Raw genomic sequence first — 40,629 nt, 5'->3', positions numbered from 1 at the left:
CAAGTCGGGCAGACCGCTTAAGTCGTTCTGATACAGGAACAGATTCACCAGGCCTGTACAATTCGCTAATTCCGCGGGAACATCGCCCGTAAGATCGCACCTGGCCATAAATATGGTCCTCAGCTTGGTACAATTCCCTAATTCGGGAGGAATAGAACCAGACAACTGGCTGTTGTTGGTCAAGCCCAGATAGGTCAGCTCGGTCAAATTGCCGATCTCGGCAGGAACCGTCCCAACAAGGTTGTTCTCCAATAGGTCGATACCTGTGACCCTATTGTTCTTGGTTGAGATGCCGTGCCAGGAGGATACCGGCCCCGTTTTCCAGTTCGTGTTGTCGGTCCAGTTGTCCCCGCCCGTGGCGTCGTAAAGGGCTACCAGCGCAAGCGAGTCGGATGTTAAATATTGCGCATGAATTGCACCAGTCAATAATAATGATGTAAAAATTAAAATACGAGCCAGGCATTTGGTAAAGTATTGATTACTCATAATTCGCTGTTAAATGTTAGTATTTGAAATAGGGATACTTCGAACTTTTAGAAACAATGTTTCAAATGTATTACATCTTCGTTTTTGAAACAACTACCTTTTGATCACAAAACACATTTTTTGCATCTTGTAAAGATTAATGAATCTGACAGTTAAGTTTTTTTATATCAAAAATACTCTTCTGTGTCTACTTTGATCAAAGAGTGAAAATTATAGGTGAATGCCTACATTTCTTCAAATCACAACGACATATACACCCCTGATTATGTGTAATATAAAAAGAGTCGAGAAAACACCTCCCGACGCTTTAAAATAAATATACTTCATAATCTACATCTTCCTGCACCAACCGGTTATTTATTACAAAAGTAGTTTTAAAGAAACTCAGAAACACAATGGACAATTTACACTAAGCGATAAATGCCTGAATAACAGCGGACCCAACCTTACTTCCGGTTACATAATTGTTTTATATGGTCAAGAGAATAGCACATTGAAAATTCAAATTATATTATTTTCTTCATGTATGGATTATCCTCAAACCAGCTGTTCGGAATTAATACATCGGGCAAGGAAGGCGACTATGCTCATTTTAATTGTATTATCCATATTAGAGCCGGAAGGAAGACATAATCCACACTTAAACAATTTCTCCGACACTCCATTTAAGTAACTTTCATATTGATCAAAAACAGGTTGCAAATGCATAGGTTTCCATAATGGCCTGGTTTCGATATTTACTTTTTCCAATTCTTCCTGGATTTTCTCTCTACTTACACCTAACTTATCCTCATCAATTAAAATCGTTGTTAGCCATCTATTCGAAAAATAATTACCATCCGGTTCTTCCAGGAATTTTATGCCATCATATTTTGATAAGTTTGCCTTATAAAACTCAAAAATATCGCGCCTAGCCTTAACCCTATCATCAATTACTTCCATTTGTCCTCTGCCAACTCCTGCTAAAACATTACTCATCCTATAATTATAACCAATTTCGCTGTGTTGATAATGCGGTGCTTGATCCCTCGCCTGGGTTGCGAGGAATCTTGCTTTTTTTATTACTTCTTTATCATTCGACAGCAGTGCCCCCCCTCCCGATGTAGTAATAATCTTATTTCCGTTAAAAGAAAGAATGCTCATATCACCTATTGACCCCAAGGGTTTACCTTTATACTTGCTTCCAAGTGCCTCTGCCGCATCTTCAATGACCGGTATTTCATATTGATTGGCAACCGCCATTATCTCATCCATTTTTGCGGGCATTCCATAAAGATGAACTACAATAATGGCTTTGGGTAAAACCCATCCTTTTTCTCTTCTTTCCTTTAATGCCTGTTCCAGCAAATTTGGATCCATATTCCAGGTATCCAGTTCACTATCAATAAAAACAGGTTTTGCCCCCTGATATACGATAGGGTTAACTGAAGCGGAGAATGTAAAAGTAGACACCATTACCTCATCGCCAGTCTTGACTCCTAAGAGGATCAAGGCCAAGTGCAATGCCGCAGTACCTGCACTTAAAGCTGCGACATGTTTAACGGCACAATAATCAGCAAGAGTATCTTCAAATGCGTTGACATTGGGTCCTAAAGGAGCAATCCAATTCTGGTCGAATGCTTCCTTTATGTATTTTTGTTCATGCCCGGACATATGCGGGCTGGATAGGTAAATACGCTGATTACTCATATTAACGTGATTAGTAATTTATGATCGAAAGATAGTTTGAAAGATAATTTTAATATCACCCACAAAACTATTACCGTAGTAATAATCGAGGTTGATTTTAACCTTGTCAGGCCAAATTACCTCATCATTATATTTGACAGGATCAGTAACAGAAGAAAGCAGCTCTTCTTCATTTGCATATTTGAGCGATGCAGTGCCTGTGATTCCTGGCCTAAGCTCTAATATTTTACGTTCTTCGCCTTGAAGGTTTTTGTAATATTTCGGCATATCGGGTCTGGGGCCAACCAAACTCATATCTCCTATTAATACATTCCAAAGTTCCGGTAATTCGTCCAGTTTATATTTCCTCAGGACCGCCCCTAGAGGAGTAATTCGGTTCTCTCCCTTAACAGATACTGTATTACCACCATGCCCAACTGACATTGTCCTGAACTTAAATATGGTAAATAACTTGCCATGTCTTCCAACTCTTTTTTGGGTAAAGAGAACCGGACCTGGCATTTTAATTTTAATAACAATAGCTATTGAGATTAAAAGTGGCCAAATTAAACATAATCCAACAAATGATGCTAAAACATCAAATAACCTTTTCATCCTTTATTGTTTATTTCCGTTTATCTATACACAAATCTCTTTTTAACTCTATTTTTTAAAAATCTAATTAACTTTTGAGATTTCTGTCTGAATAATTTTTCTGTCGGCTTGTAAATACCATAATATATAACTTGTTTTCCTCCGAATTGAGCATAGAACCTATTTATCCCTTCTTTCATTGATCCTTCAAAATCGAAAATCATTGAAGTAGTTGCTGCATGTTTAATTCCTTCCCATAATAATAAAGTAGCGGCTCCTGAATTCTTATATTTGTAATCCGATCCTGAAATTAAATTATAAAATACCTTTTGATCATATATAAATAAAGTACCAGAATGCACATTCTTTTCTTTATCTATCGCAAATAAAAGCTTCCCTCCATTATTCTGCTTTGCAGAATAATAAATATCTTTAATTAAATCAACAGACCATGGTCTTTGCATCTTTTTTCTTCTAAAAGTGTTATCCACAAGTGAAATCAGCTTGTCAATATTATCGGATTCAACTATTTTTAATTTTTTAGAAGCACGTTCAATACTATTTTTTACGTTAGACGAAAACCCTGTATATATTGCATCTAAATTTGTTAAATCATTCAGTCGATAACTTACAAAAGGTGTAACCTTAAACCCCCTCCAATAAAAGGGCATAAAAAAAGTGTTATTGGAATTTAAACACAAACTTATACCCTTTTTACTTATTATTTCATCAATTAGCTTATTTAGAATTTTTTTTTGCTGCCTGTCATATTTATCATATTCCAGAATATCCTCTGAAATCCAAATCCCAAGGGTTTGCGTTAGCATAGGCATTATAATAGATTTACCTTTCTCAACAAACGCCCAACGAGCAACTATTTTACCTTCTTCTTTTATTACAACTTCTCTCCATTGATTAGGAGCAACCGTATTCAGCCACCAAGGCTGCTCAAATACACTATTCGCATATTCTGAAATATCCATACATTTCCTCAAACAACACCACTATAAATAATATGTAAATCTAATTTTCTTTTTCAACAAACTCCACTAATAGATAATTATTGCTAAGCTCTTTAAGCACTATCATAGATTGGTTTTTTTTATGCGCAGAAACAACAGCTTTATTATCTTTTGAAATAGTGGACAAACACCTAAAACCCATATTCCATGAAATACGATAAAGAATAGTGTTCATTACATTTCCTATACCTTTACCCCTATAATCCTTATCAATGAGTCGTCCGACAAAACATTTTCTGTTTGCGAAAAAACGAAGAAAAAAATAACCAACTAATTTTTCCTCACTAAAAACGCCCATCATTAAAAATGCCTTTTTACTAAATTGTTTCTTTATGGACTCTAAATCAAAACCATGAGGTTTAAAATACTTCAGGTCGATCTCATCTTGAGAATTAATTAGCTCATAAATTTGATTTGCATATTCAAAGTTTACCTCTTTAAAAATAAAAGTACCATTACTGACATTACCAAGAACTTCCCTGGTATTTACCTTTAATCTTTTCGAATATAATATATAAAACAAATAATCGTTTAAACTTTCGATGAGTTTCCATATAAAATGTAACCTGTGTTTAATATAAATTAGCAGCTTCTCCATTTATACATACTTTAAAAGTTCGCCTTTTAATCCGGTTTTTACAGGTAATTGCCAAAGTAGTTTACACCAGTTATGGTTTCCTTCAATTAATTCAGGCCCCTTATTGCTAATTGCAATATCCCATCCTATGGATTTATTTGAGGTATTGTGAAGCGCAGCATCTTCAACCATTTTTTTTGTTTCATCCCAATACGGAATATGAAATCCAATTATTTCTTTATTTGAAACAGGGTGAGTACGGCAATCAGCTTTGGTTATATCGCTATATACAGCACTGCCATTGATTACTCCAGTATTGTAATCTATAGGTGCTGCCAGATTACCGGCCGCCATATTGTCAACAGGAGAATTAACCGTAATTCTCAATCGGGCACCTAGAATATCAACTATTCCATTGTTTAACTGCGTAAAAATTCTAATTGTATTAAGGCCCGCAGGAGACAATTCCATTAAATCATCATGTTGAACCACAAATTCTTCAACCATATCATACTTGTTATCCTTCATATATTCAAAAAGTGAATTCGCAGTATATGCTGAACAATTTATGACTTCTACTTCAGCACCCACCTGCCCCATAGACCCTTTAAGAACCAGCTTACCGGAAGGATTTTCCAAAAGACTCTCTAACTTATTGTTATTTGTTTTAATTTCATTTATTGTGGTATAATTTCTTCTAATAAACTTATGATAACATTCTAAAAATTCTACTTTATTTTCTAAAACTGTACGACTCCTTTTGGGATTCATTTTCAACTGGTATTCATACATAAAACCAGAACCTGCCCACTTGCTCTTTTGGGCTTCGCTTAACTCAAAAAAACGAAATTGATAGTAATCTTTAATGGAAACGTTATATTTAAAAACATTGATGACAGATTCTTCCAATAACCGTAATCTACTTTTCCCACTATGGTGAGAAGCATAATCTGAAAATAACTTTCCCTTATTTAACTCACCGTTTTTGATATAATAAATTAAGTATACAAAGCGTTTTAATAGTTTCATTTCGACATTTTTAATAAATAGCTTTAAGATAACTGATAGACTACATTAATACCTTTTACCACATTAAAGAATTAAATAAGGTACCCTGAAATCTCTTTGCATGTTAAATGTGAATAGTTCGGTCACTTTCTTGGGATTAAATCTAACCAAATTACTATCGGTCTCCGCAAGAAAATGTCAAATACAGCGTTACACTTGTCATAAAACACTCATTGACACAAGTTATAAATCCGCAATTTGCATTAGAAATCCCCTTATGCAATTAAACCACTTCAAAAAAAGGTGTTTCATTGAGTTGCTTCAACACTCCAGAGCGGGTGATATGCTCCGTTTCAGTAACTCCATATTTTATGGAATTAAATGCTCATTACGTAACTCTAATACGTAATAATGAACGTTTTCCCCGTCATCACAAATCTTGTTCTTGATGCTTTCTTATCAAGCGTAAAAATCAATTAGTTTTTATGCTGGTACTAATTACATACACCTTTTATAAATTTCATATGCATTATTACTCGTATAATCTTGTGCGGCTAATAATGCATTTTCTTTATAAACAGCTCTTAAGTTTTTATCATTCTTCAATGTAAGAATAAATTCCTTCATAGATTCAACTTCATTTTTTTCAAAGGTTCTGCCCACTTTATGTTGGTTTATAAGTTCTGACACAGAGGATTTTTTTGAGGCGATAGCCAAAATTGGCACACTTGCAGTAAGTATATTATATGTTTTGCTAGGTACACTTATATCGGGCACCCTATCATCCAAAGTTACTACGGCAATATCCGGAACACAAAGAGATTCATATAATTCTTCATCTTTTCGAAAAGGTAGGAGCTTGCAGTTTTTAAGATTTTTTTTTACAATAAGTTCTTCAATAACGTTTTTCCTTTCTCCCCTTCCAATTATCAAAAAATCTATATCAGGATACTCTTTTAAACTTTCAGCGACCTCAACAACCGCCTCCACATTATGGGTCACACCAATGTTTCCAGAATACTGTACAATAAATTTACCTGTTAATCCTTCCCGTAAGATAATATTATTCGCTTCTTTTGCTACAGGTACTCTTCCTGTAAACGCCGACCAGTTTGGTATTACTTCTACCCTGGCCTCCGGTGCATATTTCATTACATCTTTCTTAAGTTGTTCGCTCAACGTTATTATTTTACGTGCTTTTGAGAACACCTTGAGGTTTTTCCCTGCCCACCAACTATAAAGAAAACCCTTCTCCGAGTGTCCCCTAATTTTAAGGGCGTCCGGGAATAGGTCATAAATCATAATACAATAAGGGGATTTAAACAAAAGAGATAATAAATAAGCTGTAGGTGGAATGGTATAATAAAACACTTCATAATTCCGGTACTTTGTCAAGAGCAACCAATAGATTTGAATTGTTCCTATCATCCAGCTAATGGCTTTTCGACGATTACTTCCTCTATCATATAAAGATATTTGAGAAACCACTACCTTTTCATGTAATTCAACATCTTGTACCCTAATACTTCCACATATCAAACCCACCTCCTGGTATTCTCTGGCAAATGCATTAATCACATCAATGGTCAAATATCCGGTTGCCTGATTTATAAATACAATTTTTTTACTTTGGTTAATTTTTGTTCCTCCCATTTTCACTCGCTAAATACTTTTCATATTTCTCAACCGCTTTAGCTGAGATACCTGAAGAGCGTATAATCTTTTTTACGCCTTCTGTTTGATCAAAATCCTGTACGGTATTATCATAATAGTCCTGTGTAATCAACCCCTGATCCAGCATTTGTCCGTAATAATATTTCTGTTCGTTATAACCTGAAATTTTATAATGAAAATACTGTCGAAGGGCATTCATATCGCAGTCTGCTCTCCAAAAAGAATTTCCGCTGATTGGAGCCTTTTGCCAGTTTAACTTTTTAAGTGTTTCAACCACTTCTGCTTCGTCATATTTTAAATAGTCGTAGAAAGGCTTTACGTAGTGAATACCATTCTTACTATACAAATCCTTTTGCTTATTAAAATAGTAATATTCCATTACCTGATCTCTTAGTACCTTTGGGTTTTTAACTAATGAAGGATTTCTTAAAACCAATCTCAAATACCCCAGTAAAAAATAGAACTTACCTTCTTTCCCTTTGGGATAATTTACAAGCTTCATTCTAAAATCGGTTGCTTCAAATGGCGTTAAACCGGTAACAACAACATTAATATTCTCTTTCTTCGCTGTTTCAATGACCAATTTTATCAATCCTAATCTACATCCCGTACAAAGTGTAATCAAGCTACCCTCGTCGGGTTTATTGATCCAGTTTTCGAGAAAGTGATTACCTGCTTTATTTAAATACTCATTTTCAATTACAAAATGTTTTTTGCTGTATTTTTCAGCAAACCCCGACACGTTTTCCAGCGTAGCCTTACTCATAAACTTATGCGTAAGTGTAAAGCTTGCCACTTTTAACTTAAGTACTTCCGACAAATAATAAAGTAAATAAGAACTATCCTTTCCTCCACTAAACATCAGTAAACAATCGTATTCGCTATTTTTACTCAACTTCTTAATAGTTGATACAAGTTTTTGTTCCATCTTTAGTTGGTTTTAGGTGAATTTAAAATCTTATTGTTTAATACATTAGTTCCTGAGAAAACCCAGCAAATGTTATTTGCTTAATTATGCTTTTTTAATTCAAAAAAACATCCATCAAATCTTTGACTGATTTTACAATTCTCTTGTTATAATCCTCGTATGGTTTTACCTTGAAATCCCTGTCAGGGTAGTTGCTCAATATCTCCGATAACTCTACTTCATCATAAGGTTTAAAATAAATACCAGCATCTTCAAGTTGCTCTATATTAACTGGTAAACTAGCTGCAATGACCGGAACCTGAAGCGAAATCGCATCCTCTATCACAGTACTCCATCCTTCGAACAAACTGGGTTGGATAATCGCTTGACAATGGTTCATAAGTTGCAGCTGGTCGTTACGCGGAATTAATCCTAAAAAATTAATCTGATCAGAAAGGTTATATTTCTCTATCAGCCCATGAAGTTCAGCTATATATGGCGAGTTGGTAGCCTGAGGAAAACTGCCCGTCATAGCCATATACTTTTTGATCCCCTTCTCATTTAATTTTGCTAAAGCAAGCAATAAAACTTTATGGTTTTTATGCTTATGGAACTGGTTAGATATCATAAAGTAATTTTGGGGCAGATTATATTTTTCTCTTAAATGTGATATCCCATTGTTTTCAAACCCATTATTTATGGATACAAAATGAAACACGTGGATCTTCAAATCTTTCCGGATTTTAAAGAACTTATTAAAATCATCTAACACAGCTTTACTGGATACAACCAGATCATTTGAGTTCCGAAGCATGAAATACAGTCGTACTGCTCTATGGATTAAAGTTTCCCTTGTAAAAAACTCCGGATAATATTTATGTTGCAAATCGGCATACCAAGCTACAATCTTTACTCCCGATTTACTTTTGACCGGGTAATTACGAGCAGGATAAACTGCATCAAGTTTATATTCTTTAACAAGGTCGTCTATAAAAACATTTTTCCTCTTTATCCAAGACCAAATAAAACCTTTAACTAAAGAAGGTGCATTGTGCTCTACGAGTTTTATATATGGATAATTCAGTTCAACGGTATGTTTCTTCAATGCTGAACTGTAAAAAACCACAATTTCCGGTTTATCCTTGTCTTTTAAATAATCAAAAGTCTTTATAATATTTATGATGTAGGTTATTCCTCCCATCCATGTGGGCTGAAAATTAAATAACACACCAATCTTTAGTCTTTTTGAATTAGGCGTAGCCATAATACGAGTTACAATTTACTTACGGTATAGATAATGTAAAAACACAATTTATTCTCTGCGAACCCAGTCGTAATAATCTTTAAGCCCATCTACCATCTTTATGGAAGCAGTATAACCTAACGAAGCCAAGCGTTGTATATCCGCTTTCCAATTCAAAGGATCTCCTTTTCTTGAATCACCGGAAAAGGAGTAATTTATATTATTTGGATAATTATTAAAAAAGATGGCTACCGCATCCTTGATCTTCACTTCTTCGCCATTGGCTACATTTACCACATCCGCCTTAAAAAAATCTGATTGGGCAACTAATTCTGTAGCTTTTGCCAAATCACTAACATGTATAAAATCCCTGGACTCCTCCCCTGTTCCGTATAAAATTATAGGTTCCCCTGTTTTCGTTTTCTTATTTAAATCCCAAAAAAGCTGCTTTTGCAGACCTGCCCCATAAACTGAGAAAATTCTTAACGAACATGTCTGTAACTTAAAAAAACTATAAAACTCCTCACATATTTGCTCAGCCTGCAGTTTATGAAAACCATATGGGGATAAAGGACTTCTCTTTGCCAGTTCTGTTATCGGAAGTTCCTCCGGGTTTCCATAAACAGCTGCACTGCCCAGGTTAATAAACTTACATTCCGGCTGGAATTGGTTGATGGCCGACAAAATTTTAAACACATTTACCGAGTTCAGATAATAATCCCGCATTGGGTTATTCAATGAGTCAGGCACGCTGGCAGCTCCTGAACAATTGATGCACAAGTCATATTTCTGATAATGAAATACGGTGTTAAAGTCTGACGTAGATGCGTCTATTAAAAAATATCGATCCACATCGGCATAATCAACAACGACATCAGCTTTCCAAACGTCATAATTTTTTTCCTGAAAATATTTTACAAGGTTTTGGCCAATAAAACCTTTAGAGCCAATAATAATTACCCGCATATAATTTATCAATTATTTGAATTACTGATAAAACTGTGAAATGAATCACAAATTTTCTCTTTTGTAAAATCCCGAATACTTTTTAACGCGTTAGCCCCCTGTTCAGCCCTAACTTCTTCATTATCCATTAGTAAGGAAAGCTTATTCTCGAAGGTGGATCGATCAAACAAAGGGACCAAAAAACCGTTATATCCATCTTTAATCATCTCCGAAGGTCCTGCAACGCAATCAAAAGCTACCACAGGCAAACCTGCCGACATAGCTTCCCCAATCACATTTGGAAATCCTTCGGAACTTGAAGTAAAGGCAAAAATTGAACTTTTTTGGTATAATTCTTCCACATGATCATGTTTTCCCGTAAAAATAACCCTATCACCCACCTTTAAATCCCTTGCCAATTTTTTTAAACGTTCCATATTTTGTTGTTTCAAGTGATCATATCCCACGATCATCAACTTCCAATCCGGTTTATTTATTTTTGCGAAAATCTCAATCAGGATATCCTGGTGTTTACTTTTTATCAGTCTTCCAACCATAATCACTATTTTCTCTTTTGCGGAAACATAATTAAGATGGGCGAACTCACGAATGGGATTACCTATCACTCCAATATTGCTATGTTTATTATTTCTCAGGTATATTTCCTTTGCTTTTTCAGTTTGCAGAATAATACCTTTTGCTGTAGGGTATAAGCATTTTCTTAAATAATCCTGAACTTTACCCAAGCTTTTATCAGGTTGACTTCTGTCTGAAACATATACCGGATACTTAAGACCGAGCATGGAAAGCAGCACAAAATTATTCCAATACTCGCCGAAACTAAGAACGGAATCCGGATCAATACGCTTTATTGAATTTCTTAGATATATCACTGTACGGATCGTGGAAATAAACCTCTTGTTATTATCGAATTTAAACGACGGTTTATGAAGAATTATATTGTCCGGTACTGAATAAAAAATCTCTCTATTAATACCATACAGTATCAAATGTGTTTCAACACTCTTTTTACCTGCAAAATAGGAAGCCAATTCCGACATTACCCTTTCCATACCTCCTGCTTGCAAGGAATGAATAACTAGACATATTTTTGATGTTTTATGATTAATATCCATCCTTATAAAGTTGAATTGATTTTTAAATGTCCTATAAAAGTCACAATTCAGCGTTAATAACTTTATTTTTTTTGACGGATGCTATAATATCTTCCACCATCCATCCATACATATCAAAACCGCCTTCATACCATGTCAAACTTTCATCCCAATATCCAGGACAAGGGTCATAACCTATAGGAGAGAAACCATAACTTACCTCTACCAGCAAAGGCTCACCATTTTTAAAAACATAATCAAAAGCAACACATTGCGTATTCATCTTTTTGGAGATATCGAACGATAACTGAATGGTACTTTCTTTGAACAATTCCTTATCATACTCAATAAACCCACTACCTGAAGCTCGAAAATCATGATCCCTAACCAGGCGTTTTATGGCCACTGCCTTGTCTCCTATCACAACAACACGTATATCATGATCGTTACCGGGGATAAAATCCTGAAACATGGCATAACCTTTTTCCCGGCCGGTTACCCTGGCATATTTTGTTGGATAAATTAATCGAATAAAACCTTTAACGACATCCCAAACTGAAGCTTTTCCAACCCTGAATTTCCTAATCCTTTCTTTTAAATTGCTCCATCCCTCATATTGCTTAAAACCCTTGCTAAAAGCCTTGGATACTAGTTTTTTAGCTTTCACTCCGGAACGCACCAGCTTCACATTATCCGATCCAGAACCATTACGTAACTTAAACACCGTTGGGAAGTATGCTGATTTTATCCATTCCTTGGCATCCTTGGGGGAATAAAATACGTGTGTTGCCGCATGGGGCAGCTCCAATGATTCAAAAAGGTATTTTTGAGCCAGTTTATCATCGAAATGCCAGGCTGTATGATAGTCTGGAAATACTTTTTTTCCGGAACATTGAACAGCATTTAATAACTGAATGGCAAATTTACTGTCTTTTGAATCTTTGTGATTAAAATGCCACATCAATGCATCACAGTCCTCCAATTGCTTAAGAATATCGCTTTGGTAGCAATTAACCACTTTGTAGTTAATCCTTTGGGCATCGCAGTATGCTATCCACCTGTCGCTGAAAGATCCCGGGGTATGGTGTATTGCAATCTTTGTCATAATATATTGTTTAAGTGCCTTTCCCAACCAATTGGAGGTTTAGCTTTTATTGAGTACGCGCACAAATCTTTTAAGGTTGACCTTTTCCCATTAATGGTCAGTATGCTGTTTCCTTCTTTATCACCCTCATATTCCCTGGCCAAAAGCGGAATCTTATTCGTGTCTAATTCCATCAAAACAGCCATTGCCCTATCATTAAGGAAGGAATTATTTGTAAAAGAAATGGCGCCTAAAGCTAACGGTTGTGGTTCCAGAGGCCCATCTCCTTGCCCTCCCACAATACCATCGCATAAACTGTAAATACGCCTGCATTTATCTTTCGACAGCGTACCGTCTATCCTCCCATACTCACCGACTTTATTAAGATCCATCACCATACGCCAGGTTGTATCGTTTCCATACCACCCCGCAGCCATCTGGTGTTCCTGCTGCGGCAACGAAAGTTTCCATAACAAAGAAGATAACTTTTGCCACATCCAAAACTGCTTTGTTCCTTGACGGCGGTTGGCTTTATCTAAAGCCAGTTCTGACCAATACCTTAACGGTGACTTTCCGGGGTAACAATCCCCCCCCATATTTTTACCGCCAATCCTATGATGCGGCAAAAAATCTTTATCACCGTTGATGCCCACTAGGTTTTTTATCGCCCCGGTTATCCCTGCCTTCTGGTGAGTTTTTACTTTTGGTAATGAAATAACTATGTCCGATTCAAAAAACTCCTTTGCAATGCAATATTTATGAACTCCCGGCGAATGTGCAGTTGACATACGTTCCGGGTCATAATTGGTTACCCTGAAATTATTATTATTGGTAGTAATTTCTTCCAGATAACTATCTTTACCTAAATCAAAAATTACATACTCCGATAATGATCTGATTCCGGATTCAGGATTGTTTCCTGACACTTGATAAGTCCTTCTCCTAAAATCCCTTACACTTACCGGAATTTGGTATTGCTTACTTTGTTCATTCACTTGCCATTTCAATTGCTCATGCACTACCTCATCCCATCGACAGCCCTGTATTGGGGCATCTCCAATAATAACTTTAGTTGGTTTACATTTAAGAATGATTTCCAATGTTGCCAATAAAAAATTATCGTGTGTGCGCAGACATATTTCGTCATCGGGATAATACGAATGCTTCACCCAGTTGGGTTTTAGCAGAACTGTTTTTCCCGCTATTTCGTTTTTAGACAAACCGGAATGAATACTTTCAGATATCAACCCTTGCAAACTGTCTTTATCATTATACAATTCGGACAAGTATTCGATTGTTCGGTTATTCTCTTCGTCAAAAACGGTTGTGATATGTAAGAAACGATCCATTAGTTTGATGCGCTCATTATTTTTCCCAGTTGGGCAGTTGTAATAAACTCGGCATCCGGCCAGTATTTTATGATACCAGAAAGTAGTTCTGACAACTGCTTAAGTCCATTATCACGATTTTCAGTACTCAATCCACCCACAAAATTAACTCTGTGCGTACTTATTATCGCGGGCTTCTTCCATCTAAAAGCCATTTTAATATCAAATAAACAGCTATCTACCCAATCTCTTCCATGTTGACCGGGTTCAAAAAGACAATTTCGGGTCATGTAGGTAATTCCACTTTTATGCTTTTGACCATGATAATGATAAACTTTTCTGTTTTCTCCATTACCTATCGGTTCAATCTGAACTTTAGATGCAGACCTGAATTTTATACCAGAACTAAACAACACGCTATTTAACTCATTATTAAACTGCCCATTAGGAGGCACAAAATAGTCTGCTTTATATCCTAATATGTCTTCAAAAAGTTTTATTCCTTCTTTTATTTGCTGACTATGGTATTCCAGGTCTTCTTTATGGTTTAACAAAAAAGCTGCCTGATAATCCACTTTAGGAAATGAGTCGGGCACAAATCCCCATAAACCTTCGTCAAAAGCAAGTTTCGTTTTTACATTCCCGCTGTTAAGGTCTCTTAACCAATCGGAAACATTCAAATGGTCGCGTCCATGCAATTGCGGCACAAACAGATCTTTTTCTATCCCTTCTTTCCAACTTTCAAGTGACTTTTCACAACCATTGTTGCGCTTTAGTGTTTCAGTAAATGGCTCGTAAAAATACGCTTTGTAATCTGCTTCTTTTATCTTCTCGAAATTTGGGTTGGCCATGATACAAACAGGAGTAAAAACGGCATTTTTGTTGTTCTTATCTTTAACTGAAGTTAGTACATCAAACAATCCTTCAAAGTCGTTTTTCGAAGCTAGGGTATCATTCAAATTAAAACGCTCGGCATCTGCGCTTCTTAAATCAAGACCATTACGCTCCAACTTATTAAACACGTCCAACGAAGGCATTCTTACACTGCCCCAATCATCTGATTCAATTACAATCAGCTTTCGCTTTGTACTCCATCCCGGTATATTAACTATATTACGAAACAGTTGCGATTTCGCTTTACGAATATCCATATATGTATTTATTGGTTACCATGCACCCCCTCAATTAATTTTCGTAAACCCGGTATTATTCAATACGACAATTTAGGTATACCTGAAAATAAAATTAGTAGGTAACACTTACTATATTTTTTTAATAGAAAAGTAATTCAGCCAAAGATATACCCGGGGCGAATACTGCCAGCCCAAGTCCTGGTAAGAAAAGCCACGAATTAATTACTTCCGATCCAATTCTGAATTGAACGGCTACATATAATGCCATCGGAAATAGTCCTGTTATTGTTAAAGGATGTATTTTTCTATCATGCATGCGTAGACTAAATAGAAACACGTACAAAGTTCCGAACAACAGGAAAATCATTTTAAATCTGTTTCCCAAAGAAGGAATACCCCCTCCAAAGTTTACAAAAGATATAAAAAGCAAGATAAAACTAAATAAATTCTTTTCCGCCGGCAAGCTTTTTTTTCTATTATACAAATAAATTATGGTTATTGCTACGACCAGATAATAGAAGATCATTTCATTACCTAGAGTTATAAACCATGGTTCATGCTGAGCATGTTCACTAACCCCTTGTATATATTCCTGGTTAGTATAGTTGTTAACCCTATTTTGAATTGATCCACTCACAGAAACAGAACCTAAATATGGAGTAAGAATATTGGGCACTACAAAAGACGCAAGGGCAAGCGGTATGTATATTATATTTTTGTTTCCTGCCAACATATATCCAATCAACACTGCATTTGCAGTGATATAACTCCAGTGAACCAAGCATGCTGCCAATGACAGAATAATATATCGTTTATCCTTATAAAGAACTACATGATAGGCACCATAAAAAAATACCCATGCTGCAGTCCACATTCTAACTCCATTTATAGTATTAACCGATAAAATGCACACAAAGAAAACTAGAAATATTTTGGCATTCCAACCTGAATTTAATCGGTAATCTTCGTACAATAGGTTAATCGATTTTAAGTAGAAATACCCAAACAATGCAGCATATGCGGCAAACAAAAAGCTATGGTGATTTGTAAAGCGTGAAACTATAAATGATATTAATGGTTCAACAATATCAACGGTATCTTCAGAACTATATAATCCTCCTACCAATTTAAATAGCTCGCTAAAGGGTAAAGTACCATTATAAAGGAATCTGTCTATGTAAGTACTTGAATCCATAAATTGATTACCGATCACGTATGAAAAACCATAATAAATGACAAATAGATAGACTATTCTTTTGGCATCTTTACTATTATAATTTGCTACTGCAGACATAAAACCTAAAAACGGCCATAAAAAAAACAAACCGTATAAATAACGTCTATCAATAGATCTTGTACCAATCATAAAAATATCTTAAACTAAACTTAAGAATTTATCCGCAACCAAACGAATATCGTATTTTGCTTTATCTATAACTCGTTGATCAGTGTAATCTTTATTTAGGAAAGCACTTACTTTATCCTCATCCAACGATGCTGAATTAAGGTTTAAAATTGGTCTTTCAGACAAAGCATAATCGATTAATTTACTAGGTATCGCTTTTATATTTTCTTCATTGTCGTGTATCGTATCCACATTTACCAGAAAATCGACTTTGCTCATTTCAAATATCAATGTCAGTCGGTCAATATATGGACGCACTTCAATTCTTTCACCCAGCATGCGTTTGTACTCCTGGTAATACGCATTCTGATTCGTATAAATAATAAAAAGGAAGTCCTGGTCATATTTTTTCAAAAATTCCATTAACTGGTTTAAGTCTCGAATGCCCGGTATTACTGACCCCGCAAACAAGAAAACTGGTTTTCCATGATCATTCCTATTCTTACTCAACTTTATCTCCCCAAAATCAAAGCCCTGAGGTATCTCAACCATCTTAGATTCAAACTGAGGATAAAACTGTGTTTTTAAGTCAATAAACGGGATTGAGACGAAATCACATTTGGTGCACCAATCCATTTCGTAAGACTTAAAATAAAAGGGTTTTCTAAAACTGTCAAAACGCGAGAACATGTACGGATCTCCACAATCAGCTACCCATTTTTTGGCAATACGGTGTTTTGGCGTTTGTACTTTAGCTGTTCCCCAATGCACTGGATGTGGCACGGCAAAAGATATCAGCAGGTCATATCCATTTTCCTTCTTAAGGAAACTTTTAACTTTATAAAGTTCTGTTATTGCAGGAAATTCAAATACAATTGATAATATCCTGTACAGACCTCTCATTATTATATCAAGGGCTTTAATACCTGTTAAGGGTACATTTAAAAACATGGAATTTTTCCACATCTTTAAATTAACCGGATGGTTTTTCAGAAAATCCACATAGTCAAATTCTCTTGACTTTGTAATAACCGTTACTTCATGACCTCGTTTGCTATATTCCTTCGCTAATTCAGTTGCCCTGAAACTGCGGGGAGATATTTCGGGATAGAACGAACTAGAAACGAGCAGTATTTTTTTCCTTTCTATCATTACCTGCTTTTAATCAATTTTATGCTATCATTTAAATGTAAAACCTTGTTATGCAATCTATAGGTTGATATTACAAAAACATTACAGCTGATCTTTTATAATACTACAACGAACTATTTATTCCTAATGATTCAGTATACAACTTATCATAACCATTCCAATATTCCCCATAGAAAGTGGTATTATGAAACAATATGGTTATGACCGAATTGTACTTCTTAGCTGTATGTATATATTCTTTAATTTTTCTAATCGCCTCACTGATACCGTATGACACTAAATTCCCATCCATAATGATTAACGGCCGCTCCCTTAATCTTAATTCTTTTTGCTCCAGAAAATCATAAACATTAAACACATCCCCTGTACCGCAACGAAAACCTTCATGATCAGCATACCCCATTGTGCTATCGATCTGCATATCATTCTTGTCCCATAATCTAAAAGTATCCGGAACCTTAAACATTAAGTAATGTTGCCTGCCTTCAATAATATCCCCTTGGCTTGTTTTTTCGAGCAGTTGTTTTTCGTAAGCCCATCGTTCCATATCATCGCATGTATAATAACCGGGATGAAATCCGATAATATGTCCTCTTTCCTTTATTTCTTTAATTTTTTGCTCAAAACGTTTTGTATAGACATAAAAATGATTGTCCGGCCATTTTTTTGAGTCTGATGACATAAAATAAAACCTTGATTTAACTCCTAACTTTTCACTTACTGTCATCATGAAATCAAAAGTGTCATAGGGGTTTTTATTATATGTTTTAAAGTAATTAAAATGTTTTTGGGCCAGTTTTATATTTCGTCGCTTTACGATGTCGCCAGCAATAATTTTAAAAATACCGGGATAATCCAACTGGTCAATATCGTGTGTTAGTACCAGTTCATACGATCTCTTTTTTCTTTCTCCTTTAAAGCCGGATTTAACCAATAAATTCCAAAGAAACTCCACATATTCGTTTACAACAGGTCGATGCAAAAAATTATTTTTGTAAGCGATACTATCTTTAGCCAAAAATCGCTGATGCTCATCCCTGTTTGTATTTACATATTCCTCCCATCGGGTCAGCATAAAGAAACAAGATGCAAAAATGTCGAGCTCGCAAATCACCTTGTTTTCCGTAACAGAAATATTGCCGGAACCATAGATGACCGGAATATCGTTCTCAAATGTAAACTTATTACTAGCATAAATTATTTCCGAGGGTAAAGACTCCTTTTTAAGATAAGATAAAGCCTCTGGGTATTGACCAAAAAAATAATCTTTAATGATAAGCTCACAATCATCAAACTTAAGAGAATAATGCTGGATATTTTCGTCATATACCAAATTAAAATCTATTCCAAGATAATCATTTAACAATGTTTTAAAAATATACCTTCTCTCTGATTCATTATTTTTTGGAACGACTACATTCACCATTTTTTATATGTCTACTGATAGTATAATTATTGACATCAACTTCTTATTCAATATTATTGAGATTTAGATGCTCTTTTTTTAAAATATGGGTCTAATAACCATCTATCTATTTTAAGATAAAACGCCAAAACCAAAACGCCAAAATATGGCGAAATATTAAATGGCCTCCCACAAATGAGATGATCCCCTTTGCATCCTTCCAAATTTAATTTTTCGATACCATTAACTTTTAGATCATTTATTGCTTCCTTAATCTTGAACCATGACTTTGAAGTGACAGCAGAAGATAAAGCGAGAATTACAAACTGCGCCACAGGTCCATTTACAAATTTTTTCTGTTCCAAACTGAGAAAGTCCTTCTCCTGCAATTCTTTTAGGTAAACCGCTGCTAAATTGAATCCTCTTCTTACTCTATCTGTTGTAAATTGATTTGAACGAGTGGCGGAACCAGCTCTCTCAACTGAAGTATACAATTCTTGTTTTACAAAAATACAACGTTCAGCTAAACAATGTAGTGTACCCAAAAAGGCTTCATCTTGATTCAAAACAACATTCTGCGGATATCGCAAATTATATTTTCTTAAAAAAGCGTTTTCGATAATTATCCCGATAACGAATCCTCCAAACAACTGCCCTTTTTTATGTGTTATGTCATAGCCTTCAATTCCGGAATATACTTTTCCTATGTATTGATCAAATTTCTTTAACGTTTCAACTTTTCCTGTAGCGTCTTGAATTGAATAAGCCGGAATTGCCATTTGCACCTTTTTTTCTTCCACTTCTTCCATCATTTCGCCCAATAAATTTTCATGTATCCAATCATCAGGGTCAACGAATAATACGTATTTACCTTTGGCAGAATCAATACCTTTATTTCGAGCCATGGATACACCTTGGTTTTTTTGATTTATCAAGATAATATTATCAAATTCTTTTTGAAGTTTAGCAACGACATCTGCACTGTTATCCGGGGAACCATCGTTTACACATATAATCTCAAACTCTTCTTTATCTAAATTTTGATTTTCAATGCTTCTGACACAATGCTCAACATATGGAGCAACATTATACATGGGTAAAATAACGGAAAGTTTCAAATTGCTATTCATAACAAAGTTATATTATTGGTTTCCAAATTTCTTATGTAAAAAGATTTGTAAACTTTTCATATTTAGCATTAATAAAGAAAGGCTCACTCTTGTTTTAATAGGTAAACTTGCTGTAATGAGATAATGGAACAAAGAAAAACCTAATTTCTTTCTTATAAAATAATTATATACATATTGGTTCTTGAGATTGGAATTGACTGAGACATCAAAATATCTAATTATTAACCTATTTATCGCATCCTTGGTCAATATTTTTTTGGCGAATTTAGAAGTAGCCACATCTTTTGCCAGTTTCATGGTATAATCATATCTATAAACCGTCTGTCGTAATTCTTTTGCGCTTCTGGTAGTGGTTATACTGTTATCTCTAATTATATAGTAATATTTTGCTTCTGATGTTCTTACATATTTAAGTGGCATCAACGCAAATCGCATATTCACATAACAATCCTGATGTATTCTGCCTAGTGGGAATCGAATATTATGCCAAAGTTCACTCCTATACACTTTAGTTACCAGACCTGGTTTCATTCTAGCCGCAAAAAACTCTTTAAAAATAAAATCACCATCGCCGTAAACAATTGGTTCATCTAATCCACTTTTTTTTAACTGATTACCATTTACCCAATAAAACTGACTATCCGCAATATCCGCATCATACTCTTTTATCAATCCCATCAAACGGGCAAACATATCCGGGGCAATCCTATCGTCTGCATCCACCCATCCAATATAATCACCTGTAACAACATCCAATCCTGCATTCCTGGCAGAACTGGCTCCTCCATTCTTCTTATGAATTACTTTAACCCTTTGATCTTTTTGCGCATATTTCTGGCAAATAACGCCACTATTATCCGGAGAACCGTCATTTACCAAGATTAGCTCAAAATCCTTAAACGTTTGACAAAGTATACTTTGCACACATTCATCTAAATATCTCTCTGCCTTATAAACGGGCACAATAATACTTAAGGACGACTTGTCTATGGCAACATTCTCATTCATAACCTATCTAATCCGTTAATTTGCAAAAACACTATTCTTTATAGCAATCAATGTAATTCTTGTCTTTCTTCTCAACAAAGTGAAAAAAGCATAAATTGCAAAGAATATAACTGCAGTAAAAATATGACCTAAGTTTTCATTATTGAATTTAAGTTCCATTGATAAATAACCTAAAATACCAGCAATAAGTCCGGCAAAAAGAGGACCTGCTATTGATTCCAGAACTAACCTTACCCTTACTGGGGTATCTTTGAAACCAAAATAGATCAATGGAATCATATTCAAGAAGCTTGCAGCAGAATAGGCCCCAGCAACACCTGTAGCTCCAAAATTAACACCAACCAAAAACGCGACGGATGTAATAGAAATGGTAACAAATGTAAGATTCATATATCTTTTAGACAATCCTTGACTCAGCATGACAAGCCCAGGGGCACCAGATATGGCCACAAATATTCCTCCAATAGACAATACTTTAAATATAGGAATTGCATCCTGCCATTTAGGACCAAGTAGTGTATTAATTAAAAACTCACTTTCTAAAAAACAATAAATCGTGATTGGCAGTGTCAACGATATACTTATATCCAGAAGTTGTCGAAAATAATTCCTGTATCTATCCGGATCATTTTTTAAATTGCACATGACCGGCATTGATAATGTAGTAAGCGGACCTCTAATTTGTGCTAACGGTTGCGTCAATAAGGTAAACGCCCTGGTATAAACCCCTAAAGCAGCTGCTCCAATCACCTTTCCGATCAACACTTTATCTAAATTACGCGCAATATAGCCAACAATGTAACTTCCCGTAATATGGCCACCAAACATCATCATTTTTTTCACACCCGTACCTCTCACCAATTTACCGGGAACCCATGGACATACATAGATAGTAAGAAATAACATAGTAAAAGCCCTGGCAATTCCACCTCCAATGATTGCCCAATATCTATATCCTCCATAAGCCATTACAATTGCCACGACCAGGCTACTCACGTGAGCAATAATATCGACTATTGCAATACTGGTAAATTTAAGATGCCTTTGCAACAAGGCATTATGTTGAATGGTAAGCCCTTGAACAATAAATGAAATTGATATGGCAGACGTTACAAGTGTTAACTCAGGTTCATTGTAAAATGTTGCTACCAATGGGGATGATAAAATTATAACAACACCTAAACCAATACTAATTAAACAATTAAACCAAAACAGGTTACTGATCAAATCTCTACTGATAGTATCCTGTTGGATAGTTGCTGTAGATAGCCCTGCATCTTTAAACAAAACCATGAAATTGATAAATACAGTAACCATACCAACAATTCCGAAATCTGACGGCGATAGTAAACGAGCTAAGACAATTGTATTTAATAAACTTAGTCCAAAACTAGATCCCTGAGAAATCATTAGCGCCATACTTCCTTTTACCGCGGCCTTCTTTAATCCATTTTTATCAAAGCCACTATCGAAAACTTCAAAAGGCTTTAGCCTCAGTTTATTTAACACGCTCATAATCCCATACCAGCTTCTCCTGCTCCATTTTATAGATAAATTTAATTTTACTCAAACCTCAAATTTTTTTCAATATCTTTACCTATCAATACCTTTGATCCTTTCTCTTTAATAAGTCATAAACTCCCAATGTTTGTAAAACTTTCATTCTTGCCAGTAAAAACCGAAGTTTTATATAACCAAGCATTGCATAAGCTGTATTAGATATTGAGATGTTTAATTCCACCTTAAATGTATTAATTCCTTTGCCAAAGAAAAGTGGTAAAGAAGTATTATTCAGAACATTTTTAATATTTCCCTCATGGATTATCTCTAGCCACATGGGTTTGTTCCTATTATCCAGATAGACAACCTCCCCTGTTTCATCAATATGATAATGATTATAAGTTAATACTGTTTGTATCCCTGCCGTATTTAATCTTTCAACCCTTGAGATATAATGATTATTTTTTGAAAGCTTACGGGCTAAAACGTTTGTTTTAATATCATACTGTAGACCATAAATAAAACTTATAAATATGTCCTTTTGCTTAACAAATTGCTTCTGCACATCCCCAATATAATCCTTATGGAACGAATCATCGTTATCAATCCTACTGGTTATTACATATTCTGTGTCTTCATCAAAATATTTAATCATTTGTCTATTAAATTCCTTCTTGATCGTAGCATAATCTCCATTCTCCATAAAGAATGGCTTAAACTGGGGAAACTCCATCTCATACTTTTTTATTCTTTCTAAGAATCTTTCCGGAGTATCAATATCAAACAATACAAACCATATAAATTCTTTACAACTCTGGTTTATTAAGGATGGCAAACAATATTTTTCAAAAAGATAAAACCTTTCCTCCAGCCACTCATCTGTTAAAACAGGATTATTGTTTTTATCCATGGTAGCAAAACCATCTAGCTTAATATTAAAACGTGTTAATACGAAGTGTTTATACATTTGTATTTATTAATGAAGATGTACTATTAGAAAAAGTATAACCTAAATCAGAAATTTGTCACTTGAAAAGGGCAAGCACCACATTTTTTTCATTATTTCTTAAGATATCCATAGCGTTTGCCGTATCCATACTTTTGTCCATTCAACACAACATCATTTAAAACCAAAGCGAGTTTATTTAAATGTTTTGCACCAAACTCTGACAGCACGCCATACATAGTATCCTTTAATGTATACTTAATTCTAACGATTAACAACGTAGCATCTGCATAAGGTGTTAGATGATGTGTGTCTGAAATTAGTCCCAAAGGAGCAGTATCCACAACAATATATTCAAATTTTGTCTTGAGACTCTCAAAGAGTTTCTTTGCAGCATCAGAAGCAGCTAGCTCGGCAGGGTTGGGAGGTATGGGGCCGGAGGAAATGACAGATAAATTTTCATAGGCTGTCTCTTGTATTATATCGTCAAGTTTATCTTTACCGATCAAAAAGGTAGAAACTCCCTTATTATTGTTTAAATTTAATTCCTCATTAAATTTGGGGTTTCTTAAGTCGAAACCTACTAATACAGTCTTTTTATTTAATAAACTATAAACAGAAGCTAAATTTACAGAGCTAACCGTTTTTCCCTCTCCTGGCATAGATGACGTGATCAAGATTACAGGATTGTGCGTATCTTTTGTGATAAATTGTAATTTCGACCGCATCAGTCGGTAAGCTTCCGCAACTGCAGAGTCTCTATTATCCAGAACTTCTCTTAATGGGTTACTTTTTATCTTAGGAATGTTGCCTACTATTGGAATATCTCCATAAACTTCTAAATCTTCTTCCCTAATGCGATTATTTAATAGATATCTAAGAAATATTATCAAAAATGGAACGACAGATCCCAATAAAAGGGCCATAAACAAAATCAGATTGGGATTAGGTGCAACAATTTCACTATATAAAACGCTAGCTGGGTCTACTACCTCGTTACCCGGCCTATTTGAAGCCTTTTGCATTTGTAATTCAGACCTCTTTTCCAACAGAAAAGTATATAATTCATCATTCAATTTAAACTTACGTTCAATACCTAATAATTGACGTTCCGTTTCGGGCAAAGCACTCGCTTGAGAATTGACCCTGGCGATTCGTGACTGGTTTTCAGTTTGTGCAAGATTATTAGCTCTTCGTAATCCATTAAGGGTTTCCATTAACTCTTGCTTTTTGCTATTTACCCTTTGACCTAACAAATTTTGTAATGGATTTTTCTCACCTCCTCCGGTTCCTGATAATTCCTCCTGTAAATCTGCTAATTCTGTTACCAGACCGGTAAGCGCATCGTCTGTAATCCCCATACTAATTGGTAAAGGCAATTCTCCTGAAATATTTCTTTCCAAATAATCTGCCAGATAATCGTAATAGTTTGCTTCTAGGTTAAGCCTTGCCTTTTCATTCTCCAGATTTGTAAGCTGATCAATGATAACCTGACCTTGTGCCGATAAATCCATAACCCGGTTTAGTGAGCGAAACTGTTGTAGTTGCTTTTCCGTTATCACCAAGGAATCTGATATTCCAACTAGTTGATCGTCGATAAATTGAATCCTCCTATTGGCCTCTAGATTTTTCTTTTCTAATGACAACGCCTGAAAAACTTCGGTCAGTCTATTTAAAAAATCAACATCCCGTTGCCGGTTGGTACTTTTTAAACTTATATTTAAAATGGTCCCGGAATTTGATAAAATTCCTACTTCCAATCGTCTATTAAAATTACGTACTAACCTCTCTGAGCTATGAATAGTAAACCCAAAATTAACATCCTTATTTGACTCAAACCATTCCTTATTATTACACTCAAGCTTAATACTACCTTCGGCAAATTCGACGTCTTGACCAAATGAAGCCTGAAAGTTATATTGGTTCTGTTCTGAAACTAAACTATATTGATTATCACCTAAATAAGTGATGACATATTCCAGATTACGAGCTAAGGGGTTTGTTCCTTTATAAACCAATTTTGCAGGGATATCTTTATTAAATGGAACGTTGTTCCCTTTTGATATGTAATAATATTCTATTTCAAAATCAAGACTTTTAAGTACCCTTGCAGTAAGTTCCCGAGAAGTAAGTATCTTAATTTGATTATCCAGATTCCTCATACCTCCTGATAAACCCAGACCTTGCAATAATTCTTCATTATTCCCAGATCCGCGATCATCAACTTCATCGATCAACACAGAGGTTGACACTTGATACACGGGCAGTATAATAGAAATGTAAAAATGGGCGCCCACTACAGCTAAAGGAATTGTTATTAAAAAAACATACCAATTCTTCAATATTAATTTTACGATTATACTGGGATCAATACCCACTTCCCGAAAAAATACTCTTTCTTGATTTCCTTTAATTTCTTTATTCTTATACTTCATTAACAATATTACCTTACAATTTTACGTGCCTTCAATACTTAATAAAACCTATATAAAAACATTAATTATTCCGAAAAAAGGTATAAATCACCAATCCGGTGTTTAACATAGTAAACACCATGCCATATATGGTTGCATTCATTTGGAACGATCTGCCTTTTAATGGAGGTGCATAAATTATATCGTTGGGCATAACATAATAATAATCAGAACCTAAAATACTCATATCTGAAAGTGAGAACTCTTTTATTACAGGTCCGTACTGCGTAGGTCGAATTATTTGCACCTTTTTTCTATTACTATACTGGGTCATATCACCGGCCATAGCTAGGGCTTCAAAAATATTAACCCTATCCTTGGTTAGTAAGTACCGCCCTGGTTCCATTACCTCACCAATTAAACTCACGTGGTTATTTACTAACCTCACTGAAATAGAGGCGTCTTTTACATAACTACTAAAAGTTGAATCCAATTTAGTCTTTATTTCAGCCAAAGATTCGCCTTGTACTTTGACTTTTCCAACAAACGGGATTACGATGTTACCCTCATTATCTACAGGGTACCCTTGTAAAACAGCACTTTCTTGAGTTATAGCTCCTTCACCACCTACAGAATTAAATATTTCTGACCACTTAGGATCCGGAGTAACAACACTGATATACAAATTATCGTAGGGCATAATCTTATATGCCTGCCCGTGACTTTTTACACCAAATTGTTCATCTATCTCAGTACTAATATGTTTTGAATATTTTAAATATGTAAGTTTTTTGCTCGATACACATGATGTACTTACTACACATAAATAAACGAGCCCAATGAATAATATAAAATTTAATTTTTGCATAAATTATTGTTTTACAATGCCCTCTTTCACCACTTAAAATGAACAATCATGATAAATTATCACGTAAATAATTAATAATTAATTGTGCGCAATTTCCTTTCCCGTATAAGTTCTTATCAAAATTCAATGTTTGCTTAGTAAGCTTTTCATATTGTTTTACGATAGTAGATAAATCAACAATAATATGATTGCACCCTGCTTCCACAGTTTCCACCCACTCTGTTTCATCACGTAAAGTCAAGCAAGGAACTTTATGAAAATAAGCTTCCTTTTGAACACCACCACTGTCGGTAATAATCATTTTCGCATTCTTCTCTAAAGCAACCATATCCAGATATCCAACAGGATTTATAAAGGATATGGTAGAATTACCAAAATCGTAATCGATACCTTCCAATGCTTTTTTTGTTCTTGGGTGTAATGGTAAAATCACTTTCTCAACGCGTGCAATCTCTTCCAATTGCGAAAAAATCCTTTTTAAACGGTCAGTATCATCCGTATTTTCAGCTCTATGCACAGTAGTTAATATATAATTACCAACATATAAACCATAATCATTTAAAGCGTTAGAATTCTTCCCTGCCAATTCCCCGTAGAACAACGCAGCATCATACATAACATCACCAACATTAACTACATTAGACGTAATTCCCTCCTTAGCCAGATTTTCAACCGCAACTTTTGTTGGTGCAAATAATACTGACGAGATATGGTCAGTTAAAATCCGGTTCTGTTCTTCGGGCATACGCATATTAAACGATCTTAAACCTGCCTCAACATGAATTACCGGAATATGAATTTTTGAAGCAGCTAATGCACCAGCCAAAGTAGAATTCGTATCACCATACACCAAAACCCAATCAGGCTTTTCTTTAAAAAGAATTTTTTCAATCTCTATTAACATAAGTCCTGTTTGTTGACCATGCGAACCACCCCCAATCCCAAGATTATAATACGGTTTAGGTATAATTAACTCTTTAAAAAATATATCTGACATATTACTATCATAGTGTTGCCCGGTATGTACAATGACCTCATTAATATCATTATTTCCATTAATCAACCTAGATATTGTTGCAGCTTTAATAAATTGAGGCCTTGCTCCAATAATAGTAACTATCTTCATTTTATGATTACTTTATATCTTTAATAATCTAACTTATTTTTCAAATGGATGTTTTGCCAAAGGTTTTTTGGCAAACGGATGATAATCGCCAATCAGTCCAACCGGTTTTTCATGACGGATCGCATGCACAATTTCAATGGCCTGACGAGGTTCATCTATACCATAACCGTTTCCTGCCAATATTTCCTCATAACACCTTGTATGTAAATCCGTAAATCCTCCGCTAAACTCTAACTCTTCACCTTCAATTGTGATGGAACGATAAGTTCTTTGGCCTTTCGCAGCCATCTCTTCCGGTAATACCTCGTCGTTTATCGATAAAAACCAACGTACACGAGCATTTTCAAATTCAATATAACCAGCTGCCCTATCGTGGGTATGCACATGTACAATATTTTGTTTTACATTACCAAATATGTAGGAAAGCATATCGTAAAAGTGAACACCAATATTGGTAGCAATACCGCCTGACTTTGAAACATCTCCCTTCCAAGAGGTATAATACCAGTGTCCTCGAGAAGTAATATAAGTTAAATCGACATCATATATTTTGTCTTTGGGTCCATTCTGTACTTTATCTTTCAATTGAATAATGCTCGGATGTAGTCTCAATTGTAAAATATTATATATTTTTTTCCCCGTATCCTCTTGCACCCTTCCTAAGGCATCTAAATTCCAAGGATTTAATACTAATGGTTTTTCACAAATCGCATCTGTACCTCTTCTTAATGCCATACGAATATGGGCATCATGTAAATAATTGGGTGTACAAATACTCATGTAATCCAGATCAACTCCTTTCTCGTACTTTAATTTTTCAATATGTCTGTCAAAACGCTCTGTTTCAACAAAAAAGTCGGCATTAGGAAAATAACTATCCATTATGCCAACTCCATCATATGGATCTAAAGCTGCAACTAGATTATTACCAGTATCTTTAATTGCTTTTAAATGTCGTGGAGCGATGTAACCAGAAGCTCCAATTAAGGCAAACTGCTTCATTGAACTGATTTCTTAACTTTATTTTCAATTTTTTTGTATAATTCATTACTTTCGGGGCATACTGCCTCTCCTTTTTCATCAAATTCGAGTCGATGCCCATATTCACTTATCCATCCCACTTGTTTGGCAGGGTTTCCAATAACCAAGGCATACTCTGCCACATCTTTTGTAACAACAGCTCCCGCTCCTACAAATGCAAATGCACCAATATCATGTCCACAAACCACCGTAGCATTCGCGCCAATTGAAGCCCCTTTACCTACATGTGTTTTTGCATATTGCCCCCGCCTATTTACGGCACTACGAGGATTAGTTACGTTTGTAAATACCATTGAGGGACCTAAAAAAACATCGTCATCACAAGTAACTCCTGTATATAGGGAAACATTGTTTTGTACTTTTACATTCCTTCCTAACACAACTTTTGGCGAAACAACTACATTTTGTCCGATATTACAACCTTCTCCAATTATACAATTACTCATGATATGAGAAAAATGCCATATTTTGGTTCCCTCCCCGATTTGGCATCCTTCATCAATAACTGCAGTTTCATGCGCAAAATATGTACTACTCATGATAATTCCTTTATTGCATTAATAACACTTTCAATTATATAATCTTGCTGCGCAATATTCATTTCTGTATGAATCGGCAATGATAGCACTACATTAGAAAGATGTTCCGTTATTGGAAATGAGCCCATTCCATATCCATCTTTAATATATGCCTTTTGCAAGTGCAATGGAACTGGATAATAAACCATAGATGGCACTCCTTTACTATATAATTTTTCCTTTAACTGATCTCGATCTACCCCTTCTACCTTTAGTGTATACTGATGATATACATGCGTAGAATAAACTGCCCTTTTGGGGGTTTTAATTCCTAATATATCCCCCAACGCCTTATCATATCTTTTAGCTACATTCCCTCGAGTTTTATTATACTTATCCAGCAGGGGTAACTTCACGTTAAGTATAGCCGCCTGAATACTATCCAACCGAGAATTACAACCGACAACTTCATGATGATATTTTTTCTTTTGGCCATGCCCTGCAATCATTCGTGCCTTTTCTGCCAATTTTTCATTATTCATCAATAAGGCACCGCCATCCCCATAACAACCCAAATTTTTTGAAGGAAAAAAAGAGGTACAACCAATATTACCCATTGTCCCGGCCTTCATTACACGTCCATCTGTAAACTCATAATCTGCACCTATCGCTTGTGCAGCATCTTCAATTACATATAAATTATACTTTTCAGCAATCATTAATATGTCTTCCATATTTGCACATTGACCATATAAGTGAACCGGTACTATTGCCTTTGTATTAGGGCTTATCTTATCTTCGATATTATTAAGGTCAATCGTAAATAAATCAGGATCCACATCGACGAAAACAGGCTCTAAACCAAGCAAAGCTATGGCTTCTGCTGTTGCCACATATGTATGCACCGGAACCAAAACTTCATCACCCTGGCAAAGTCCCAAAGCCATCATTGCAATTTGAAGTGCATCTGTACCGTTAGCGCATGGAATTACATAATTACATTTGTTATATGATGCTAAGCGATCCGCAAATTTTTTTACTGCAGGTCCATTGATAAAGGTAGCAGTGCATAACACTTCTTGAATTGAATGATCAATTTCATTCTTGATATTATTGTACTGACCGATCAGGTCAACCATTTGTATATTCATCCATGAAATATTTAACCAGAGAATCTTCTTTTCGTAACCGAATCTTGCAACAATATTTAACCAAATTTAACAAAACATTTCCAAACCTACGCCATCTCAATCCCATTACACATATGAGGCTATGTCGCTATAATTTGTTTTTAAAATTAACAATACTCACCTCTTTTCCTATTTATTAATGATTAACCACTTCCTTTTCTTGCCTAATGTATGTAAAGCCATGATTAGGAATCAAAAGCAATTAATTTCATCCAAAACTCTCATTGCATCTTCCACTTTCATAACCTGACTAATTGGTAAACTTAACACTTCATTATGAATCTTTTCAGTACATATTAACGATAAATGGTTCCACTCTTTAAATGCCTTTTGTTTATGAGGTGGGATTGGATAATGAACTAATGTTTGAATCTCTTTTAGGGATAGATAACGTTGCAATTTATTCCGATTAGGATGACGAATTACAAAAAGATGCCAAACGTGTGAAGGTTCCTCCAGTGTAGGTTTTAAATTATAGTTTTTTGGTAATATTACATCCGGATTTTCGATATTTTCTAAATAGCAATTAGCAATCTCTCGACGGTGTTGATTATCTTTATCTAAGTTCCGTAATTTAATTCTCAACACAGCTGCTTGTATCTCGTCTAACCTGGAGTTTAATCCCTGATAATCGTTAACATATTTTTTTGAAGAACCATAGTTTGCCAATGCTCTTATAACAAATGCCAATTCATCATCATTTGTTGTCACCGCGCCCCCATCTCCTAATGCCCCGAGATTCTTACCAGGATAGAAGCTATGACCAGCCGCATCACCAAAAGCTCCACTTCTAACCGTTGACCAATGACCATTGACCATTGACTGAATGCTGGCTCCTGCTGCCTGCGCATTGTCTTCTATTATTTTTAGGTTATATTTTCTTGCGATTTCTTCAAGATGCCTAGACCAACAAACCTTCCCGTACAAATGCACCACCATGATTGCTTTTGTCCGAGGTGTAATGCACTTCTCTATTAAAGTAATATCTAAATTATAAGTCGTGATATCTGGCTCAACTAATATTGGTTTTAACCGACTATCCGTTACTGCCAGTATAGATGCAATGTAAGTATTTGCCGGCACAATAACCTCATCCCCTTCTTTCATCACTCCTATTTCTACATAGGCCTTTAAAATCAGTCTGAGTGCATCCAAACCATTGCCAGTTCCAATACAATGTTTAGAGCCTATGTAATTGGCATATTCCTGTTCAAAACAATTTACTTCTTCTCCAAACAAATACAAACCACCTTTGATTACCTTTTTTACAGCAAGATAAATTTGTGGCTGATAACTATCTGTTATTTTTTTTACATCTAGAAACTTAATCATTATTATACACCTTACTACCAGGTGATACATACATATTTTATAATTTTGCGAAACAAATATGATCTATAACCATATTTATTTAATTAATTTAAACTCCACTCTTCTATTTCGTTTTTTTCCTTCCGCATGCAAATTAGAATCTACTGGAAATTCTTCCCCCATTCCTTTTGCAACTACCCTACCCTCGTTAATTCCTGCTCCTGAGATATACTCTTTAATCCGTTGGGCCATAAATTGTGCTACATACCTGTTACGCGATTCAGAAACCGTATTATCGGTATGAACCCTTATCTCTAAATTTAGTTCTGGGTTTTTGTGTAACAAACCGATGATCTTATTCAAGATAAGAATTCCTTTGGTTTGCAACACATTACGACTATTAAAATAATCATCAGTCGATACCCCATATCTTTTAACTAATTTATACAATTCTATCTCAGCTGGATTTGTTAAAACAACACAAATTACTTGGGCATTACTAAAACCTTTAGCCAATATATTCTTGTATGTCGGATAAACAGACATAAAATCCATCTGCTCATCAATAACATATGAATATCTCTGTTTTTTTTCATTAAAGACTTCTTTAACTGAATGGTTTAATGGCACATTTTTAAATTCTTGTCCATGTAATGTAAGTCTCTCTTCTGAAGTTAGAAGTTGTAATCTATAAACAACCTCCTTATCACCTTCGCATTTGGCCACATAACTATTGACAACTATATGCTGGTTGTGATTTTCATTGTGAATATTATTTTCATTAGATAAACGAGCCAGATATTCCTTTTTCTCCAACTCACCTTTAAAAACAATTATCTCTTTAGAAACAGCGCTTTTTCTTATTTTTTCGTCAACTCCTGTTTTAAAAATAATCCCTAACTTTACATTATGTTGCCCCGGAACTTTAAACACATGAGTAGTTTCAGCGCCATTTACTAATGTTGTGTCATCCATTTGCCAATAATAATCTAGTATCTCGCAACCAGGGTAATTCGATTTCAACCCGTCAAACTTTATTTCTTCTCCAACTACAGCGAAATCCTCCGTATTTATATATGGTTGTTCAATATCCATCACCGTAATTACATATGAACTCTTATGAAAATACAGCTGTTTAGTAGACCTGTCAATTAGATTAACTTTTACATTATAATCACCTTTTCCATTGAAACACCTTTTAACCTCTTTTCCATATAACTTTACCCCATCCTCAAATTCCCATTCATATTGAAGTCTAATTGTATCGATCTCTAAAGAACCTGTATCGGAAAGTGATACACAATAATTGTTTTTTAGTTGTGAATGACTAAACCACACTGGTTGATTTAAAGTTTTAAAACTATAAATATCAAACGTTTTCTCTCTATTGGATGAAAAATAGCCATTGGTCATCAACGTATCTGTAACAATGCCAAAATCATCATATTGGGAGTTAATTGGAGATTCAAGTCTAACAGGAGGATACCAACCTAAGTCCTTTTGTTTTGTGACGAAAATATCTTTACCTCCTAAACCAGGATGTCCATCCGATGAAAAGAACAATTCACCAAAATGATTTACGTATGGATATGATTCGTTTCCTGAAGTATTTATTTGTGATCCCATGTTAACTGGCTCTCCCCAATTACCATTTATCCATTCACAATAATAAAGGTCCGCCCCTCCATAACCATCAGGCTTATCCGAGGAAAAATACATTCTGGACCCATCAGGTGACAAACAAGGCGTAGTTACATTGAACCAGTCGTTATTAATCCGGAATTCACTAATTCTACTCCATTTGCCATCATGTTTAACAGCTCTAAATATTCCCAATTTATTTCTGCTGTATGCAACATGTTTAGATTCCTGCCCTATTATCATATTTCTCGAATAATAAATGGTATTTCCGTCTGAACTAAAAGTAACTGGTCCATCATTATACTTCGATGTTATTTGCTTGGATAATAAATTGGCATTCCTCCAACTACCCAATTTATCACTTTTTATATAATAAATATTAAATTGGCTATTGCTCTTATCATTCGAATAATACACCAATGAAGAGCTCCTTATATTTGAACAAAACACGATTCCGTCCTTATAAAGCACGGGAGCAAACTCATCATATTTTTTTGTACTAAAAGAAGCCTTTTTTACTACATATAAACCTGACTGACCGTTCAGTAATGACAAGCTAAACAATAATATGGCTAAAACAAAGAGTTTTATATTCATAAAAACAAAGGTAAGTTAAATGCACAAATCTCAAAACATTAATGGATTTGGTGCGTCAACTTTATACTTGAACAAATACCTTAGTATTATTTCGTGGGAACCGTTACTGTATCGGTTTAACTTGCTTATTTCAAAATTAAAGCTGTAGGCGACACTAAATTGACTTGTTGGATTTACTTGCAAAAGAGTAACAATGGACCTATCGTTCCGATAAGCCCCCCCGAGCCAGATTCTATTATTATAACTTACAAGAGCATTAAAGTCGTACTGCAGCTTTTCAGTTATCTCCCTTGAAGTATATTGAAAAAGCAAAGAAGGATGTAGATATATGGATTTACCTATTCCAAAACTATAACCTGTATTCAACAGATAAGAGTATTTACTGAAATCATTTTCCGATACATATTTATCATTGGCCATATCAAAATTATAATCCAATAATTTTGGTATTGAAAGACCAATAAAATAATTTTTAATTGTGTAATGCACACCGAAACTAAAATTGGGTACTATATAATTCTTTGAATCTTGTAAGAATATATCATCATCTAAATCCAAAGCGATCAAATCCCCAAAAGTTGTTTTCGTTATTTTTACATCCACGCCTAATCCAAAAGACAAAACACTATTCGGCATTAAAATCCGATATGCATAATTTGTTTTTATATGGTTCTCATTTGTCACACCATAATCATCACTCTCTATCATTAATCCTAAACCCAGTGTTTGATTAAACACGGGGGCATCTAAGCTAAATGCCATTGTTTTAGGAGCTCCCTCCACTCCTATCCATTTTTTACCATAGAACAAAGAAAAATGAAGCGCATCATTACCCCCGGCAAACGCCGGATTTATGGACATAGGATTGAAAATGTACCGTGAATTACCGACATCGTTTTGTCCGTTGCAATCAAAACACATGATTAACAATGTGGACAATATAGTTAGAGCCTTTTTCATTTTGAGCGTACCCTTAATTTATCTCCGAATAACAATATAGCCACTATGTGCCTTCCCAAAAGTAGGTTTAAGGGAAAAATAATAAGTATCATCCGGCAATGGATTGCCACTTTGGTCCACCCCATTCCACGAATTGTCATATTGGCTGTTTTTATAAACTTGTAGTCCTCTCCTATCAAATATTATTAATTCGGTTTTACCCAACGTTTCAATTCCCCTAATTATAAATTTTTCGTTTTTACCATCAAAGTTAGGGGTTATTAGTGTTGGTATAACTAAATCTTTAATTTTTAAAACCAGATAATCTTGTGAAATTGGACATACTTCATTTGAAACCGTATAACTTAAAATATTTGTCCCAATGGATAACCCTGAGACAATATTAACTGGAGCAGTATCGTCACTGAAAACACCTGTTCCTTCAATAACCTGCCACTTACCTACCTCATGGTCTTTCAGTTCTGAAGCTTCCAATTGAAATTCAAAGATATACTCCAATTCCATATCTTCCCCTACTTCTGCAATTGGTTGCTGCCATGCATCCACAATTACTTCATCGTAGTTGGTACATCCAAAATCATCCGTCAATGTTACTCTGTAAATCGTTTCTTTCAATGGTGTAGCAATTGGGTTACTTATATTTGCATCATCCAAAGAAGAAGCTGGTTCCCACACAAATGTTCCATCTCCTATTGCCTGAAGCTGAACACCATACCCAAAACAAACAACGGTATCCTGACCAGCATTTATAGTAGGTATTTCATTAAACACAACCTCTACAATATCGTGCGATTCACAAACATGGTTAATAATGGTCCATTCAAATTGGTAAGACCCTGTTTCGCTTACATTTACTTCAGCATTAGGATCTTGTGCATTGGGGCTGAAAACTACTTCCGCTGGACCGTCTAGCAATCTCCAGGTACCTGCACCTGCGTCACTATCCGCATTTAAATTGGCTTCGAACCCGCAAACAGAAAAATCATCACCTGCAAAAGCAGATGTACCTTCAAGGAAATTGACTTCAATCGAAGCCATATCCGAGCAAGGCCCATTTTCCTCGGTCCAGGTAAATTCATACATGCCAAATTCATCGACGCTGACTTGTGCATCTGGAGAATTAGCATCCGGTGTAAAAACTGCATTACCAGGTCCGGATGACATAGTCCATGCTCCGGAACCATAACTTGGTGTTGCATTTAGGATATAACGCAGCCCGCAGTTATTGCCACCCAATCCGGCATTTGCTTGCGGAATTTCAAAAACCGAAACGAGAGCACTTCCTTCTTGCTGGTTAAAACAGGAGTTATTTCCAGCTTCACTCACACTTACCAGTTCGTATAAATAATCTCCGGCATTATCCGTTGGTACATCTATAGCAACACTATTTCCTTCCTGGGTAGTTATAACTTGAACGCTACCTCCGTTTATCGTATACGTGAATGTGTATGGAGCTACTCCATTTGATCCGGTTAGGGTGATTTTCGGTGGGGTATCTCCTCTACATACTGAAGCAGTACCAGTAATTGAAGCCAATGGCAGATCTTGGACTGTTACTGATGCAGTACCAACTACATTATTCTCGCAACTAATGCTACCTCCGTTATCCTGTACACTTATCAGGTTATATTCAAATACGCCTAAGCCAGCTGTAGGTGCCAAAACAGAAACGCTATTACCTTGAACAGTTGTTACAGAACTAACATCTCCTCCATTAATGGAATAATTAAAGGTATATGGGGCAGTACCTTCAGAACCTGTAAACATTATTTCGGGAGGTGCTTCGTTCAAACAAACAGTTGTTGTTCCTGAAATCTCGGCTTGAGGTAATGAATTGATTGTTATTGTTGCAGTTCCGGTTTGGCTTCTTTCACACTGTGATGCACTGGCATCTCTAACACTTAGTAATTCATAAACCAACTCACCTACCACATCGGTTGGAACATCTACGCTGGTCTCTTCACCCGACGTGGTGCTAACACTCAGCGTTTCCCCTCCGTTAATGCTGTAGAAGAATGTATATGGCGCTGTACCATTATCGCCTCTAAAAATTACTTCCGGTGATTCACTTCCTTCACAAACCTGAGTAGTTCCAATAATGGTTGCGGTTGGTAAAGAATTAACAACAACCGTTGCGCTACCGCTTTGCGATTGCCCACAACTCGATGGACTAGAATCCTCAACCCTTAACAAAGAATAGGTATAAACACCTTCCTGATCAGTAGAAACAGATATTGATGCTGTATTACCGTTTGAAGATGTAATCGTCTGTTCAGCTCCACTATTTATGGTGTAGGTAAAAGTATATGGGGCAGTACCCAGTGCTCCTGTAAACACAACCGTAGGATTATTGTCCGAATAGCAAACGGTAGCTGTACCGCTTATTTGAGCAGTTGGTAATGTGTTTACTGTTATAGTTCCTGTTGCAATACTATTGGCACAAGGACCGGAGGCTGTTGCTGTAAAGTCAAAAGTACCGGCACTTATTGGAATTCCACTAATAGTCAAATTACCATTTTCAAATACACCGTTAACCCCGGTAGGAAGACCAATTACGGTAGCGTTTGTAACAGATCCATCTATCGTATATACAATATCCGCTATTCCGGAGCCTATACACACGGTTTGATTATCATTGGAGGTCGTTAAAGAGATAGTCGCATCCGGGTTAACGATTAAAGTTCCTGATGCTGATTGTGCATTACAAGAACCTACAGGATTAACTGTATAGTTGAATATACCTGAAACAGTTGGTGATCCACTAATGACCAAATTGGGTTCAACGATAGTTCCATATACACCATCAGGAAGCCCGGAAACAGTTGCATTTTCAGTACTACCATCCAACTGAAACACTATATTCTCAACAGGTGTGTTTATGCAAACCGTTTGATCATTGTTAGAAGATGTCAAGGTAACTATAGCGTTAGCGTTTACTGTTATTGTACCCGTTGCCACCACCTCAGAACAGATACCGACTGTAACCACCGTATATTCAAAAACCCCCGATTGTGAAGGTGTTCCATTAATGGTTATCACATTATTATTGTAAGTTCCGCTTACCCCGGTTGGTAATCCTTTTACCGATCCACCTGTAACATTTCCACTGATGGAATACCTTATGGCGTCAATTGAATTATTTACACAAACGGTTTGCATACTGTTATTTGACGTCAAATCAATAGTGGCATTGGGTCGCACACTGATTATTCCGGCAGTTTGCACGTTACCACATGAACTGGTCGCCATAGCTACATAATTAAAAGTACCCGTTTCTGTAGGTGTTCCCTCAATTGTTAATATACTATTGCGATATTCCCCTGTTAAACCAGCGGGAAGCCCTGTTACGGTACCCCCACTCCCACTTCCTCCCACATTAAATGTTATCGGTGTCAATGGACTATTTAAACAAACTGTCTGATTGCGACTGGAGGAAGACAAGGTAATCGCTGGGTCGGAAGTAACCCTTATTGTTCCAATTTCTGTTTCTTGAATACAGGATCCGCTGGCTCTTACTGTAAAGTTAAAGTTTCCGGACACCGATGGCGTACCGCTTATGGTTATTACGCCACTATTGTATGTCCAGTTTACTCCTGATGGCAGTCCTGAAACAGTACCTCCAGTACCGCTGCCTCCAACAGTTATTCTAATTGGGCTTATCGCTTCGTTTATACATACTCCTTGGTTACTGTTATCAGTTGTCAGTGTTAATGTTGCATCAGCTGTTACTGTTAAGGTACCATTTATGCTTGCAAAGGGACATGGATCAGAATCTGTTGCGCTGGCTGTATAATTGAACACCCCTGAAACCGTTGGGGTTCCGCTAATGGTTAATAAATCTGTATCATCATTATATTCATATGAAATTCCCTCAGGCAATCCAATAACACTTCCATTTGTTGCACTACCTCCAATTACATAGGCAATGGGTTCAATAGCTCCATTTATACAAAGAGTTTGATTATTGTTATTTCCTGATGTTAAGCTTATCGTTGCGTCAGGCCGAACTGTAATAGTCCCATCCGCTACAGCTGCAACACAAGTTCCTGTTGCACTTGCTGTATAATTAAATGTTCCAGCAGCGGTTGGAGAGCCACTAATTGTTAATATACCTTCATTAAAACCAAAAGTTAATCCTTCTGGCAACCCTACCACAGTGCCACTGGTAGCACTTCCTCCTATTGCATAAGTAATATTACTGATCGGATTGTTGCGACATACTGTTTGTATATTGTTATTGGTTGATGTAAGACCTATCGTTGGATCCGATCGAACTATGATAGTTCCGTTCGTTGTTAACACATCGCAATCCCCTGAAGTATCAACCGTATAATTATAGGTTCCGGAAACATTTGGTGTACCACTGATAGTAAGAACTCCCGCATTAAATGTACCTGTAACACCGGTAGGAAGTCCTGTTACAGATGCACCTGTTGCACTTCCTCCAACTGCAAAAGTAATATTACTAATAGCAACATTTCGACAAACGGATTGGTTTTGATTGTTAATTGACGTAAGCGTTATTGAAGGTGCAGGCAATACAGTAATTGTTCCCGTTGCTGTTACGTTGTTACAGCCGCCGCTAGTGGTTACCGTGTATGTTCCGGATTCGGTTGGTGTTCCCGTTACCGTGAATACCCCGCTGTTGTAGGAACCGTTCAGTCCGGCAACACCGGTTACCACGCCGCCCGTAGCATTAGCAATGTTATAGGTAATAGCCGAAATAGCCGTTCCGGGGCACATGCTTTGAGAATTGCTGCCCGAGGCGGAGGTCAGCGTAACTGTCGGCTGGGACCTCAGGGTCACCGTACCGGTAGCTGATAGGTCGGTGCAGCCGCCGCTAGTGGTTACCGTGTACGTTCCGGATTCGGTTGGTGTTCCCGTTACCGTGAATACCCCGCTGTTGTAGGAACCGCTCAGTCCAGCGACACCGGTTACCGTGGCACCCAAAGCTCCGGAGATGTTATATCTAATGGGTGTTACAGTCGTTCCGGGGCACACGCTTTGTGAATTGGTGCCTGAGGCAGAAGCAAGCGTCACCGTCGGCTGGGGCCTCAAGGTCACCGTACCGGTAGCCGATACGTCGGTGCAGCCGCCGCTAGTGGTTACCGTATAGGTGCCCGACGCTGTAGGTGTCCCCGTTATCGTGTAGGCACCGTTGCTATATGTTCCGCTTAGTCCTGGAACACCGGTTACTATGGCCCCCGTGGCGTTCGCTATGTTATAGGTTATGGGCCCTATGGCCGTACCGGGGCACACGCTTTGTGAATTGGTGCCCGTGGCAGAGGTCAACGTCACCGTTGGCTGGGACCTCAAGGTCACCGTCCCGGTAGCTGATACATTGGTGCAGCCGCCAACAGTGGTTACCGTGTATGTTCCGGATTCGGTTGGTGTTCCCGTTACCGTAAATACCCCGCTGTTGTAGGAACCGCTCAGTCCCGCGACACCGGTTACCGTGGCACCCGTGGCATTGGCAATGTTATAGGTAATATCCGTAATTGCCGTTCCGGGGCAAACGCTTTGTGAATTGGTGCCCGACACGGAGGTCAGCGTCACCGTCGGCTGGGGACTCAGGGTCACCGTCCCGGTAGCCGATACGTCGGTGCAGCCACCACTAGTGGTTACCGTGTACGTTCCGGATTCGGTTGGTGTTCCCGTTACCGTAAATACCCCGCTGTTGTAGGAACCGCTCA

31 protein-coding genes are annotated in these 40,629 nt (G+C 36.3%); all 31 read right to left on the bottom strand.

The features are described 5' to 3' along the window. Positions 1 to 486: hypothetical protein (locus ACRD64_RS15045; RefSeq protein WP_430934272.1), on the bottom strand; the 486-nt coding region annotated here is incomplete at its 3' end. Between the two features lie 537 nt (positions 487 to 1,023). Then, positions 1,024 to 2,175 (bottom strand): aminotransferase class I/II-fold pyridoxal phosphate-dependent enzyme, encoded by a 1,152-nt coding sequence (locus ACRD64_RS15040; RefSeq protein ID WP_430934271.1) that lies wholly within the window; start codon positions 2,173 to 2,175, stop codon positions 1,024 to 1,026. Between the two features lie 18 nt (positions 2,176 to 2,193). After that, positions 2,194 to 2,769, bottom strand: coding sequence for a sugar transferase (locus tag ACRD64_RS15035; RefSeq protein ID WP_430934270.1), 576 nt, complete (start codon positions 2,767 to 2,769; stop codon positions 2,194 to 2,196). Positions 2,770 to 2,789: 20 nt separating this feature from the next. Next, entirely contained in the window at positions 2,790 to 3,731 is a 942-nt protein-coding gene (locus tag ACRD64_RS15030) for a GNAT family N-acetyltransferase (protein WP_430934269.1), read from the bottom strand. A gap of 40 nt (positions 3,732 to 3,771) precedes the next feature. Continuing rightward, positions 3,772 to 4,368, bottom strand: a complete 597-nt coding sequence (locus ACRD64_RS15025) for a GNAT family N-acetyltransferase (protein ID WP_430934268.1) — start codon at positions 4,366 to 4,368, stop codon at positions 3,772 to 3,774. Next, positions 4,369 to 5,376, bottom strand: coding sequence for a sugar-transfer associated ATP-grasp domain-containing protein (locus tag ACRD64_RS15020; protein WP_430934267.1), 1,008 nt, complete (start codon positions 5,374 to 5,376; stop codon positions 4,369 to 4,371). It lies immediately after the preceding gene. A 477-nt stretch (positions 5,377 to 5,853) separates the two neighbouring features. Continuing rightward, positions 5,854 to 7,008, bottom strand: a complete 1,155-nt coding sequence (locus ACRD64_RS15015; RefSeq protein ID WP_430934266.1) for a glycosyltransferase family 4 protein — start codon at positions 7,006 to 7,008, stop codon at positions 5,854 to 5,856. Then, on the bottom strand, positions 6,989 to 7,957 hold the full coding sequence (locus ACRD64_RS15010) for a hypothetical protein (RefSeq protein WP_430934265.1): 969 nt from the start codon (positions 7,955 to 7,957) through the stop codon (positions 6,989 to 6,991). Before ACRD64_RS15010 ends, ACRD64_RS15015 begins: the two co-directional genes overlap by 20 nt. Before the next feature lie 94 nt (positions 7,958 to 8,051). Next, positions 8,052 to 9,200 (bottom strand): glycosyltransferase family 4 protein, encoded by a 1,149-nt coding sequence (locus ACRD64_RS15005; protein ID WP_430934264.1) that lies wholly within the window; start codon positions 9,198 to 9,200, stop codon positions 8,052 to 8,054. 48 nt (positions 9,201 to 9,248) lie between these two features. Beyond that, the gene (locus tag ACRD64_RS15000; protein ID WP_430934263.1) at positions 9,249 to 10,145 is read right to left on the bottom strand and encodes an NAD-dependent epimerase/dehydratase family protein; all 897 of its coding nucleotides are present in this window, start codon (positions 10,143 to 10,145) and stop codon (positions 9,249 to 9,251) included. An 8-nt stretch (positions 10,146 to 10,153) separates the two neighbouring features. Continuing rightward, the gene (locus ACRD64_RS14995; RefSeq protein WP_430934262.1) at positions 10,154 to 11,260 is read right to left on the bottom strand and encodes a glycosyltransferase family 4 protein; all 1,107 of its coding nucleotides are present in this window, start codon (positions 11,258 to 11,260) and stop codon (positions 10,154 to 10,156) included. 40 nt (positions 11,261 to 11,300) lie between these two features. Then, complete coding sequence (locus ACRD64_RS14990; protein WP_430934261.1) at positions 11,301 to 12,344, bottom strand: ATP-grasp domain-containing protein; 1,044 nt, start codon at positions 12,342 to 12,344, stop codon at positions 11,301 to 11,303. Then, entirely contained in the window at positions 12,341 to 13,672 is a 1,332-nt protein-coding gene (locus ACRD64_RS14985) for a DUF362 domain-containing protein (RefSeq protein ID WP_430934260.1), read from the bottom strand. Before ACRD64_RS14985 ends, ACRD64_RS14990 begins: the two co-directional genes overlap by 4 nt. Next, entirely contained in the window at positions 13,672 to 14,802 is a 1,131-nt protein-coding gene (locus tag ACRD64_RS14980) for a hypothetical protein (RefSeq protein WP_430934259.1), read from the bottom strand. The genes ACRD64_RS14985 and ACRD64_RS14980 overlap by 1 nt, the downstream gene beginning before the upstream one ends. Before the next feature lie 121 nt (positions 14,803 to 14,923). Further along, complete coding sequence (locus tag ACRD64_RS14975) at positions 14,924 to 16,150, bottom strand: EpsG family protein (RefSeq protein ID WP_430934258.1); 1,227 nt, start codon at positions 16,148 to 16,150, stop codon at positions 14,924 to 14,926. 9 nt (positions 16,151 to 16,159) lie between these two features. Beyond that, entirely contained in the window at positions 16,160 to 17,281 is a 1,122-nt protein-coding gene (locus tag ACRD64_RS14970) for a hypothetical protein (protein ID WP_430934257.1), read from the bottom strand. A 103-nt stretch (positions 17,282 to 17,384) separates the two neighbouring features. Next, entirely contained in the window at positions 17,385 to 18,707 is a 1,323-nt protein-coding gene (locus tag ACRD64_RS14965) for a polysaccharide deacetylase family protein (protein ID WP_430934256.1), read from the bottom strand. A gap of 53 nt (positions 18,708 to 18,760) precedes the next feature. Further along, on the bottom strand, positions 18,761 to 19,816 hold the full coding sequence (locus ACRD64_RS14960) for a glycosyltransferase (RefSeq protein ID WP_430934255.1): 1,056 nt from the start codon (positions 19,814 to 19,816) through the stop codon (positions 18,761 to 18,763). A gap of 12 nt (positions 19,817 to 19,828) precedes the next feature. Beyond that, positions 19,829 to 20,824: a glycosyltransferase family 2 protein gene (locus tag ACRD64_RS14955; RefSeq protein ID WP_430934254.1), complete on the bottom strand. Its 996-nt coding sequence runs from the start codon at positions 20,822 to 20,824 to the stop codon at positions 19,829 to 19,831. Positions 20,825 to 20,839: 15 nt separating this feature from the next. Continuing rightward, the gene (locus ACRD64_RS14950; protein WP_430934253.1) at positions 20,840 to 22,339 is read right to left on the bottom strand and encodes a lipopolysaccharide biosynthesis protein; all 1,500 of its coding nucleotides are present in this window, start codon (positions 22,337 to 22,339) and stop codon (positions 20,840 to 20,842) included. An 85-nt stretch (positions 22,340 to 22,424) separates the two neighbouring features. Then, positions 22,425 to 23,291: a glycosyltransferase gene (locus tag ACRD64_RS14945; protein WP_430934252.1), complete on the bottom strand. Its 867-nt coding sequence runs from the start codon at positions 23,289 to 23,291 to the stop codon at positions 22,425 to 22,427. Positions 23,292 to 23,383: 92 nt separating this feature from the next. After that, positions 23,384 to 25,705: a GumC family protein gene (locus ACRD64_RS14940; protein WP_430934251.1), complete on the bottom strand. Its 2,322-nt coding sequence runs from the start codon at positions 25,703 to 25,705 to the stop codon at positions 23,384 to 23,386. 61 nt (positions 25,706 to 25,766) lie between these two features. Then, positions 25,767 to 26,552, bottom strand: coding sequence for a polysaccharide biosynthesis/export family protein (locus tag ACRD64_RS14935; protein WP_430934250.1), 786 nt, complete (start codon positions 26,550 to 26,552; stop codon positions 25,767 to 25,769). Positions 26,553 to 26,598: 46 nt separating this feature from the next. Then, complete coding sequence (gene wecB, locus ACRD64_RS14930) at positions 26,599 to 27,678, bottom strand: non-hydrolyzing UDP-N-acetylglucosamine 2-epimerase (protein WP_430934249.1); 1,080 nt, start codon at positions 27,676 to 27,678, stop codon at positions 26,599 to 26,601. 33 nt (positions 27,679 to 27,711) lie between these two features. After that, positions 27,712 to 28,680 (bottom strand): Gfo/Idh/MocA family protein, encoded by a 969-nt coding sequence (locus ACRD64_RS14925; protein ID WP_430934248.1) that lies wholly within the window; start codon positions 28,678 to 28,680, stop codon positions 27,712 to 27,714. Next, the gene (locus tag ACRD64_RS14920; RefSeq protein WP_430934247.1) at positions 28,677 to 29,258 is read right to left on the bottom strand and encodes an acyltransferase; all 582 of its coding nucleotides are present in this window, start codon (positions 29,256 to 29,258) and stop codon (positions 28,677 to 28,679) included. The genes ACRD64_RS14925 and ACRD64_RS14920 overlap by 4 nt, the downstream gene beginning before the upstream one ends. Next, entirely contained in the window at positions 29,255 to 30,388 is a 1,134-nt protein-coding gene (locus tag ACRD64_RS14915) for a DegT/DnrJ/EryC1/StrS family aminotransferase (protein ID WP_430934246.1), read from the bottom strand. Before ACRD64_RS14915 ends, ACRD64_RS14920 begins: the two co-directional genes overlap by 4 nt. Positions 30,389 to 30,619: 231 nt before the next feature. Continuing rightward, positions 30,620 to 31,759, bottom strand: coding sequence for a DegT/DnrJ/EryC1/StrS family aminotransferase (locus tag ACRD64_RS14910; protein WP_430934245.1), 1,140 nt, complete (start codon positions 31,757 to 31,759; stop codon positions 30,620 to 30,622). Between the two features lie 75 nt (positions 31,760 to 31,834). Further along, positions 31,835 to 33,976 (bottom strand): PKD domain-containing protein, encoded by a 2,142-nt coding sequence (locus ACRD64_RS14905; RefSeq protein ID WP_430934244.1) that lies wholly within the window; start codon positions 33,974 to 33,976, stop codon positions 31,835 to 31,837. Positions 33,977 to 34,006: 30 nt separating this feature from the next. Continuing rightward, on the bottom strand, positions 34,007 to 34,936 hold the full coding sequence (locus tag ACRD64_RS14900) for a PorP/SprF family type IX secretion system membrane protein (RefSeq protein ID WP_430934243.1): 930 nt from the start codon (positions 34,934 to 34,936) through the stop codon (positions 34,007 to 34,009). Between the two features lie 18 nt (positions 34,937 to 34,954). After that, on the bottom strand, positions 34,955 to 40,629 hold a 5,675-nt coding region (locus ACRD64_RS14895), incomplete at its 5' end, for a gliding motility-associated C-terminal domain-containing protein (RefSeq protein ID WP_430934242.1).

The sequence above is a fragment of the Saccharicrinis sp. 156 genome, assembly GCF_050589685.1.
Taxonomy (GTDB): domain Bacteria; phylum Bacteroidota; class Bacteroidia; order Bacteroidales; family Marinilabiliaceae; genus Saccharicrinis.
The sequence above is the reverse complement of the archived record's forward strand: the minus strand, read 5'-3'. Positions and strand labels throughout refer to the sequence as shown.

Excerpts from the sequence above, each read along its gene's own strand:
- ACRD64_RS14920 (WP_430934247.1), bottom strand. The coding sequence starts at position 29,258 with ATGAGTAGTACATATTTTGCGCATGAAACTGCAGTTATTGATGAAGGA.
- ACRD64_RS14970 (WP_430934257.1), bottom strand. The coding sequence starts at position 17,281 with ATGATAGAAAGGAAAAAAATACTGCTCGTTTCTAGTTCGTTCTATCCC.
- ACRD64_RS15035 (WP_430934270.1), bottom strand. The coding sequence starts at position 2,769 with ATGAAAAGGTTATTTGATGTTTTAGCATCATTTGTTGGATTATGTTTA.
- ACRD64_RS14980 (WP_430934259.1), bottom strand. The coding sequence starts at position 14,802 with ATGGATATTCGTAAAGCGAAATCGCAACTGTTTCGTAATATAGTTAAT.
- ACRD64_RS14940 (WP_430934251.1), bottom strand. The coding sequence starts at position 25,705 with ATGAAGTATAAGAATAAAGAAATTAAAGGAAATCAAGAAAGAGTATTT.
- wecB (WP_430934249.1), bottom strand. The coding sequence starts at position 27,678 with ATGAAGATAGTTACTATTATTGGAGCAAGGCCTCAATTTATTAAAGCT.
- ACRD64_RS14985 (WP_430934260.1), bottom strand. The coding sequence starts at position 13,672 with ATGGATCGTTTCTTACATATCACAACCGTTTTTGACGAAGAGAATAAC.
- ACRD64_RS14975 (WP_430934258.1), bottom strand. The coding sequence starts at position 16,150 with ATGATTGGTACAAGATCTATTGATAGACGTTATTTATACGGTTTGTTT.
- ACRD64_RS15040 (WP_430934271.1), bottom strand. The coding sequence starts at position 2,175 with ATGAGTAATCAGCGTATTTACCTATCCAGCCCGCATATGTCCGGGCAT.
- ACRD64_RS14905 (WP_430934244.1), bottom strand. The coding sequence starts at position 33,976 with ATGAATATAAAACTCTTTGTTTTAGCCATATTATTGTTTAGCTTGTCA.
- ACRD64_RS14925 (WP_430934248.1), bottom strand. The coding sequence starts at position 28,680 with ATGAAGCAGTTTGCCTTAATTGGAGCTTCTGGTTACATCGCTCCACGA.
- ACRD64_RS14945 (WP_430934252.1), bottom strand. The coding sequence starts at position 23,291 with ATGTATAAACACTTCGTATTAACACGTTTTAATATTAAGCTAGATGGT.
- ACRD64_RS14990 (WP_430934261.1), bottom strand. The coding sequence starts at position 12,344 with ATGACAAAGATTGCAATACACCATACCCCGGGATCTTTCAGCGACAGG.
- ACRD64_RS15015 (WP_430934266.1), bottom strand. The coding sequence starts at position 7,008 with ATGGGAGGAACAAAAATTAACCAAAGTAAAAAAATTGTATTTATAAAT.
- ACRD64_RS15020 (WP_430934267.1), bottom strand. The coding sequence starts at position 5,376 with ATGAAACTATTAAAACGCTTTGTATACTTAATTTATTATATCAAAAAC.
- ACRD64_RS14915 (WP_430934246.1), bottom strand. The coding sequence starts at position 30,388 with ATGAATATACAAATGGTTGACCTGATCGGTCAGTACAATAATATCAAG.
- ACRD64_RS14965 (WP_430934256.1), bottom strand. The coding sequence starts at position 18,707 with ATGGTGAATGTAGTCGTTCCAAAAAATAATGAATCAGAGAGAAGGTAT.
- ACRD64_RS14950 (WP_430934253.1), bottom strand. The coding sequence starts at position 22,339 with ATGAGCGTGTTAAATAAACTGAGGCTAAAGCCTTTTGAAGTTTTCGAT.
- ACRD64_RS14960 (WP_430934255.1), bottom strand. The coding sequence starts at position 19,816 with ATGAATAGCAATTTGAAACTTTCCGTTATTTTACCCATGTATAATGTT.
- ACRD64_RS14935 (WP_430934250.1), bottom strand. The coding sequence starts at position 26,552 with ATGCAAAAATTAAATTTTATATTATTCATTGGGCTCGTTTATTTATGT.
- ACRD64_RS14900 (WP_430934243.1), bottom strand. The coding sequence starts at position 34,936 with ATGAAAAAGGCTCTAACTATATTGTCCACATTGTTAATCATGTGTTTT.
- ACRD64_RS15025 (WP_430934268.1), bottom strand. The coding sequence starts at position 4,368 with ATGGAGAAGCTGCTAATTTATATTAAACACAGGTTACATTTTATATGG.
- ACRD64_RS15005 (WP_430934264.1), bottom strand. The coding sequence starts at position 9,200 with ATGGCTACGCCTAATTCAAAAAGACTAAAGATTGGTGTGTTATTTAAT.
- ACRD64_RS14910 (WP_430934245.1), bottom strand. The coding sequence starts at position 31,759 with ATGATTAAGTTTCTAGATGTAAAAAAAATAACAGATAGTTATCAGCCA.
- ACRD64_RS15010 (WP_430934265.1), bottom strand. The coding sequence starts at position 7,957 with ATGGAACAAAAACTTGTATCAACTATTAAGAAGTTGAGTAAAAATAGC.
- ACRD64_RS14995 (WP_430934262.1), bottom strand. The coding sequence starts at position 11,260 with ATGGATATTAATCATAAAACATCAAAAATATGTCTAGTTATTCATTCC.
- ACRD64_RS14955 (WP_430934254.1), bottom strand. The coding sequence starts at position 20,824 with ATGAATGAGAATGTTGCCATAGACAAGTCGTCCTTAAGTATTATTGTG.
- ACRD64_RS15030 (WP_430934269.1), bottom strand. The coding sequence starts at position 3,731 with ATGGATATTTCAGAATATGCGAATAGTGTATTTGAGCAGCCTTGGTGG.
- ACRD64_RS15000 (WP_430934263.1), bottom strand. The coding sequence starts at position 10,145 with ATGCGGGTAATTATTATTGGCTCTAAAGGTTTTATTGGCCAAAACCTT.